Source organism: Mycobacterium sp. IDUB_28, assembly GCF_055419285.1.
Window position 1 is genome coordinate 1 of sequence record NZ_JBVAXK010000007.1, and the last position, 57671, is coordinate 57671.

Below are 57671 nucleotides of genomic sequence, written 5' to 3' on the forward strand. Positions count from 1 at the left end.
GTCGATGCCGCCGGGGGCAGGTTCGTGTTCTTGGATGCACCCACCGGCACCCACGTGCGCGTCGAACTACCCGTCAAGCCTTGACGGATTCACCGGTTGCGGCAGCGTGACCGGCCCGGTATCCGAAAACCATTGCCGGACCGATGGTTCCGCCCGCCCCGCCGTAGGCACGGCCGGTCGCACCGGCCATCGCGTTGCCCGCGGCGAACAAGCCCGGGATCGGGTGACCGCTGACATGCAGCACCCGGCCGTCGTGGTCGGTGCGTGGCCCACCCTTGGTGCCCATCGATCCGACGTGAATCGGCACCGCATAGAAGGGAGCGGTATCGATGGGGCCCAATGTTTTTCCGGCCAGGGTGGTGGCGCGCTCGTCGCCCCAGTAACCGTCGTAGGCGCTGGAGCCGCGGCCGAAATCGGGGTCGGCACCGGCCGCCACGTTGCGGTTCCATCGCGCGACGGTGGCGGTCAGCCCGCCGGCGTCGATACCGGTTTTGGCGCCCAGTTCGGTGAGGTCGGCCGACTCGCAGAACCAGCCGGGAACCGGTTCGCCCGGTGCGATACCCAGAAAACCGTAGCTGTTCAGATGAACTGAGTCGAAAACCATCCAGGCGCGGTCGTTGACATAACCTTTACCCGGCTGCAGGTAATGGAAGGCGCCGGCCATCGAGTTGTACTCGCCCGCCTCGTTGACGAACCGGCGGCCCGCCTGGTTGACGATGATGCTGCGCGGGCGCGTTCGCTCCAACCGCACACTGCGGCTGCGCTGTCGGCCGTCGATGGTGTCGTCCGGTATCCGGACGATCGGTACCCACCACGCCTCGCTCATGTTCGCCAGGTCCGCACCCAGTGCCATCGCCATCCGCAGGCCGTCCCCGGTGTTGTTCGGCGGTGACACGGCACCGTGCATCGGTCCGCGCAGAAAAGCCTGTGACAGCACCGGATCCCATTCGAAGCCGCCGGTGCCCAGGACGACGCCACGGCGGGCGCGGACGGCGATGCTCCCGTCGGCCCCGTCGATCCGGACACCGGCGATTCCGTCGGCGTCGAGCAACAGTTCGGTGGCCCGTGCGCCGGTGCGCGGGGTCACCCCGATGTCGAGCAGCCCCTGCAGGAGACCGGCGATCAGTGCCGTCCCGGCCACGCAGACCTCCCCCTGCGCGTCCACGTCGGCGTGCAGACGTGCCCGGGTTTCGGCATCGAACCCGACGTTGGACCAGTCGGCCGGAAACGCGGTGATCCGATCGGCCCAGTCGCCGATCCGGCTGAGGTCGAATGGCGCCGCACCCAGGGAACGGCCCCCGGTGGGCTGCCCGCCCGGCAATTCCGGTTGGTAGTCGGGAAAACCGGCGGCCACCTCGAAGCGCAGGCCACTGTGGGACTCGACGAAGTCCAGCATCGCCGGCCCGGTCTGGACGAATGTCTCCACCAGTTCGTCGTCCATCGAACCGAACGACTGCGCGCGCAGGTACTGCAACGCCGCGTCCGGCGTCAAATCCCGGTCGGGACAACGGTTGTGGGACGGAATCCAGGCGATGCCACCGGAGACCGCCGTTGTGCCGCCGACGGTCTGCGCCTTCTCGAAGACTTGCACCGTGGCCCCGGCGACGGCTGCCGCCAACGCGGCGGTGAGCCCGGCGGCGCCGCTGCCGAGCACGACGACATCGAATTCCTGGTCCCAGTTGTGTCCTGACATGCGTGGTGTCCCTTCAGCTCAGCAGCGCCGACAACTTCTCGGCGGCCCGAATGACGGCATCCCGGCCGCGCATCACCACGTCTTCCCGGTGGGAGATCAGGTTGATGCACGTTGGCGGTGACGCCGCGGGCCGAGGCACCGCGACCGCCAAGCCGTAGGTGTTGGGTTCGATTTCGCCGTGGGTGGTCACCCACCCGCGCTGGCGCGCGGCGGTCACCAGATCGCGCTCGCCCGGGCGCGGGGGCATGCTCGCGAGCAGCGCGATCCCGGCTGCGCCGCGGTCCAGCGGATATCGGCTGCCTTCGTGGAAGGCGAGTTGATAGGGGACCTGCGTCGGCACGATCACCGCGAGCGCGACCTGCTCGTCGGCCTCGGCGACCAGTAGCGACACCGTGGTGCCCAGCTCGTCGGCCAGGCCGCGCAGCGTCGGGAGGCACAGTTGGCGCACGTTGTGATCGAAGGACGCGCCGAGGGTGGCCAGGCCGGCGGCCGGCCGGTACCGGCCGTCTTCACCCTTGGTGACCAGCCGGAACTGCGCCAATGTGGCCAGCAGTCGATACGCGATGGTCCGGTGCACACCGACCTGGTCGGCGACCTCCTGCATGGTCAGACCTGCGGGGGAAGCCGCGACCATCTGCAGCGCGCAGAGTCCGCGTGCCAACGTCTGGGAACCCGTCACGGTCTTGACAGACCTCGATGGGAGAGCCAAGCTCTATAAATAACGCACATTAGTGTGCGATATTAGCACACCGGGATCGCCGAAAACGAGAGTGTCGTTTCCCGCAGAGACCGGACAGAGAGGAACCGTGACCGAGTTCGAAAGCGTCTGGAGCGACCTGCAGGGCGTGGCGTTCGAGCAGGGCTACCTGACTGCGGGCGCAGTGCGCACCCGTTATCTGCGGGCCGGGGACCGCAGCCGGCCGGTATTGGTGTTGCTGCATGGCTCGGGTGGTCACGCCGAGGCCTATGTCCGCAACCTTGCCGCGCATGCCGAGCATTTCTGGACCTGGTCCATCGACATGCTGGGGCACGGGTACACCGACAAGCCCGGACATCCGCTCGAGATCCGCCACTACGTCGAGCACCTGATGGCCGTCGTGCGGGCGATCGGCGCGGACCGGATCAAGCTCAGCGGCGAGTCACTCGGCGGCTGGGTGGCCGCACGGGCCGCCATCGACCATCCCGATGTCATCGACCGGCTGGTACTGAATACAGCGGGTGGCTCACAAGCGGACCCGGAGGTGATGAAGCGGATCATCACGCTGTCCATGGCCGCCGCCGAGGACCCGACCTGGGAGACCGTGCAGGCGCGCATCAAGTGGTTGATGGCCGACAAGTCCAGGGATTACGACGACTTGGTGGCCAGCAGGCAACGCATCTACCGGCAACCTGGCTTCGTCGCTGCGATGCGCGACATCATGGCGTTGCAGGATCCGGAGATCCGGGCTCGAAACCTGTTGGGGCCGGCCGAATACGGCGCCATCACGGCGCCGACGCTGGTGCTCTGGACCAGCGACGACCCCACCGCCGACGTGCCTGAGGGCCGGCGCATCGCGTCGATGATTCCCGGCGCGCGATTCGAAGTGATGCCGGGCTGCGGTCACTGGCCGCAGTACGAGGATGCCAAGACGTTCAACCAGTTGCACATCGACTTCCTGCTGGACCGCTGATGGTGGGTGCCGATGGAGTCGAGACCGTCGACGTTCTGATAGTCGGTGCCGGCCCGGTCGGTCTGACCCTGGCTAACATCCTTGGCCTGCAGGGTGTTCGCACCCTCGTTGTCGAGGAACGGTCGACACTGATCGACTATCCGCGCGGGGTGGGACTGGACGACGAGGCACTGCGCACCTTTCAGTCGATCGGTCTGGTGGACCGCGTGCTACCGCATACCGTGCCGAACCAGATCTTGCGCTTCTATGACGGCAAGCGTCGGGTGCTGGCCGAGATGGCGCCCCCGGATGCCCGATTCGGGTGGCCCAAACGCAACGGCTTCGTCCAGCCGCTCGTCGATGCCGAATTGCTGGGCGGTCTGGAACGATTCGACCAGGTGCAGGTGCGCTGGAATCATCCGATGATCTCCTGTGTTCAGGGCGACGACGGGGTGCGTGTCGAACTCGAAGGCCCTGCGGGATCTGTCGGCGTGCGAGCACGATACGTCGTCGGTTGTGACGGAGGCCGCAGCAGGACCCGCGGCACGATGGGTGTGTCCTTCGACGGCACCACCTCCCCGACCCGGTGGCTGGTGATCGACATCGCCAACGATCCCCTGGGTCACCCCAACAGTGAGGTGGGGGCGGACCCGGAACGCCCGTATGCGTCGATCTCGATCGCGCACGGAATCAGGCGGTTCGAGTTCATGATTCACGCCCACGAAACCGATGAGCAGGCAGAGGATCCGGCGTTTCTGCACCGGATGCTCGCCCGGATGGTGCCGCACCCGGACCGGGTCGAGGTGATACGCCGGCGCGTCTATACCCATCACTCCCGCATCGCCGGCGCCTTCCGGAGTGGCCGGCTGCTGCTTGCCGGGGACGCGGCGCACCTGATGCCGGTGTGGCAGGGGCAGGGTTACAACAGCGGCATCCGCGACGCGGCCAACCTGGGCTGGAAACTCGCCGCGGTGGTCAAGGGCCAGGCCGATCCGGCATTGTTGGACAGCTATGACGTGGAACGACGCAAGCACGCCCGGGCCATGATCGACCTGTCGACCATGGTCGGCCGGGTCATCTCGCCGACCAACCGGAAGGTCGCCGCCGCGCGCGACCTCCTGATCCGATCGGCATCGATAGTGCCCACCCTCAAGCGATACGTGCTCGAGATGCGCTTCAAACCGATGCCGCGGTACGAACAGGGCGCCGTTGTACACTCGAAACCAACTGATTCCCAGCATGATTCACCGGCCGGCACGCTGTTCATTCAGCCCCGGGTCGATACCCGCACGCAGCAGAATGTACTGCTCGACGAGGTGCTGGGCACCTGGTTCGCGGTGTTGTGCTGGAACAAAAATCCGCGCAAGATTCTCGGTGAACGAGCCTTCGCGGATTGGAAGGCGTTGGGCGCCCGGTTCGTTGCGCTGCGCCCGCTGACCCAACTGCACTGGCCCGGGCACGACGATCCAGACGTGGTGGTTGTGGGGGATCGGACAGGCGATCTGAAGGCTTGGTTCGATATGCACGCAGAGTCGGTGTTGTTTCTGCGTCCGGACCGATGCATCGCCGGAGCGTGCATAGCGCAACGCTCGCCGGAGTTAAGCGCAGCGATCGTAACCGCTCTCACCCTGACGCCAGGAGGGGGTGAAGTCGACAGTGCCACTGGCTCTTTGCTGTATGTCCCACAGCCCGCTGCTGAATCTACCGGGGCCGCCGCAGAATCTGCTTGACGAAGTCGAAGCCGCGATCGGGCAGGCGCGGGCTTTTGTGGCGGACTATGACCCCGAACTCGTCGTCATCTTTTCCCCCGACCACTACAACGGGTTCTTCTACAAAGTGATGCCGCCGTTCTGTATCGGTATGCAGGCCAACGGAATCGGTGACTACGGCACCCACGCCGGGCCGCTGGACGTCGCCCAGGACATAGCCGGGGAATGTGCCAAGGCCGTCCTCGGTGACGGAGTCGACATTGCGGTGTCCACCAGCATGGACGTGGATCACGGCACCGTTCAGCCGTTGGAGAAGTTGCTGGGGACCGCGACTGCCCGCCCGGTGATTCCGGTGTTCATCAACGCGATCGCGACGCCGCTGGGACCACTGCACCGCTGCCGCGCGCTGGGCACCGCTGTCGGCAAGTTCGTTGCCGCCCTCGACAAGCGGGTGCTGCTGATCGGGTCCGGGGGGCTCTCCCACAGCCCACCGGTACCGACGCTGGCGACCGCCGCGCCGGCGGTGCTGGAGCGGATCGTGCACGGCCGGCCCATGACCGCCGAACAACGGCAGGCCCGTCAGACCCAGGTCATCGAGGCCGCAAAGAATTTCGCCGGCGGAGACAGCAACCTGCAGCCTCTCAACCCGGCCTGGGATCACCGGTTCTTGGACATCATCGACAGCGGTCACCTCGCCGATCTCGACGGATGGTCGAACTCGTTCGTTACCCACGAGGGTGGCAGCTCCGCGCACGAAATCCGCACCTGGATAGCGGCATTCGCTGCGCTGGCTACCGTCGGGCCGTACCAGACCCCGCTCCGCTATTACAAGCAGGCCGCAGATCTGATTGCCGGTTTCGCGATCCGCACGGCGGTGCTCACATGACGGACGTGGCCTTCGACCAGGTGGTGGACGTGCTCGTAGTGGGCTCCGGCGGCGGCGGCATGACAGCCGCACTGACCGCGGACGCGTCCGGGCTCGACGTGCTGGTCGTCGAGAAGTCTCCGCAATTCGGCGGATCCACCGCGCTTTCCGGCGGTGGCATCTGGGTACCGGGGGCACCCGCCCAACGCCGGGCCGGCTACCTCCCGGATGCCGACGGCGTCGTCGACTACCTACGGCAGATCACCGACGGACTCGTCAGCGACGCACGGCTACGGCAATATGTCGAGTCGGGGCCGCTGATGCTGGAGTTCCTGGAGAAGCTCAGCCCGTGGCTCCAATTTGTCTGGAAGCCGGGCTATGCGGACTACTATCCGGAACTGCCGGGCGGATCCGAACTGGGCAGCACGATCAACGTCCCACCGATCGATCTGCGCGAACTCGGCGACGACGAGCAGCGCCTGCTGACCCCGCTCGCGTTGGCGCCCCGAGGAATCTGGCTGGGACCCAAGGAATTGCGATCCTTCTACCGGATCCGGCAGTCCTGGGCCGGCAAGGGCGTGCTGCTGAAACTGATCTCGCGAATGGCGCGGGCCCGGCTGCTCGGTGAGCGGATGGCCGCGATCGGACAGTCGCTGGCGGCGCGGCTGCGCTTGGCGATGAAGGACCGCGGCATCCCGCTCTGGTTGGACACGCCGATGACGGAATTGCTCACCGGCGCCGACGGTTCCGTCCTCGGAGCAGTGGTGCAGCGGGAAGGCCGCCAGTGGCGGATCGGCGCGCGGCGCGGGGTGGTCCTGGCCTCCGGCGGCTTCGACCACGACATGGCCTGGCGTAAAGAACACCAGCCGGTGATCGACCAGGACTGGAGCTTCGGCAACCCGGCTGCGATGGGCGACGGCATCCGAGCCGGCCAACAGGTGGGTGCGGCCGCCGACCTGCTGGACGAGGCATGGTGGTTCCCCGCCATCCAATGGCCGGACGGGCGAATGCAATTCATGCTCAACGAGCGGATGATGCCCGCACAGTTCATCGTCAACGGCGCGGGCAAACGGTTCATCAACGAGGCAGCCCCCTACATGGATTTCGGTCACGCCATGATCGAGGGCCAGAAGTCCGGTGTCACGCACATCCCGTGCTGGCTCGTCACCGATCACCGTTCGTTCAACCGCTATGTCGTCGGCGGGCACCTGCCGATTCCGAAAGTGCCCGGGGCTCCGGTACCCACCGGACGCAAGGTGCCGGCCGCCTGGCTGGAATCCGGTGTCGTCAAGGCCGCATCGACGTGGGAGGAACTCGCCGCCAAGATCAGCGTTCCGGCGCAGCAACTTCGAGCCACCGCCACCCGTTTCAACGAGTTGGCGCGGCGGGGACACGACGACGACTTCAACCGTGGCGACAGCGTCTACGACAATTACTACGGCGATCCAACGCTGCCCAACCCCAACCTGTATCCACTGGGCGATCCGCCGTACTACGCGTTCCGGATCGTGCTGGGGGACCTGGGCACGTCCGGAGGCCTGCGCACCGACGAGTTCGCCCGGGTGCTGCGGGAGGACGACACCGTGGTGCCCGGCCTCTACGCGGTGGGCAACACGTCCGCACCGGTGATGGGGCGCAGCTACGCCGGCGCAGGTGCGACCATCGGACCCGCCATGACATTCGGTTTCGTCGCGGCCAAACACATTGCCGCACACGCCCTTGATCCCATAGGAGGTAGCAAATGAAAATCTCATTGTTCTACGAGTTCGCCCTACCGCGGCCCTGGGTGCCTGACGACGAGCGCCAGATGCTGCAGGACTGCCTGGACGAAGTCGAGGCCGCCGACAAGGCCGGGTTCTCGACGGTCTGGCTGACCGAGCACCACTTCCTCGAGGAGTACTGCCATTCCACCGCGCCGGAGATGTTTCTGGCCGCGGCGAGTCAGCGCACCAAGGACATCCGCCTGGGATTCGGCATCATGCACCTGCCGCCGGCGGTGAACCACCCCGCCCGCGTCGCCGAACGCATCGCCACCCTGGACTTGATCTCCAACGGCCGAGTGGAATTCGGCACCGGCGAGTCCTCGTCGGTGGGTGAGCTCGGCGGATTCAACATCGATCCCGCCGACAAGCGGGGACAGTGGGAGGAAGCGCTCGAAGTCTCGATCCGCTGCATGGTGGAGGAACCCTTCTCGGGGTTCAAGGGCAACCACATCGAGATGCCGGCCCGCAATGTCATTCCCAAGCCACTGCAGAAGCCGCATCCGCCGGTCTGGGTGGCCTGCACTCGGCCGGCCAGCGTTCAAATGGCCGCCCAGAAGTGCATTGGCGCACTGAGTTTCGCCTACACCGGACCCGGACCACTCACCGAGCGGGTCAACGGCTACTACAAGGAGTTCGAGGAGAACGGGGTTCCAGTGACTCCGCAGATCAACCCCAACATCCTGGCCATCGGCGGTGATTTGTCGATGATGGTCGCCAAGACCGACGAGCAGGCCCTCGAACGCCTCGGTCAGGGTGGTGGATTCTTCTCGTTCGGCATCATGCACTACTACATGACCGGCGTGCACACCCCGGGTCGCACCGGGGTGTGGGAACGCTATCTCGAAGAGGTCGAGAAGGACCCGACGCTGGCGTACGGCCCCGGTCGTGGCGCGATCGGATCGCCCGCAACGGTGCGAGAGTTCCTGCGCGGCTACGAGGAGAGCGGTGTGGACGAGATCATCCTGCTGCTCAATCCGCGCAGCCACGAGGGGACCATGGAATCCATCGAACTGATGGGTAAAGAGGTACTGCCCGAATTCATCGAGCGGGATGCGAAGCAGGTGGCCGACAAAGCCGCCCGGCTGGCACCGGTCATCGAGAAGGTCGAGGCGCGCCGGCCGGAATCGACCATTCCCCCGTTCGACGAGCACTACTCTTTCGGTGGCCTGCCCACCGGGCGCGGCGGAAAGTTCACCGCCAGTGAGATTCCGGAGGCCATGGCCGAGATCAACGAAGGCCGCGTGCAGGCGGCGCAGCGGCTGAAGGAACAGGAAAAGGGCAAGAGCTGACCGTTGTCGCGAATCGACGAGCTGTGGCGCTACGACGGCCGCCGTGCGGTGGTGACGGGATGCGCGTCGGGCATCGGAGCACACCTGGTGCACCACCTCCACGAGCTGGGAGCCTCAGTGGTCGGACTCGACAAACGCCGACCGCCGGTGGAGCTCAGCGACTTTCATCACGTTGACCTGTCTGATCCGGCTTCGATCGACGGAGCTGTCGCTGCCATCGTCGGACCCGTCGACGTGCTGTTCAACGTCGCCGGTGTCTCGTCGGGTATCGGCGACCCGCAACTGGTCGTCACCATCAACTTCCTGGGACTGCGCCATCTCACCGAGGCGCTGATCCCCCGGATGACACCCGGTTCGTCGATCGTGAGCGTGTCGTCGTTGGCGGCATCGGGCTACCGGGAGCATCTGCGCGATGTCGCACCGCTGCTGCGCACCCCGACGATGCAGGAGGGCATCGAGTGGTGTCAGTCCCATCCGGACACGCTGGGAACCGGATACCAGCTGTCGAAGGAAGCCGTGATTCTCTATACGATGCGCACCGCGACCGACCTCGGTGCGCGCGGTATCCGGATCAACTGCACCGGACCGGGCGTCACTGAAACGCCGATTCTCGACCAGTTGCGCACCGCCTACGGCCCCGAATTCCTCGACGACATACCCAAGCCGCTGGGGCGGGTGGCTGATCCGATCGAACAAGCCGCAGTGCTGTTGTTCTTGAACAGCGGCGCCGCAAGCTATATTTCGGGCCAGGTCGTGTGGGTCGACGGCGGCAACGTCGGAGCTGCCATCGCCCGCGAACTCGAGGAAGGGCCGGCTTGATGGCTTCCATGACGGAATTTCGCCGGGTCGCAGCCGAACTCAGCAACTGGGGGCGGTGGGGCGACGATGACGAGTTGGGCACCTTGAACTTCATCACCGCAGCGAAGGTGCGCCAGTCCGCCGGGCTGGTCCGGCACGGCAAGGTGTTCCCGCTCGGTGTCGACTTCGGGTCTTCCGGACCGCAGGGTGCTTTCGGATTCCGGCACAACCCCGTTCACGTAATGACAGTGGACGGTGGGGACGCACATACCTTGGTGAAGTACGGGTCCGGGTGGCAGCAGAACCCGACCGCTGATCAATTGAGCAGCTACTTCTCCGACAATCCGTTTCGCTTCAACGACGACATGATCATCATGCCGTTGCAGGCGGCGACCCAGTGGGATGCGTTGTCACATGTGTACTACGACGACCGGTTGTACAACGGATTTCCGGCGGACTCGGTGACCAGTCTGGGTGCTTACCATTGCGGCATCGACAAAGTCGACGTCAAGGGGATCACGTCGCGTGGTGTGCTTCTGGACTTGGTACGGCATCGGGGCGCGGAGGTGTTTCTCGAGCACGGAAACCCGATCACCCCCGAAGAATTGGACGAGGTAGCCCGGGCGCAGGGCGTGACCATCGAGCGCGGGGACATAGTCCTGGTTCGAACCGGTTGGTGGGCAAGGTTTCTGATGACCGGTGATAAAGTCGAACGCTTTTCGGGACTGGACTGGCGGTGCGCCCAGTGGTTGCATGACAACGAGGTCGCCGCGGTGGCGGCTGACAATCTTCAGGTCGAGGATCCGGTGTCCGGCGTCGACGGCCTGTTCCTGCCCTTCCACCTGTTGTGCCTGCGCGACATGGGCCTGATGCTCGGCGAGTACTGGGACCTCACCGCGCTGGCCGCCGACTGCGCCACCGACGGTGTCTACGAGTTCCAACTCATCGCGCCTCCGCTGCGGGTCACCGGCGGCGTGGGCTCGCCGGTCAATCCGATCGCCATCAAATGACGGGCGTCCATCGCCGAACGCTCGAAATCGACGGGCTGGCCACGAGTTATCTCGAAGCCGGGCACGGTGATGCGGTGGTGCTGCTGCACGGTGGTGAGTTCGGTGCCAGTGCAGAACTCGGCTGGGAGCACACCATCGGCGAGTTGGCGAAGCACTTCCGGGTGCTGGCCCCCGATCAACTCGGATTCGGCGGATCGGCCAAGGTCATCGACTTCGTCAACAGCCGGGCGATGCGTATCCGGCATGTGGCCCGGTTCTGTCAGGTGCTCGGTGTCGAGGCGGCGCATTTCGCCGGAAACTCGATGGGCGCCATCAATCTACTCACCGACATGACTTCGGATGCCCCGCTGCTGCCGGTGCGTAGTGTTGCGATCATCTGCGGTGGTGGGGAGATCCAGCAGAATCGCTACTTCGACGCCCTGCAGCAGTACGACGCGACCTTGCCGGCTATGCGCAACATCGTCGAGGCTCTCTTCTTCGACCCGAGCTATCCGGCCGACGAGGATTACGTGTGGCGCCGCTATGAGTCGAGCACAGCGCCCGGCGCGTGGGAAGCGGTGGCTGCGGCCCGCTTTCGCCGCCCCAATGCCGCGTCACCGGCCACGCCGTCGAGCGCGCGGGCGTACCAACGTATCCACGTGCCGACACTGGTCGTCGAGGGCGGCGGCGACAAGCTGCTCCCGCCGGGGTGGGCGGCGCAGATCGCCGAGCAGATAGCCGGTGGCCGTTCGGTGGTGGTCGATGGTGCCGGCCATTGTCCGCAGATCGAGCAGTCGGCGGCGGTCAACGAATTGTTGTTGGACCTTTTCGGCCGCTAGCCTGGACGGCGTCAGATCAGGTAATCCAGCCGCGTCATCATTCCTGCGTGTTGATGATATGTGTTGTGACAGTGCATCACCCACGTCCCGGGGTTATTGGCGATCAGGACGGCACGCATCTTCTGCTTCGGCAGCACGATGACGGTGTCTTTGCGAGCGCCGAGGGAGCCGTCTGATTTGACCACCTGGAATGTGTGGCCGTGCAGATGAATCGGGTGGTACATCATGGTGGGGTTGTCGAACACCAGGGTCGGCCGCTGGCCTTCTCGGATGTGCAGCGGTTTCGTCCTGCTGTACGGCTCGCCGTTGATCGTCCAGTCATACTTGGCCATCGTGCCGCCGAGTACGACCGGCAGTTCGAGGCCGGGGTCCGGTCGCCCGAGGTTGACCGATGTTGTGGCGGTGAACTTCTCGATGGTGCCGACACGGCGGGTGAGTTCCGCGGGCCGGAACCGGGGGTCGGGTGGACTGCCCATCCCGGTGGACAACAATGCCCGGGTGACGGCGTTCTTCCCCTCGGCGGCTGCGACGAGCGGGAAGACGCCGTCGGCCGCGGTCACGTAGACGTCGTAGCGCTCGGCCATGCCGATCAGCAACGCGTCGACCTGGGTGGGGATCACCGGGTAGCCGTCCGTGTGGGTGACCGTCATGGGGTGGCCCGCCAATGCGACCCGGAACGTGGTGTCCGAGGCGGTGTTGATGAGCCGGATTCGGATTCGTTGGCGGGGTTTGGCATTGAATGTTGTTGCGGCGTCCGAAATTCGTCCGTTGACCAGGTAGTAGGGGTAGGCGATGTCGCCGGCATCGCCGCCGAGTAAGTCGCTGGTGCCGACCTCACCTGCCGTTCCTTCCGGCATCCCTGGCATACCGGGCATCCCGCTGGTCGGGCTGGGCGGAGCCGAAGAGGCCGTCGTGGTCGACGTGGTCGTGGGTAGCGGTGGCGGGCTGGGTTGTCTGTTCGGGTCGGTCAGGGCTTCGTAGAGCTGCTGCGGTGACTTACCGACACCGTCGGTCCAATCATCGAGCACCACAATCCATTCCGCATCGTAGTGGCCCATTTCGGTCGGATCGTCGACGATGAACGGCAGGTAGAGACCTTTGTCGGCATCGAGACCGGTATGGGGGTGAGCCCAGTACGTTCCCGAATCCGGGACGGAGAACCGGTAGGTGAAGTTCTGGCCGGCAGGGATGTTCGGTGTCGCGGGTTCGGCGCCGTCCATGTCGTTGCGTATCGCCACGCCGTGCCAATGGACCGACGTGGGATGGTCGAGTCTGTTGGACACTGAGACGACGATCTCGTCGCCGATGGTGGACCGGATCAGCGGGCCCGGGATGCTGGCGCCGTAGGCGAACGTGTCGACGATCTTGCCGCCGATGTCGACCTTGGTCGCTTGCGGCGTGAGACTTGCTGTCACCGTGCGACCGCTGTGCGGACGGGTTGCTTCGGCCGCGGCGATGGCCCCGGACATCGTCGGCTTGGTGGTTACCGACCGTTCGCACGCGACGAGCGCCGCACCGCCGGCGATACCTGCGGCGATGAAGCCGCGTCTGTTGAACCTGGCCGTTTCGAAGGGGTTGCCGCTGGTCGGTTGTCCCGGCATTGACAGCTCCTCATACGCGTTCATGGATGCCTGATGCTGGAATGCGCCTCCTACCCTGCTCAGCCGCGGCTGTTCCCGCAACCTCTGCACTGAACCTGCTGTGCGAGCCGGTGCGGGTCCAGCTTCACGTCGGTAACTCGAGGGGGCGCAGTGATGTCTTGGGAAATGTGCTGGCGCATCTGCTGTCACGTGCCGGTCGGGGTGGGGCGGCTGCTTATCTGTTAGACGCATTCCGGTGCCGTTCGGTTCCATCTATCTTGAGTGAATTATGTTCTGGCGCAACCGTTTATCGCTCATCTGGTTGTCGGTGGTGGTTCGTAGAATCATTGGCATGGCAACCAGTTCGCGCGATGAGATCGTGGCGGTCTTCGACGCGCTCGATGCTGGGTTGGATCGGTTGTGTGGGTTGTCGTTTGAGGTGTTGACCACCCCGGAGCGGTTGCGGGCCTTGCAGCGACTGGAACGGATGGCGCGCCGGTTGCGGGTCCCGCAGCACCCGTTGATCAATCAGCTCGCCGCCCAGGCCGACAAAACCGAGTTGGGGGGCACGTTGTGTGAGGCGCTGGCCACCCGGTTGTGCATCACCAAACCCTGCGCCGCCCGCCGCATCGCCGAGGCCGTCGATCTGGGTCCGCGCCGGGCGTTGACCGGCCAACCGTTGGAGCCGGTGCTGTGCGCGACCGCAGCCGGCCAGCGCGCCGGGCGCATCGGCGACGGGCAGATCACCGTGATCCGCGACTTCTTCAAACATCTACCCGCGGCGGTCGATGCGTTGACCCGCGAGGCCGCCGAAGCGGATCTGGCCGACAAAGCCGCCTGGCAGCGCCCCGATGAGCTGGCCGGCTACGCCCAGCACATGATGAACTGCCTGCACCCTGACGGGGACTTCTCCGATGAGGAACGCACCCGATCGCGCGGGATCACCCTGGGTGCCCAGCAGCGTGACGGCATGTCGACGATCAGCGGGCTGATCACCCCCGAACTACGCGCAGCGATCGAAGCGCTGTGGTCCAAACTGGCCGCCCCGGGCATGGCCAACCCCGCCGACGACGCCCCGGTCATCGACGGCGAACCCGACCCCGAGGTCGCCGGTGGGGATCGGCGCAGCACCGCCCAGCGTCAGCACGACGCGACGCTGGCCGCCCTGCGGGCGCTGTTCGCCTCCGGGGACCTGGGCACCCACCGCGGGCTGCCGGTCACCATCATCGTCACCACCACCCTGCAAGACCTCGAAGCCGGTACCGGCACCGGGCGCACCAGCGGCGGAACCCTGCTGCCGATCTCCGATGTCATCCGCATGGCCAGCCACGCCCACCACTATCTGGCGCTGTTCGATCACGCCAAACCGCTGGCGCTGTACCACACCCAACGCCTGGCCTCACCGGCCCAACGCATCATGCTGCACGCCAAAGACCGCGGCTGCACCAAACCCGGCTGCGACGCCCCCGCCTACCACAGCGAAGTCCACCACGTCACCGCCTGGACCAAAACCCGACGCACCGACATCACCGACCTCACCCTGGCCTGCGGCACCCACAACCGCCTGGCCGAACACGGCTGGACCACCCGCACCAACACCCACGGCCACACCGAATGGCTCCCCCCACCCCACCAAGACCACGGCCAACCCAGAACCAACACCTACCACCACCCCGAAAAACTCCTCAACCCCGAACACGACGACGAACCGTAGCGCCGCCGGTGAAAAGCGTGTGCCACCAGCAGATTAACTGCGCTGTCCGCTGAGGACGCCATCAGTTACGCACTGCGCGGAAGGGGCGAACGCAAGCGGCTTTCGAGCGGTTGGGCGGCGCTGACCCCGACCGAACTAGATGTGGCCCGTCTTGTCAGCGATGGACTGGCCAATAAGGACATCGCTGCGCGCATGTTCATCTCCCGCGTGCAATTGGCGCAAGAAGCCGTGCGTCAGAACGCTATTCCGGGAAAGCATCGTTGACCGGACTATCGGTCCGCGTTGCCGTCAGCCGTTCGGCCGGGTATTCGTCGCCGACAGCGGCTCTTAAATCAACTGCTTGACTTAATACCTGTATCGCCGATTAACTCGACGGGTGACCAACGAACTGACGGATAAGGTTGCCGTCATCACCGGCGGTGCTTCAGGCATCGGACGCGGGCTCGTGGAGCGGTTTGTCGCCGAGGGCGCGCGGGTGGTGATGGCCGACATCGACACTGCTAACGGCGAGGCCCTGGCCAAGGCGCTTGGACCGAACGCCCTGTTCCACCGCACCGACGTGTCGGACCCCGAACAGATCGGCGCGCTGGTGGCGGCGACGGTCGACAAATTCGGTGGGCTGCATGTCATGGTGAACAACGCCGGGATCTCCAGCCCGCTGGGCCGTCTGCTGGACGACGACTTCTCGAACTTCCACCGCGTGATGGCGGTCAACGTGCTGGGGGTGATGGTCGGCACCCGAGACGCTGCCCGGCACATGGCCGCCCATGGCGGTGGCTCCATCATCAACATCAGCTCGATCGGGGGGATCCTCGCCGGTGGTGGCGTCGCGACCTACCGGGCGTCCAAGGCGGCGGTAATTCAATTCACCAAATCCGCGGCAATCGAGTTGGCATACCACGAGATTCGCGTCAACGCGATTGCGCCCGGCAACATCCCGACCCCGATCCTGGCGTCGTCCGCCGCCGGTATGGACCCGGCGGAATTGGAGCGGTTCGAGGCGAACATCCGACAGACGATGCGCGACGACCGGCCGCTGAAGCGGGAGGGCACACCCGATGACGTCGCCGAGGCGGCGCTGTACTTCGCCACTGAGCGGTCGCGCTACGTCACAGGGACGGTGCTGCCCGTGGACGGTGGAACGGTGGCCGGCAAGGTGATGCGGTCACGGAAGCGCGAAACATAAGCGCGGGACGCAACGACATGCTGCGCACCGTGTTCCGCATCGCCCTCGGTGCCTTCCTGATCTTCGCCGGCGTCGGCCACCTCAGCTTCGCCCGGACCACGTTCTACGCACAGGTTCCGCCGTGGCTGCCGGTGAGCGCCGATTTCGTCGTCATCGCCTCGGGTGTCGTCGAGCTAGCGCTGGGAGCCGCCCTGCTGGGACCCACCCGGTGGCGGGTGCCGGTCGGGTGGCTGGTTGCGCTTTTCTTCGTGCTGGTCTTTCCGGGCAATATCTCCCAGTTCGTCACGCACACGGACGCATTCGGGCTCGATTCCGACCTGGCCCGTGGCGTCCGGCTGCTGTTGCAGCCGCTCCTGGTGATCTGGGCTCTATGGTGCACCGGCGCGTGGACGGCGTGGCGGAACCGCAGATCCCAGGGCGGCTAGCAACCCGTTACCTCTTCTTGGCCGGCGGGATCGCCGACGCCATCACCTTCGGCGCCCGGTCCCACACCCGGTGCATCCCGAGGGCTGCCAGCAGTGCCGCGGTAGCTTTCTTGTCGACGTCGTCGGAGACCAGCACCCCGGGGTCGTCGGCAGAGATGCCGGCCTGCTGCAGCACGGCAACCCCGTCGCCCCAGGCCGCCACCGGCTTGCAGTGCCGGAATGCCTCCTGCAGCAGAGTCACCAGCTTGATATCCCCGCTGGGCGTGGTTCCGGCGGCGACGATCACGGCGTCGAATTCGATGGACCGAGCGGTCAGTAAGGTGCGTTCCACGATCTCAATCCGTCTGCCCGACTTCAGTTTTCCGCCTACCGGTGCGGTGAGCAGCGGGACGGCGCCTGCGGCCAGCACAGCCTTCACCAATTTCGAGACGCCCGCGAGGTCCGACCCCGCGTCGGCGATGATGCCGACCTTGCGGCCGTCGACCGGTCCGGGCTCGGTGTACACCTGGGACAATGCCGCTGAGGTGGTGACGTCCTTCGGCGGATTACCTTTCGGCGCAGGCAATCCCAGCCCGGCAGCGACCTGCTCGCACAGGTCGGTGTCGACGTTGGCGAGCACCTGCAGTTCGCGTTCTTTGATCTCCTGCTCGTAGCACTTGCCGAGTTCGAAGGTGAACGCCTCGATGACGTGCAGTTGTTCGACGCGGCTGAGGCTGCGGTAGAAGATCGCGGCCTGGCTGAAGTGATCGTCGAACGAGGCGGGGTTCTCCCGGACGGTCGGGCCCTGGACCGCCCGCGGCGTCTGCACGTAGCCACCGTCGTCGACACCGGCCACCTCGGGTTCACCGTCGTCAATGCTGTTGGGACGGTACGGGGCCAGCCCTTCGTGGATTGCCGTCTGATGCATGCCGTCGCGCAGCATGTCGTTGACCGGGCAGTGCGGTCGGTTGATCGGCAACTGCGTGAAGTTAGGCCCGCCCAGCCGGGTCAGCTGGGTGTCGAGGTAGGAGAACAACCGAGCCTGCATCAGTGGATCGTTGGTCGGCTCGATACCGGGAACCAGGTTGCCGGTGTGAAATGCGACCTGTTCGGTTTCGGCGAAATAGTTGGTGGGATTGCGATTCAGCGTGAGCTTGCCGATCAGGGTGACCGGAACCAGTTCCTCCGGAACGAGTTTCGTCGGATCGAGCAGATCGATTCCTTCGTAAGTATCGGTGCCGTCGTCCGGCATCACCTGAATGCCGAGTTCGTATTCGAGGAAAGCGCCGGCGTCGATCGCATCGGCCATGTCGCGGCGGTGGAAGTCCGGATCGCATCCGGCGGCGATCTGCGCTTCCTCCCACACCAGCGAATGCACGCCGGCCGCCGGCTTCCAGTGGAACTTGACCAGACTGGTCTTGCCCTTCCGGTTCACCAACCGGAAGGTGTGCACGCCGAATCCCTCCATGGTGCGGTACGAGCGCGGGATACCGCGGTCACTCATGTTCCAGAACACGTGATGGGTGGCCTCGGTGTGCAGCGACACGAAATCCCAGAAGGTGTCATGGGCGGATTGCGCCTGCGGGATCTCCCGGTCCGGGTGGGGCTTTGCGGCGTGCACGACGTCGGGGAATTTGATGCCGTCCTGGATGAAGAACACGGGAATGTTGTTGCCTACCAAGTCGAAGTTGCCTTCGTCGGTGTAGAACTTCACCGCGAAACCGCGGGTGTCCCGCACCGTGTCGGCCGATCCGCGCGAGCCGAGAACCGTGGAGAAACGGCAGAAGACGTCAGTTTTCCGGCCTTTGCGGGCCAGGAAGCCGGCTCGGGTGTAGTCCGAGGCATTGCCGTAGGCCTCGAAGACGCCGTGCGCTGCGGCGCCCCGGGCGTGCACCACACGCTCTGGAATGCGCTCGTGGTCGAAATGGGTGATCTTTTCCCGGAGATGGAAGTCTTCGAGCAGGCTGGGCCCGCGGTTACCGGCTTTGAGCGAGTGATCGGTGTCGGGCAGGCGCACACCTTGTGCGGTGGTGAGGAACTTGCCCTGCTGGGAACGCGGGTCGGCCTCGAGGTCGTCGCCGTTGCTGGCGCCGGTCGGGCTGGTGCGGCGCGGGGTGGATTGGGAGGGCTTGCGGGCGGGGGGCATCTCGAACTCCTGGGCTGTTTGTTGTTATAGGCGCGGGTTGCCGGTTTTATTGCGCTGAAACGCTGTGATTGCCCGGCGGTGCGCGGACGGCTGCGGTTCGTACCGGGCATCCGTCGTCCTGGCGGACGATAAGGCCTTGTCCCTCAAACGCGGACAGCCAGCCCTCCATCGGCCACCATCCCCAGCGCTGGTGGAAAATCGCCGCATTGCGCAGGATGTCGTCGAGGTGATCCACGGGCGGATCGGCCACGGGGTGGTACTGGTGAAACGCGTGTGCCCCGCCCACCCAACGCATCGGCACTCCACGGGCTGCAGCGCATTGAGCAAAGTCGGTGTCCTCACCACCGTAGCCGCGGTACCTGGCGCAGAACCCCCCGATTTCCTGCCAGACACCGCAGTTCACCGCGAAGGACAACGACCAGAACAACGAGTAGTCCACAGTGTCGAGGACGGTGCCGTCCTCGGGCGCCGGTCGGGCCGGATGCGGATCTGGGTGCGCGCACAGTTGTGCGATGACGTAGCCACCTGGCCCCGGGGGCTGCAGGTATGTGACGGGTCCGCACAGGAGTGCGGAGGCGTGCTCCGGCCGGCGTGCGACGTCCAGGTAGCGCTCGATCAGCGTGGCGCCCGGGATGCAGTCGACGTCAAGAAAGATCAGCAGCTCGGCACCGTGTTCCTGCGCGGTCTGCGCGCCGAGATTGCGTGCCGATCCGATCGGCAGCGGCGGCGGTGCCGGACAGTCGACGACGATCGCCGGCGCGCCTGCCGCAGCTACGGTTTCGGCGACGGCGGGATCGCCGAGCGCGACGACGACGTGGGTGTCCGGCATCAGGGTGCTGCGAGCTAATCCCTCCAGTTGCCGCTGCAGGTGCGCGCCCCGGCCGTGCACGGTGGTGATGACAGCGGTCCTCATGCTGCGCTCGGGCTGCATCGTTGCGCGGTGGCTTCGATGGCGGTGGCGGCACGCGCGGCGGCACCCTCGACTTGCCAGCGGCGCCAGCGGTCCGGGTCGCTCGAAGAGGCGTGCGCCAGTAGCGCGGGCCAGGCTCGTGCATTGGGCGAGCTCTTGGCGACCACCGCGAGTCGATGCCGCTTGAGCACATTCGCGGTGGCTTTCTGCTCGTCGAAGGGCCGCGGCTCGGGGACGACGACTGCTGGTCGTCGTGCGGCGGCGACGTCGGCCACCGACCCTTGACCCGCGTGCGTCACGACCACATCCGCGGCACAGATCTGCGGCCACGGATCTGCGATCCAGGAACCGCTACCGCCGCCCAGCGCGGTCCAGGTGAAGCCGGGATAGGTTGCCGCGCAATCCTCTAACGCCGCACCGAACGTGCCGTCGGCTCCGCCGAGGACCAGCACCCGCATGCCCTCCGGTGATGTCGCCGTGCGTACCCGCCCGCCGGAAGTGCAGTCAGAGCGGTCCTCGAATCGACTGATGCCGCCGACGTAACTGGTCTTGTCCTCGTAAGGCCGCAACCAGGACGGCACGCACAGGTCTCGCGGCCACGCCGCCACGATGTGATCGGCGAGCCGGTGCACCAGCAGATGTGGGGCGTCAACACGCTTGCCGGGCAACGCCATCACGATCACCGGCACGCCGAGCAGCCGAACGAAGGTCGCCACTTCGACCGACACGTCGACGACGACGGCCGCCGGTTGCGCTCGCCCGACCCAGCTCGCGATCTCGTGCATCCGCGCAGTGAACCCGGGGTCGTGATAGGGCGCCCAGTGCAGGGCGCCGTGCGCAGTGGGCTCGCCAACCGCGACCGCCGCGTCGTCACGCGACAATCTCATGATCGCCGAAAAGGGGTGTGGCTGAGCGATATCCAGCGATGTCAGCGCCGTCACCGGATACTGCATTCGGGCGCAGATACTGGCCGCCCGCGCCAGATGTCCGAAACCTTGGTGGTGGATGTAGTAGCCGATCATCGGACCTACCCGTCGAGTCATCGATCATGTGGCGGTACACGTCGCAGTAGGCGCTGACCATCGCCTTCGACGAGCAGCGGCGAACAGCGTGATCGCGTACCTGTTTTCGGGGGAGCCGGACCGCCGCTGCGACGGCGTCCGCCATCGCCGGCACGTCATCGGCGGCGACCAACCGGCCGACGTTGTCGTCGACGAGTTCGGGAATGCCGCCGCGGGCGAACGCCACGACCGGGGTGCCGCACGCCATCGCTTCGGCGACGACCAGACCATACGGTTCGTCCCAGGCCGGGGTGACCAGCGCCGCGGCGGCCGCGCCCACCAGATCGGCCAACTGGTCGTGGTCGAGATGGCCGGCGTAGCGAACGCCGTCGTCCAATTCCGGAGCCACGCGTTCGGTGAAATACCGCGGGTCGCTGATGGGACCCGCCAGCGTCAGCCGCCGCCCGCTCCGGCGGGCGGCGGCAATCGCGAGATGTGGCGCTTTTTCCGGGGTTATCCGGCCGAACCACACCAGGTCCGGCCCACCGGCACCGAGCGGCCATTGTGCGGTGTCGATTCCGTTGGGCACCACGGTGACCCGGCCGATCGTGTGTCGCCACGACGCAGCGGTGTGGTGTGACACGGCGGCGAAGCGGCCGCAGTCACCGTTGGCGGCGTCGATCGCCGACTCCAGCCACGGCGTCGGCGGCGTATGGACGGTGGTCAGCATCGGCGCCGGCAGCATCGAGGCCATCGCGACCGGGAGGTAATGCAGGCTGTGGTTGTGGATCACGTCGAACTCGTCCTTGCCGGGCCCGGCCAGCCACATCATCAGCGACAGATAGGCGTGGTGGTCGGCCATGAACGCCGGAGCCGGCATCGAGACATCACCGCGGGCCGCCTCGGACAAACCCAGCGGACGCAGATCCAGAGAGCGGCATTGCAATGCGGTGTCCGAACCCGGCGCGGCGAACAGCGAGACCCGGCAGCCGCCGGCAGCCAGGCCGCGTGCCAGCTGGAAAACATGTGCCTCCAGCCCGCCGGCAAAGGGCTGGCGGATCGGGAACCGGTTGGATGCGATCAGCGCGACATGCAACGGTGCGGTCATGCCAGCACGCTCTGGTAGATGTCTTGGTGGGCTTCGGCGAGTTGACGACGTTCGGCACGGCGCTGCGCCCAAGTCGCGCGCGGAGCGGGTTCACCGGCTGCCCAGCGCAGGTAGGCATCGTTGATCGCCCGGTCGAGGGACGATTCGTCGAAGGTGTGCTCGTCGAACTCGAACACGCCACACGGTCGCTGCTGGTGATAGAACCCGCAACTGGGCGCCACGACGGCGGTGCCCAGATCAAAGCATGCCTCCAGCCACCCCGAATGGGTGCCGAACCGGTACGGCAGCACCGAGACCGCAAGGGAGGCAAGGTATTCCCAGAGTTCGTCGTCGGAGAAGTACGGGTGCACCCGCACGTCCAGTTGCGCATGGCCGCGATAGTCCAGCAGGGCAAACCCGATCTCCGGTGCGAACCAGTGGTTGGCCGGATCGAAGATCTCGTCGTGCACGTTGATCTGCAATACCGCGTCGGGGAAAGCCGGCACGATCTCGGCAAGGGCGGCTATCACCGGCAGTGGATCCATATTGGCGCGCACACTCTTGACGTGCACGCCGACCACGAACCTGTCGCGAGGTGTGCGGGGATGATCGATGCGTCGCCGATCCAGCACATGCGGATGCGGCAATACCCGCGCGTGCCGCTGCCACCGTTGCCGGATCAGTTCTGCCGCACCGGGAGTCAGTGTGATCAACTCGTCGGCGGCCGCGATCAGCACATCCTGCTGCTCGGCGTGGGCGCCCGGTTCGGGGTGGTGGGGGTTACGCAGATCGTGCACGGTGTACACCAGCGGCTTGTGCCGCATCTGCAGTTCCCGGACCACGTCGTTCAGCACCTCAGGCCCAATCGCGTCGAAGCCGAAATGGACATGGAACACGTCGAACAGTTCGTGGTGACCACTGACCCACCCGCGTTCGAGCATCAGCGGCGGCCACCAGCCGCCGGGCACCGTGCAACCGTCAGCTGGTACCGGATCATCGAGTCGCACAACGGCATCCGCGCAATGATCAGTCAGGTGCCGCACGTAGACGTGCGACGCGGGAACCGAAGCGACACGCAAGACAATTCCTTCCGCGACCGAGGTGAAGAAGAGAACGATCGCGCCGGAATCTCGGGCAGCCACCGCTGGCTGCGACCCGGCCGCGATCTCGTTCCTGCTGATTGAAGAACAAAGCCCCTGCGTAGTACCCGCGATCAAGGGGGCCAAACGCCGGCCGATGCAGTGACCTGGCGGTCCGTTTGCGGGGAGCGATTACGGGTACGAAAAGGCGGTGACTTCGCTATGGCTGGAGAATCGGACCGGAAAACCCTGGGCGGCGAGCAGGCTTGGTGACGGGCCACCGTCCGCCGACGTCATCGTGGTCGGTGCCGGCATCACCGGTTTGACCACCGCAGTGCTCTTGGCGCGCGCGGGCAAGGACGTGCTTGTGTTGGAAGCACGGACCGTCGGCGCCTGCGCGACCGGAAACACCACCGCCAAAATCAGCCTGTTGCAGGGCACTCACCTGTCCAAGATTCTGCCCAAGCACGGCCGGGACACCGCGCGCGCCTATCTGGACGGCAACCGCGAAGGAATGGAGTGGATCCTCCACCACTGTGACAAGCACGGGGTCGCGGTCCAGCGGGAGGATGCGTACACCTACGCCCAGTCCGGCGACGGCGTCAATTCGGCGCGCGCGGAGTTCAATGCGTGCCAGACGGTGGGGCTACCGGTCACCTGGGAGGACGACGCCGACGTCCCGTTCCCGTACCACGGTGGCGTGCGACTGCGCGAGCAGGCGCAGTTCGATCCGATGAAGTTCCTCGATGCGCTCGTCGTCGAATTGCTGGAGCACGGTGGGCGATTGGTCGAGCACGCCCGGGTACGCAGCGTGTCCACCCGCGGCAGCGGGGTGCGGGTCCGGGTCAACGACGAGGCGCAGCAGGATCTCGACGTGCACGCCGAGCACCTGGTGCTGGCCACCGGGATGCCGATTCTGGACCGCGGCGGTTACTTCGCCCGGGTCAAACCGCAGCGGTCCTACTGTCTGGCGTTCAAGGTCCCCGGCACCATCACCCGTCCGATGATGATCTCGACTGATTCGCCGACCCGCTCGGTGCGCTACGCACCCGTGCCGGACGGCGAGTTGCTGATCGTCGGCGGTGCAGGGCACACCGTGGGGCGCGAGAAGAGTCCGTCCAAGGCGCTGGACGAGCTGTCGTCGTGGACCAAGCGCCACTTTCCGGGCGCCGCGCAGACGCATTTCTGGTCGGCACAGGATTACAGCCCGATCGACGAATTGCCGTACGTGGGTCCCATCCTGCCCAATCTCGACAGCATCTACATCGCAACGGGATTCAACAAATGGGGAATGACGAACGGCCCCGCCGCCGCATTGGCGCTGTCGAGCCGGATCCTGGGCGGACGGATGGACTGGGCCAGCGCCTTCGCCAGCTGGAGCCGGCATGAGCTGACGGGACTGGGCACCGCGCTGCAGTCCAACCTTGAGGTCGGGTTCAACCTGGGCCGGGGCTGGATCACCCCAGCAACCCGCTGGACCAACCGCAGCCCCGGGCCGGACGAAACCGGCGTCGTCAGCGGGCCGCCCTGGCATCTGGAGGCCAGGTCCCGCGTGGACGGCGTCGAGCACACCGTCTCTCCGGTGTGCCCGCACCTCGGCGGAATCGTCAACTGGAACGACGCCGACCAGGCCTGGGAATGTCCGCTGCACGGATCGCGCTTCGCGCCGGACGGCACGCTGCTGGAGGGGCCGGCTACCACCGATTTGACCGCCTCGCGGTGAGTGGTCGCGACCGGTGGCCGACGGTACCCATGTTTAAATCAATCGCTTGACTTAATACCCGGTGACGGGTTGACTGGGCGGCATGACGACCGTCGGCCGAGCCGTGCGCAGCGACCGGGCCAGCTCCACGCAGGAGGCGATCCTGGTTGCCGCCGAGCGACTGTTCGCCGAGCACGGGGTGTTCGCCGTGTCCAACCGGCAGGTCAGCGAGGCCGCCGGGCAGGGCAACAACGCGGCGGTCGGATACCACTTCGGCACCAAAGCGGACCTGGTACGGGCGATCGAGCAGAAGCATCGCGGCCCGATCGAGCAGCTGCGCATGCAGATGGTCGCGGCGATGCCGGATGCCGTGGGGATGCGGGGGTGGGTGGCCTGTCTGGTCTGCCCGCTCACCGAGCACCTCGAGGCCCTGGGCAACCCCACCTGGTACGCCCGCTTCGCCGCCCAGGCCATGACAGACCCGGCCTACCACAACATCGTCGTCAAGGACGCGCTGAGCTCGTCGTCGTTGGTTCGGGTGATCGACGGCATCAACAGCTGCCTACCGGACCTGCCGATCGCCGTGCGGTCCGAACGAAACATCATGGCGCGCAACCTGTTGATGCACACCTGTGCCGATCTCGAGCGCGCGCTGGCCGAAGGCGCCTCGACGCCGCGGCCGTCCTGGCGTGCGGCGGCCACCGGACTGATCGACGCGATCGTGGGCCTGTGGTTGGCGCCCGTCACTCCGGTGGACGAGGAGCTGGGCCGATGAAAATCACCGTCGACCAGGACAGTTGCGCATCGTCGGGCAACTGCGTGATGAATGCGCCGGAAGTATTCGACCAGCGTGACGAGGACGGTGTCGTCGTCCTGCTCAACCCAACGCCACCCGCCGACCAGGCCGAGGGCGCCCGCAAAGCCGCTGCCTTCTGCCCGGCACTGGCCATCCAGATCGAGGAGTGAACGTGTCCGACACACTCACAGACACCACCACCGACACCGACATCCCCGAATATCCGATGGTCCGGGCAGCTGGGTGCCCGTTCGCGCCGCCCCCGGACGTGATGGCGCTGGCCGCTGCCAAACCGCTTTCCCGGGTACGGATCTGGGACGGCAGCACCCCCTGGTTGATCACCGGCTATGAGCAGTGCCGGGAGCTCTTCTCGGATTCGCGGGTCAGCGTCGACGACCGGATTCCTGGCTTCCCGCACTGGAACGAACGCATGCTGTCCACAGTGCACAAGCGGCCGCGATCAGTCTTCACCTCCGACGGCGAAGAGCACACCCGATTCCGGCGAATGTTGTCCAAGCCCTTCACCTTCCGGCGCGTAGAGGGTCTTCGCACGGCGATTCAACAGATCACCGACGACCACATCGACAAGATGCTCGCGGGCCCGCAGCCGGCCGACCTCGTCGCCGCCATCGCGCTTCCCATCCCGTCGCTGGTGATCAGCCAACTGCTGGGGGTGCCCTACGAGGACGCCGAGATGTTCCAGGAGCACGCCAATGTCGGCCTCGCTCGCTACGCGACCAGCGAGGACACCGTCAAGGGCGCGATGAGCCTGTACAAATACCTGTCCACATTGGTCGAGACCAAGATGGAAAACCCCGCTGAGGACGCGGTTTCCGACCTGGCCGAGCGAGTCAAGGCCGGTGAACTCAGCCTCAAGGAGGCCACCCAGTTGGCCAGCGGCCTGCTGATGGCCGGGCACGAGACCACCGCCAACATGATCGGGATCGGCGTCCTTGCGCTGCTGCAGAATCCCGACCAGCTGCCGGCCATCCGGGATGCCGACGACCCCAAGATCGTCGCCAATGCGGTGGAGGAACTGCTGCGCTACCTCAGCATCATCCAGAACGGTCAGCGCCGCGTCGCCGTGGAGGACATTGCCATCGCCGGTGAGGTCATTCGCGCGGGCGAGGGGATCATCATCGATCTGGCCCCGGCGAACTGGGATGGAAAAGCGTTCACCGACCCCGACCGCCTGTACCTACACCGCTCGAACGCGGACCGCAATGTGGCCTTCGGTTACGGCCGGCACCAGTGCGTCGGTCAACAGCTGGCACGCGCGGAGCTGCAGATCGTGTTCCGCACTCTGTTCCAGCGGATTCCCACCATGACGCTGGCCGTCCCGTTCGAGGAGATCCCGTTCAAGCACGACCGGCTCACCTACGGCGTCCACGAACTACCGATCAGCTGGTAAGCCCTTTCACAGCCCGAGAGAGGTCAATGATGACAAGCACGCTCTATCCCCCGAAAGGCTTTGGCGCACCGAAAGATCGCAAAGGCCACGCCCTCGGCAGCAATGTCGGTCTGCCCGCCGGTACGGAGGTGTTCTCCGCCGACAACCACATCTCGCTGGCCGCGGACATCTTCTACGAGCGCTTCCCGGAAGACCTCAAGGACAAGGCACCCCGGATCTGGTACGAGGACGGTGCGTATCAGGTCGGTCGCAAGGGCCAGTCGTTCCTGCCCGGCGACTTCAGTGCCGTGCTCATGCAGTACGACGACCTGCCCGGGGCCGCCAGCACCAACATCGACGCGCGCATTCAGGAATTACGCGAAGACGGTGTCGACAAGGAACTCGCCTTCCCCAACGCCGTGCTGGCGCTGTTCCACTACCCGGACAAGAAGCTGCGCGAAATCACCTTCCGCATCTACAACGAGTACATCGCGGAGTTGCAGGAGCGCTCCAACGGGCATTTCTACGGTGCCGGACTGATTAACTGGTGGGACCCGGAGGGCACTCGCCGGACGCTAGGCGAGTTGAAGTCGTTGGGGCTCAAGACATTTCTGCTGCCGCTGAACCCGGGCAAGGACGACGACGGAAACATCATCGACTACGGCAGTACCGCCATGAAGCCGGTGTGGGACGAAATCGAGGCCGCTGGGCTTCCGGTCACACATCACATCGGGGAGACTCCGCCGAAAACGCCGTGCCAGTTCAACAGCGTCGTCGTCGGCATGATGATCAACATCGACGGCTTTCGCGAGCAGTTCGCGAAGTACCTTTTTACCGGAATTCTGGACGATCACCCCGGGCTGCGGATCGGCTGGTTCGAAGGCGGAATCGCCTGGGTGCCGTGGGCTTTGCAGGATGCCGAGCACCTGGTGGCCTCCTACCAGCACATGTTCAACCGGCCGCTGGAGCACGACGTGCGCTACTACTGGGACACCCACATGAGCGCCTCGTTCATGGTCGATCCGCTGGGTCTGGAATTGATCGACCGGATCGGTGTCGACAAGGTCATGTGGTCCAGCGACTACCCGCACAACGAAAGTACCTACGGGTACTCGGAGAAGTCGCTGGCGGCCGTCGTCGAGGCGGTCGGGCCGGAGCAGGCCGCCCGGGTGGTCAGCGGCAACATCAGCGAATTCCTGGGCTTGTGAGCACAGTCACCGAAACCATTGGCGGGCTGGCGATCCCGGAGACTCCCGACCTGACCCGGCTGCGGCGCGAGACGGGCGCGCGGTTGCGCACCGCGATGGCCGATCGCGGCGTCGATGCCTTGGTGTTGCTCGGCAACAACGCCGTCGTCTACGCCACCGGAACGAGTTGGCCGCTGGGTGATGCCGGGCTGTCTTATGTCGAGCGGCCGGTGGCCGTGGTGCTCGCCGACGACCCGTGGCCGCACCTGTTCCTGCCCTTCCGCGAAGGCGCCGTGCAGGAGTCGGACCTGCCCACCGACCATCTGCATGGTCCGGTGTACCTCGAATTCGACGAGGGGGTGGCAGATTTCGCCCGGCAGCTCGCGGAACTGGTCCCGACCGGGTCGACCGTCGCGGTCGACGAACTCACCGGTGCCATGTCGCGCGCACGGAAGTCGTTGTTTCCCCACGGTGCTCCCGTCGACGCGGCCGCGGTGGTCAGTGCCGCCAAGGTGGTCAAGACCGTCGACGAACTCGCCTGCATCCGCACCGCGGTCCGGATCACCGACGAGGCGATGGTCGAAGTGCAGCAGGCACTTGCCCCCGGCATCCGTCAGATCGACCTGTCGGGCCGCTTCCTGCGCCGGGCCTTCGAACTGGGTGCGATGGCCAGCATGCTGGAACCGATCTGGCAGGTGATGCCGCGCAGCAAGGCCGAGGGTGTGTGGACCACCCACGGCGACCTCGCGCTGCCGTTGCTCAGTACCGAGCGCGAACTCGGCAAAGGCGACGTGTTGTGGACCGACGTCAGCATCACCTACCAGGGCTACTGTTCGGACTTCGGACGGACCTGGATCGTCGGGCAGGATCCGTCGCCGCGGCAGCAGGCGCAGTTCGACAAGTGGCGGCACATCATGGACGCGGTGCTGGACGTGGCCCGCGCCGGCGTCACCGCCGCTGACCTGGGCCGGGCGGCCATCGAAGCCAATGGCGGTGCCCGGCCGTGGCTGCCGCACTTCTATCTGGGTCACGGCATCGGCGTCAACGCGGCCGAAATGCCGATGATAGGAACGGATCTCGGCAACGAGTTCGACGAGAACTTCGTGCTGCAGTCCGGCATGGTGCTGGTGGTCGAACCGGTGGTGTGGGAAGACGGCACCGGCGGTTACCGCAGCGAGGAGGTCCTGGTGATCACCGAGGAAGGCTCGACGAGGTTGACCAACTACCCTTACCGCCCCTATGGCGACTGAGGTTCTGGCCGACGACAGGGCACTGCGCCTGGGTCGTCGGGAACGCGCGCTGGCCCAGATGGCCGAACACGACCTGGACGTGCTGGTGCTGGGCCGGCAGGCCAATGTCCGCTACGTCACCGGCGCACCACAGCTCTGGGTGGCGGGAACCCGCCCGTTCGGGCCCACCTGTGTGCTGGTGCGTGCTACCGGCGCGATCCACCTGCTCAGCACGTGGGACGAAGGGGTGCCCGACGACATCCCGCACGAGAACCTGTACGGCATCTCGTGGAATCCGGTGAACACCATCGCCGCGCTGCGGCGCATCGAGGGTGCCGACACCGCTCGCCGGGTCGGAACCGACGCGCTCTCACCGGTTTTCGGGCAGTTGCTGCCCACCGCCTTCCCGAATGCTGAACTGGTGGACGGCGAACTGGCCATGCGTGCTGCCCGCCGGATCAAGACCGACGATGAAATCGCCGCCCTGCGTGAATCGGTCGCGGTGGCCGAGGCGGCGCTGGCCGTCGCGGTGGCCGAACTGCGGCCCGGGGTGACCGAGCAGACCCTGGCCGGGGTGCTGCTGGAGGCGCTGGCCGCCGGCGGAGTCAGCACCCCGTCGAATCAGGATGTGGCGTGGGTGACGTCGCGGGAGCATCCCTGGCGGCGGGCCGGCAACCCCGGTGGGGTGCAGCCCGGCGACCTCGTAGCGCTGTCGGCCGGTGTGGTGGCCGGTGGCTACATCGGCGAGGTGGGCCGCACCTGGCCGGTGGGAACGGTTGCCGGTGCGCGGGCGATATTCGCGCGTTGGGATCGCCTGTGGGGCAAATTGGTAGCGGCGTGCAGCCCGGGCAACGGAGCCGGTGAGCTGTTGGCGGCCTACCAGGCCGCAGGGGAGCCGGCACCGCCGATGCCGGTGGCCCGCGGACTGGGGATGGGTTTCGACCCGCCTGTCGTCTCCGCTCGCTTACCCGGCACGGCGGACGGTGAGCGACTGGAGCCGGGGATGGTCCTTGCGGTCACCGGTTACGTCTGGGAACCGGGCGTCGGCGCGGTCTTCGGACGCGAGGCGGTGCTGATCACCCGTGACGGTCCCGAAGTGCTGACTGCCAGTCCGGCCTGGCACGGCTGAGCATGGGGGCCAAGGCGGACAAGCTGATCCGATATGACAAGGACGCCAAGACCCGCATCGCCACCATCACCTTCGACCGGCCGGAGTATCTGAACGCGCCCACCATCGCGGCCCGGCGGCGCTACGCCGCCCTGTTGCACCGGGCCGGCATCGACGACGACGTCAAGGTCGTGGTGATTCGCGGCGAAGGGCCCGACCTCGGCTCCGGCGCAGATCTCGTGGAGTTCATCCGAGCCAAGGACGCGGTCGAGCCCGAGCCGCTGCTCGCCGAATTCGGGATCGCCGCAGGGGAAGTCAGTTATCCACCGAAAGGCTCGTTTCGCCACGGTGCCTCCATCGGAGCGTGGTATGCGAATCCGAACTCAGGGATACGTGGCTTGCAGGACTTCAAGAAGATCAGCATCGTGGAGGCCAAGGGGTACTGCTACGGCTGGCACTTCTATCAGGCCGCCGACGCCGACTTGGTGATCGCCAGCGACGACGCTCTGTTCGGGCACCCGTCCTTCCGCTATTACGGCTGGGGACCGCGCATGTGGTGGTGGGCGCAGACCATGGGCATCCGCAAATTTCAGGAAATGGTCTATACCGGACGTGCTTTCACCGCCGCGGAGATGTACGACTGCAACTTCCTGAACAGCGTGGTGCCCCGGGCGGATCTTGAGGCCGAAGTGGCGAAGTACGCGCTGGCGTGTGCCCGAAACCGGCCGACCGACACGGTTTTCATGCAGAAGACATTCTTCGAGATCATGAAACAGTTCCAGGGTGAATACCTGGGCAGCGTGCTCAGTGGCTTCTTCGAATCCGCCGGCGGTGCCGCACAGGCCGACCCGGGTGGTTTCGCACTGGCCGGGGCGATCGACGAAGGCCTGGGGGGCGCGGTCAAGGACAACGACGACAAGTTCCCCCCGGACTGGCGGTTGAGCAAGAAGGCACGCGCCGGCAAGGGCAATGGTCGAAAGAAGAAGCGCTAGTGGTCGAATCGCCGTTGACCGGTCTGCTGGTGATCGACCTGTCCAGCGGGATCGCGGGCGCCTACTGCACGAAGTTGCTGGCCGATGGCGGTGCCGACGTCGTCAAGGTCGAACCCCCCGACGGTGATCCGCTGCGTTCCTGGTCGGCCTCGGGCGCGCCGGTCCAGGGCGACGGCGCCTTGTTCAGCTTTCTGGCCGGCTCCAAGCACAGCGTCGTGGTGGATCCTGACGCCGACCTGGACCTGCTCGATCGGCTGCTGGCCGCGGCCGACGCGGTGATCTGGTCGCCCGGGTCCGCGGTGGCCGAAGTGGTTGCTCCAGAAGAGATCCGGTCGCGGTTTCCGCATCTCGTCGTCACCGCCATCACCCCGTTCGGACTGCACGGCCCCTGGCGAGACCGTGCGGCGACCGAGTTCACGCTGCAGGCCTGGTCTGGCGGGATCATCGGGCTGGGCCGCGGGGTGGCCGACCGCGCCCCGGTTTACGTCGGCGGCCAGGTGGGGGAGTATCTGGCCGGCGCCTACGCCAGCGCCGCCACCCTGACCGCGCGGTACCGCGGGGTTGGTGAGCTCATTGACATGTCGATGCTGGAGACCCAGATCCTCTGTCTCACTTACTATCCGGTGTCCTTCTTCGAGATGCTGGGGCGGCCGTGGCGGGATGCCCGCCGGCCCACCGTCCCTGGCGTGGCGGCCGCTCAGGATGGGCTGGTCGACCTCGGATGCGGCACCGCCCAACAGTGGTTCGACCTGTGTGCGATGGTCGGCCACGACGAGTGGATCGACGAGAACTCTTCGCTGTCCATCACCGAGCAGGCCAACATCCACGCCGACGAGATCTACGCGTGGGTACGCAGCCATCCGGTGGACGAGATTCGCGAACTGGCCACCGCCTTCCGGATACCGAACGCACCAGTGGCCAACGGCGCCAACATCGCAACGCTGGACCACTTCGTCGAGCGTGGCTCATTCATGTCCAACCCGCGTGACGGATTCGCCCAACCGGGCCATCCGTATCGGATGCATCCGGCGCGCTTGCGGCCGCCCGGGCCCGCTCCGCGACTGGGCGAACACACTGAGCAGTGGCGCTCCATCGACCCGCCCACGCGCCCGGTGCCGGCAGCCCGTGCCGAAGGGTTGCCACTCAGCGGCATACGGGTCCTCGACATGACGACGTTCTGGGCGGGCCCGTCCTGCACACACTTTCTGGCGATGCTGGGCGCCGAGGTGATCCACGTGGAATCCACCCGGCGTCCCGACGGCACCCGGCTGATCGCCGGAATCCCGGCCACCGTGGATCGGTGGTGGGAGAAGTCGCCGATCTTCGCGGCGCTGAACACCAACAAGAAGGGCGTGACCCTGGACCTGCAGAGTCCACGAGGGCGGGACCTGCTGCGGCAGCTGATCGCCACCTGCGATGTGGTCGCGGAGAACTTCACCCCCCGGGTGCTCGACCAGATCGGCTTGGATTTCGCTGCGGTGCAGGCTCTTCAGCCGGACGCGGTGATGCTGCGGATGCCCGGTTTCGGCTTGGACGGTCCGTGGCGGGACAACCCGGCCTTCGCCTACGTCATCGAGTCGGCGTCGGGGGTGAGCTGGCTGACCGGCTACGCCGACCGCACCCCGTTCGAGCCGTACTCGGTCGGTGACCCCAACGCCGGCGTGCACGCCCTCAACGCGCTGCTGCTGGCGTTGGAACACCGCCGCCGCACCGGGCAGGGCGTGCTGGTCGAGGCGGCGATGGTGGACGCCGCAATCAACATCGCCGCCGAGCAGTTGATCGAGTACTCCGCCTACGGCGCCCTGCTGGAAAGAGCCGGCAACCATGGGCCGACCGCCGCGCCGCAGAACCTGTACCGCACCAACGAGATCGATGAGTTCGGACGGCTGGACAGCTGGGTCGCGGTCGCGGTGGCTACCGACGAACACTGGCGCTGCTTGCAGACTGCACTCGGATCACCAACGTGGGCAATGGATCCGCGGTTGGACACCATCGCCGGCCGACGCGAACACGTAGACCTGATCGACGAACGGCTGTCCGCGTGGTGCGGGCAACGGACCGGTGACGAGATCGTCGGGATGCTCTGGGACGCCGGGGTTCCGGTGGCCAAGGTGATGCAACCGCACCGGCAGACCGAACTGCCCCAGCTGGCCGCCCGCGGCTTCTTCGAAGTCGTCGATCATCCGGTGCACGGCTCGGCTAGGCTCAGCACCGTGCCCATGCGGTTGTCCGACGGCCCCGACCGATTCCACACCCGGCCCGCACCGTTGCTGGGGCAGCACAACCACGAGGTGCTCACCGATCTGGGGTTGACCGCGGCGCAGATCGCCGAACTGGAGGCCGACGGTGTGATCGGCCGGGCACCAGCATGATTCGCAGGCGGTAACGGTGGCTATCGACCCGTCCAACATCCTGCTGACCGACCGCGTCGCAGTTGTCACCGGCGGCGGAGCGGGCATCGGCCGCGGTATCGCCGCCGGTCTGGTGTCCTTCGGCGCCAAGGTGGCCATCTGGGAACACAACCCGGACAGCTGTGCGCAAGCCGCGGAATCTATTGGTGCCCTGGGCATCACGGCCGACGTACGAGACGGCGGTCAGGTCGACGCCGCCCTGCAGCGCACTGCAGCCGAGCTGGGCACGCCGACGATCCTGGTGAACAATGCCGGTGGAGTGTTCTCCTCACCGCTGCTGGATACCACCGAAAACGGCTGGGACGCGCTGTATCGGGCGAACCTCCGGCATGTGTTGCTGTGCACGCAACGGGTGGCCCGGCTGATGGTGTCCGCCGGGCTGGCCGGCAGCATCATAGCGGTCACCTCTATCGAGGGGGTGCGCGCCGCACCAGGCTATGCGGCCTACGCCGCCGCCAAGGCCGGCGTGATCAACTACACCAGGACCGCCGCATTGGAACTGGCGTCGCACCGCATCCGGGTCAACGCCATCGCACCCGACATCACGCTCACCGAGGGCCTGGCGCAGCTCGGCGGGGCCGATGCGATAGCCGCGATCGGCAACGTCGTTCCGTTGGGTCGTCCCGGTCACGTCGACGAGATCGCCGGCACCGCAGTTTTTCTCGCATCTGACCTGGCGAGCTACATCACCGGACAGACCATCCATGTCGACGGCGGCACGCATGCGTCCAGTGGTTGGCACCGCAACCCGGAAACCGGCGACTACCAGCTCGGCCCACGTTAGTTCCTGAGCAGCGTCGACGCGGGCCGCACGGCGGGCATATTTGTCTCATCTTCGAGTGGGACGAAATGCCCTGACTTCGGCGGCGGCATCTATTAGGCTCGTGTGACACAGCTAACAGGTGAGGAATGAGTCGGATGGAAATACTTGTCACCGGGGGCGCAGGCTTCCAGGGCAGTCATCTGTCGGAGTCACTACTCGACCACGGGCACTGGGTGACTGTCCTGAATACGTCATCGAAGAGCGCGAGGCGAAATACCGCTGATTTTCGTTCGCACGAGCGAGCCGCTTTTATTTCGGGGTCGGTGACCGACGGGGAAATGGTCCATCGCGCGGTTCGCGATCATCACGTCGTATTCCATCTGGCCGCCAACATCAATGTCGACCAGTCGCTCGGTGATCCGGAGAGCTTCCTCGAAACCAACGTGATGGGTACCTACCGCGTACTCGAGGCGGTTCGGCGCTACAAGAACCGGTTGATCTACGTCTCGACCTGCGAAGTATATGGAGACGGGCACAATCTGCAGGAAGGTGAGCTTCTTGACGAGAGCGCAGAACTGAAACCGAACAGCCCCTACGGCGCCTCGAAGGCGGCGGCCGATCGGTTGTGTTACTCCTACTACCGCTCCTACGGTCTGGACGTCACCATCGTCCGACCATTCAATATCTTCGGGGTGCGCCAGAAAACCGGGCGATTCGGTGCTCTTATTCCGCGCCTCGTCCGGCAGGCGGTCAACGGCGAAAATCTGACGATCTTCGGCGACGGTTCGGCGACTCGCGACTATTTGTACGTGAGCGATATCGTCAATGCCTACAACCTCGTCCTGCAGAACACCACACTTCGTGGACGGGCTATCAACTTCGCAAGTGGCAAAGACACCAGAGTCAAGGACATCGTCGAATACATAGCCGGGAAGTTCGGCGCCGAGATCACCCGCCACGACGCGCGTCCGGGCGAAGTCGCACGTTTCCCGGCCAACATCGACCTCGCCAATAGCATCGGATTCCGGCCCGAAGTCGACATTTGGGACGGCATCGACCGCTATATCCAATGGGCGAAGGACCAACCCCGCTACTCCTACGAACAAGACGGCTGCAGCGGCGTCCTGACCCCCGCCGCCGGCCCTACCAGCAACGGATCTTCGGAGGCGAGGAACCTGAAGTGAATGGTCCGGCTGAGACGTCGATGCGTGCGGGCGGGCTCGACGGGGAATCATTGACGTCGCTGCGCGCGAAGGTCGACGCGTGGAGTGCCCACGACGCGCTGGCGCAGTTGGTTGCGATGTTCGGTGGAGTAGTGCCGCGGCACGACGATCTGGCAACCCGGTTGGCCTTCCTGGACGAGTTCAGCGAGGTATGGGATTACCGGGGACGGGCGAGGGCACATTCGAGCGGCCGGCGAGTGCAGTGCCAAGACGCCGACGGTGGGGCACGGTGGATGATCCCCCCGCTGGAAATGCCGGACGAGCAACTCGCGACGATAACGAGGCTGGCCCAGCGGCTGGGCCTCACACATGAATCGCGTCCCGCTGCAGACACATTCGACTACATGTTGGTGATCGGCACCGGGCGCTACTCGAACATGCTCCGAGCCAGGTGGGCGCGGGAACTCGCCGGCGAGAATCGCGTCGCCCATATCGTGCTTGCCGCCGCCTCCCGGCGGCTGTTGTCGACCGAACAGGACGCGGTCGCGTCCTGCGCCCCAGGCGCGCGTACCGAATTCGACCTGCTGGCCACCGCGGCGGCCGCCGCGTTCGGGATGGATACCTCCGAAGTGGTTCGGCGCGCGCGGCAGCTGGTCGACGACCCGCATCGGGGGCAGTTGGTGTGGCACTTCGGCGAAGACACCAACGATCTCGGGCTGCCCATCACACTGATCGAGGCGCCGTCGCCGGAGCCGAACAACCGCCGCGCCACTTCTGCGGATACGTTTACCTTCACCGCACGGACATTGGCCATGCAGCGGTCGAGTTGTCTGTTTGCGACTGGTCAGCCGTTCGTCCCCTATCAGCACTTCGACGCGCTGCGAACGCTGACCCTGCCGTTCGAAATCCGGATCGAGACAGCGGGCTTCGGCATCGACCGGTACGAGGGACTGCACGAGATGGACCTACAGCATCCCGCCAAACTGCTACAGGAGGTTCGTTCCACAATCCGGGCGGGCCGAAGCCTGGTGGAACGGATCGACGCCTACCGGACGAGCAGCCGCGCCGAGGTCGCCCACAATCATCCGTCGGCGGTGATCGTGCACGGTGTGGCCGGCGGGTAGCTGCCCGATACCGCGCGCAGCCGGCCCGGCGGCGGCCAGGGCCGCAGCCCCATGTTGCCCAAGAAGCGCAGCGGATTGACGTGCGCACCGCCGATCCGCGTCTCGAAGTGCAGGTAACCGTCCCGGTCGTCGGCGCCGAGGCAGCCGATCGGGGTACCCGCACGTATCCGGTCGCCGACTGCGGGTCGGCTGTTATCGCCGGGCCGAAACGTATAGCGGATCTCGGTATCGCTGTCAGCGATGGCCACCGAGTAGAGACCATTGATTTCGGTTGCGCGGCAGACAATTCCAGATATAACAGCGTAGACCGGGCTGCCGGGGTCAGCGGCGAAATCGACACCGGGATGGAAACCGTCCGCCCGGGGTCCGTAGCCGCGGCCGATCGCGCGCGGCTCCGCCTCGACCGGCAACCGGACACCCGGCTCGGCCCGGTCGAAGTCGCCGCGCACCCGCCGTCGGTAATCGGCCTTCAGTAGGTCGAGTTCGTCGAGTGCGTAGCCGAACAGCAGCGAGCGATCGTAGGCCACACCGAAGTTGTGCCGGAAATCCGGATCGAGCCGCATGTAGTGTTGGACTCTCGAAATCCGCTCCGCCAACGTCGACCAGCCGTTGTGGGTCAACCGGATTCCGTCGAGCTGCCCGATGCGACCGTGGTCGGTGATGTTGGCCGGCCAGTGTGAATTGTGCATGAGCTTGGGTCCCGCATACAGGCCGGGGCGCCACCGCCAGAACGGCCCGCGCAGTGCCTCGGCGGTGCCCATCACCGGCACCATGTCCGGGTACTCCGGATCATCCCAGCGGGAGGCCATCGGGCACATCAACGCCGTAACGTCATCGGGGGTGTGCGCCAGCACGTCACGGATGTCGATGTCGATCTGGAAAACCCAGTCGGCGTCGACCATCACCATCCAGTCCGGACGGCAGAAGTCGGCCATCCGGTAGAGCAACTCCAGCCCGGTGGACTCGGGGATCAACCAGGGCGTCGGAGGTAGATCTGGCCGTGCGCGAACAACATTGGTGACTTTGGGGTGGCTCGCCAGGATCGCCGCGGTGTCGTCGGTGCTGCGGTCGTCGATCGCGTAGATGTCGTCACAGAACGTGGCCAGCGAGTCCAAGGTGCCGGCCAAGGTCTTTCCGGCATTGTGGGCACGCGTCACTCCCAGAACCCGCATCATGGACTCCGCCGGATGGCGGCGATCACGCGAGCACCGATGTGTAGTAGCTGGGCTTGTCGGAAGGCGGGACGTAACTGCCATCCATCGCGGGCAGGTCGTGATCGGCCCGCAGCTGCGCGGCCGTGGTGCCCACTGATGTCCACCCGTAGTTCGCCAGGTACTCGGAAACGTCTCTGCGGACACCGGAATAGTTCAGCGACCAGATGTCCAGATCAAATCCGTGGTCGCGCCAGGTGCGAGTCGCAGCACGGATGATCTGTTCGACCCGTGCCGAGTCCAGGTCCGACGACCCGACGTAGTTCTCCACCGCCATCCGGCTGGCCGGTGCGCTGAATCGAGTGACGTTGTCCAGCAGTCGATCCTGGGCTTCCGGGGGCAGATAACCGAACAGGCCTTCGGCGATCCAGGCGGTCGGCAGCGCCGGCTGGAATCCGGCCCCCAGCAACGCGGCCGGCCAGTCGTGACGCAAGTCGGCCGGCACCATCCGCAGGTTCGCCGTCGGTTCAGCACCCAGCTGCGCCAGGGTTTCGGCCTTGAACTGCAGTACATCCGGCTGATCGATCTCATACACCGTCATGCCCGGCGGCCACGGCAGTCGGTAGCCGCGCGAGTCGAGCCCGGAGGCCAGGATCACCGCCTGCCGAAGCCCGGCGGCTGTCGCGTCGGCGAAGAACTGATCGAAGTAGCGGGTGCGGATCACCAACTCGGTGGTCATCCGCTGTAGGCCCCAGGCGGCTTCGGGCTCATCGACGTCGGACGCACACAGTTCCCCGGTGGCCCATCGGGTCAGGAATTCGATGCCCACCGCACGGACCAGCGGCTCGGCGAACCGGTCCTCGATCAGTGCGGCACTCGTAGCCCGCGCCCGGCCCGCGGCCACCAGCGTCGCGGTCGCGCCGACATGGCTGGCCAGGTCCCAGTTGTCGTCGTCTGTACGCGTCACCATCCTCCTTCGGGCCAGCGCATCAAGAATCGCACACGAAATGGTCGTAGTGCGTGAAACTGATTTTCCATCGCGCGCAGTCGATCATCGACCGGTCAGGTCACCGCTGATGAAGACGGTGTCGTCGTCGGCAGCGGGTGCAGCAAGGCCGCTGCGCCGGAACAGTTCGGCCAGCGGGATGCCTTCGAGGCGCCAGCCCTTGGCGCCCAGGTAGTCCAGAACATGGTTGCGCCGGCCCGTGTAGACCAGGGAGGCCAAGTCGATGTCGACACCGTGACTGCGAAACGGGTCAGATATGGTCCGCGCCTGCTCGGCGTCGAAATCCGCTATGCCGGTGACGAATTCGGTGGCGATTCTGCTGCCGGTGGCGCTGAGTTCGGTGATGTGGTCGAAGAGCCGGTCCTGCGCCTGCGGCTTCAGATAGATCAGCAGGCCCTCGGCCAGCCACGCCGTCGGTGCTGCCGGGTCAAGGCCGGCGGCCTGCACAGCCGTCGGCCAATCTCCGCGCAAGTCGACGGACACCGGGCACCGAATTGCGGTGGGCTTGGCTCCGAGTTCGGCCAAGGTCCTCGTCTTGAACTCCATCACCTGGGGGAGGTCGATCTCGTAGACCACGGTCCCGGCCGGCCACGGCAACCGGTAGGCCCGAGCATCCAACCCGGACGCGAGGATCGCCACCTGTCGAATTCCGCTGTCGGTGGCATTGCGGACGTAGTCGTCAAAGTATCTGGTGCGGACCGCATTTCCATCGACCATCGCCTGCGCCACGGCCGGTGAAACGGCCGCGATCGTGGACATGTCGACTTCGCCGTCCATCATCTTGGTGAACAGATCCAGTCCTACCGCGCGGACCAGGGGTTCGGCGAACGGGTCGTCGATCAACCCGCGCGGATCCTTGGTGGCCATTGCCCGCCCGGCAGCGACGATGGTCGCGGTGACACCGACACCGGACGCCAGATCCCAGGTGTCATCGTCGGCGCGGGACATCAGCTCAGCCTAGTGTCGCTGACGCCGGAACAGGCGCCCGTGTTGGCTGCACAACCAGACGATGTCGCCGTCTGGTCCGCGGACGAAGTTGGATCGACTGCCGGTGGGCTGCTGGTCGGGTCCGAGGTCGAGCCCATAGTCCGGCCGGTAGAAAGCGAGTCCCAACTCGACGCTGTGCTGGCCCTCCGGGTCGGCGTCGCCGGCGCCCAAGGTGCCGGCGAGCTTGCCGTCCTGCACCCTTAGGTCGATGACCGTTTGTTCGCGGCTGCCGTCCTGAGAGACCTGCTCGGCGACGTACCGACCCGCGTAGGGTGCCAGGTCGGCTGCGTCCAGGCGGCGCGGTATGGCGGGCAGGTTGGTGACGCCGGCGAATCGGTGCAGTGCCCAGTCGCGGGCGAAGAGGTCGTTGATCAGATGAAATCCGCCATCGGAGTTGGTGAGCACCGTCATGGCGAAGTCGCGATCGGGCACCATGATAAATCCGGAGCGCTGACCCTTCCAGGTGCCGCCGTGTTCGACGATGGTCACACCCTGCGCGGAGGGCCGCAGCATCCAGGTCACGCCCATGCCGGTCAGCTCGACCCAGAGCGTCCCGCCCGCACCGGGATGGGAGCGCATCGCCTCCAGTGATTGTCGGCTCAGGACCCGCTCTCCATTGGGCGCCCGGCCATCGCCGAGGTGAAACTGTGCGTAGCACAGAAGATCTCGCGCGGTGGACATCAACCCCCCGGTCGGGTGACAACTGCGTGGGAATGCCCAGAATCCGGTGTCGACAACGGGTTTGCCGTTTATGACACCGTGGGGTGCCGCCACATTCAGACCGATGATCTGGTCGGAGAAGTAGCGGCTGCGGGTCAGCTGCAGAGGTTCGAGCAGCAGTTGCTGCACGGCGGTCTCGTAGTTGGTGCCGGTGACAAGCTCGACGATCCGCCCCGCGACCACTAGTCCTGAGTTGTTGTACGCGAACGCCGTTCCCAACGCAGTCAGCTGAGGTAGCCGTGCCATCGCTCGGACGTAGCGGGCCACCGCGTCCTCACCGCGCCCGAAGTCCTGCCCGTTGCGGCCATCCCATCCTGAGGTGTGATTGAGCAAGTGCCGCACGGTCACCGCGGCGCTCACCGACGGGTCGGCAACCGCAAAGTCGGGGATGTAACGGCGGACCGGCGAATCCAGATCGACCATGCCCCGTTCGGCCAGCTGCATCACCACCGTTCCGGTGAAAGTCTTCGTAGTAGAGCCGATTCGAAATAGGGTGTCACCGTCCACGGGCAATGGATAGTCGACATTGGTTACCCCATAACCCTTTACGTATTCCTGGCCGTCCGCCCAGACGGCGACCGCCACGCCCGGAATCGCATAGGCTTTCATGCCCGACTCGATCCTGGCATCGAGTTCGTCGAACGCCGCACCGAGGTCGGTGCCGGTGACTTCCTGCATGGCTGCGACGATTTCGCGCGCGCTAGTGGCGCCAGCCCTCGGCGGCCTGCTCGTCGAAGGTACGGTCAATGCGCTCGAAGCGGCGCCGGATGGAGGCGCGGGCCGCCTCATGCGGGATCACATACAGACGGTTGGCCAGGATCGCATCGGCGGTCAGTCGGGCCAGCTCTGCCACCCCGAGGGTGCCATCCTGCTCGGGCAGCCCGGCCACCGTCCCGTCGGGTGTGGACACCAGACCGTAGTCCGCACCGCGGATGCGTTCGGAGTTGGACGCCAACTTGGTCTCGATCACCATCGGACACAGCACCGACACCCCGATGCCGTTGCCCTTGACCTCACGGGCCAGCGTCTCGGCCAGACCGACCACCCCGTACTTGGCCACCCCGTAGGCGCCGAGCCCCGCATTGGGGACCAATCCGGCGAAGGAGGCGGTGAACGCGATGTGACCGCCGGTGCCCTGCTCCAGCAACCGCGGCAGAAAGGCTTCGACCGCGTGGATCGAACCCCACAGGTCGATGTCGATCACCCAGCGCCAGTCCTCGTGGGTCATCTCGGCGATCGGGCCCGCCACCACGATGCCGGCATTGCTGAACAGCACGTCGACCTGCCCGAGCAGCCGGAAGGACTCCTCGGCGAGGTGCTGCATCTCCTCCAGATGACGGACATCGCACAGCACGCCGTGCGCGTCGACACCGTCGCCGCGCAGTTGATTGACGGCATGTTCCAAACCCGGTCCGTCGACGTCGGCAAGCACCAATCGCGCACCGCGTCGGGCCAACTCGGTGGCGGTGGCCAGCCCTATTCCGCTGGCCCCGCCGGTGATGACCGCCCCGCGCCCGTCGAAACTCTCCATAGGGCGAACCCTATTTGAGGCAGCTCCCCGCGTCGACGGGCAGGGTGACACCAGTGACGTAGCGGGACTCATCCGAAGCGAAGAACAGCACCGCGTTGCTGATGTCCTCCGCGTCCACCCACGGCACGGGCAGCGTGTGGAACATCTGACAGATCGGGGCCATGTCGTCGGGGCCCGGGTTCTCCAGGTCGGGGCGGAACAATTTCCAGGTGCCCTCGTTCATGATCATGCCGGTGCTCACGTGCGTGGGATGTACCGAGTTGACCCGAATCATGTGGTGTCCCAACTCAACTGCGAACGAACGCATGATGCCCACGACACCGTGCTTGGCCGCGACGTAGTTACCGCAGTGCGGATACGCCTTCAACCCGCCGACCGAGCTGGTCAGGATGATCGAGCCACCCTTCTTGCCGGCAATCAGATGCGGCACACCGGCTTTCACCGTTTTCCATACGCCGGACAGGTTCACGTCGATCATTTCCTGCCAGTCATGTTCGCTGCACTGGTCCAAGGTGTCTCCGCCGTTGCCGATGCCGGCGTTGGCGACGATGATGTCCAACCGGCCCAGCTGCTCGACGCCGGCGTCCACTGCGGCCTTGAGCCCCTCGTAGTCCCGCACGTCGACTTCGGCCGTGAAGATCCGCCGGTTGAGGCCTTTGACCAGATCGGCGGTCTCGGCCAGATCCTCTGGCGTGGCCGCCGGGATCGGGCTGGTCTCCACCACCCGCTTGCAGACGTCGATGGCGATGATGTCGGCGCCCTCCTGCGCCAACCGCACCGCGTGGCTACGGCCCTGACCCAGCGCAGCCCCGGTGACGAAGGCGACCTTGCCCTCTACCCGTCCAGTCATGACTTACCCCTTTTCTGCGTCGTCGTCAGCCGAGCACGGCCGGCATGGATTCCCAACCCCGAACCGTCGACGTCGGGGAAAGCGTGGCTGCGGAGAGATCGACCTCCCAATCCGGGAAGCGCTTCAAGATTTCCTCGAGCGCGATGCGGCCCTCGAGCCGCGCGAGCGCTGAGCCGAGACAATAATGGGTGCCGACACTGAACGTGAGGTGCTGGCGCGTTTCTCGGCGGATGTCGAAAACGTCTCCGTCGGGCGGGAATTGGCGGTGGTCACGATTTGCCGCGCCGATCAGCATCATCATGACGCTGCCTTCGGGCACCTTCTGGCCGTAGTACTCCACGTCGCGGGTCACATAGCGCGCCACATGCGGCGCCGGCGGTTCGAAGCGCAGCAGCTCCTCGATAGCCGCCGGTATCAACGCCGGATTCTCGACCAGCGCACGCCGTTGTTCCGGATGCTCGGACAACACCTTGCCGGCCCAGCCGATCAACCGGGTGGTGGTCTCGTTGCCGGCACCCGACACCACGGTGATGTAGGTGAGCAGTTCGTCGCGGCGCATCCGGCGCACGGTGCCGGTCTCGTCCTCGAACTCCGCGTTGAGCAGTTCGGTGGTGAGGTCGTCGGAGGGATGCGCGGCACGCCAGTCGATGTACTGACTGAAGAACTCGCCGCTGAGCATGGCTTCGGCAGAGAACTCCATCGGCTTGCCGGCCTCGGTGCGCATCTGTGCGTTGGCGAAGTCGCGGGCGGCTTCCTGTTCTTCTTCCGGAACCCCCAGCAGCATGCCGATCACCCGCATCGGCATCTGCGCGCCCAGGTCGGCGACGAAGTCGAATCGACCCGTACCGACCAGCGGATCCAAACTGCGCGCGCAGAATTCACGGATCTTGGGTTCCAGGGCGTTGATCTTGCGCGGCGTGAACATGCGGGACAACAACTTGCGGTGGATGTCGTGGATCGGCGGATCCTCGAAAATGAGGACGCCCGGCGGCATCTCGATGTTGGCGCGGATGAGCTCGAGAATGGCGCCGCGCGCGGAGCTGAAGGTCTGATAGTCGACGATCGCGTCATCGACGTCGGCGAACCGGCTGAGTGCGTAGAAGTCGTGCTGCTCGTTGTAGTAGAGCGGCGCCTCTTCGCGCAGGCGCCGGAACATCGGATAGGGGTCGGCGTTGAGCCCGACGTCGTACGGATCGAAGTAGACATCGTTGGGAGCGCTGACTGTCACAGGTAACTGCCCTCTCGCCGGAACCGCGCCCCGTTGGCCGGGAGAGCGCGATCGTGCCGCCTGGAAAACTCTGTCACCACCCACCAACGAGTGTCAACGCGGAATTCGTTTCGGCTATTTACCGTTCTTACTATCAGAGAACAACATTCTCGTCCATTTAGCAATGTGCGATATTCGCTCATCGGGTAATGGATCAGTGGAAATCGAGGCCGGCGCGGCCGCAACCTATTTGCCGGCGAATCCGCGTGAGCAGAAGTCCCAGACCTCGTCGGACGTGATCGGGTGCAGCGTCTCTTCGTCGGTCCCGCCACTGGACTGCGCGATGAACATCACGGTCTGCATGGTCATCGCGGCGGCCCGCTTCGGGTTGACGTCCGCGCGCAGCTTGCCGGCTTCCGCCGCTGCCTCAGTGAGTTCAGTGAGCAAAGCCAGCAGGGGTGCGTGCGCAACCTTGACCTCAGTCGGGTGGGTCACCAGCAAACGCGGCGCAAAGTCGGTGAACAGCGGCCGCCGCGCAGTCGGGTCGGGGCGAGAGGCCTCGTAGAGCAGCTCCACGGCGACCTTGAGGCGCTCGAGGGCGTCGGTGTGGCTCTCCGTCGCGGCGCGGATCTGGTCGGCCGAGCGGCTCAGGGCGTCCTCGAACAGGGCCAGCAACAGCTCGTGTTTGCCGTCAAACTGCAGGTAGAAACTTCGCAGCGATTGCCGGGAGCGGTCCACGACCTCCTGGACAGTGAAGTCGGTGCTGCCCTTCTCGATGATGATGGCCTGCGCGGCATCCAGAAAACGCTGGACGCGCTGCGCCGCGCGCAGTTTCGCGGTCTTGATTGAGCGTTCGACGGCGCGCTGCTTCCACGCCGGCTCTTCGCTGGGGTTTGTCACGGGCGGCTCGGGGGATTGCCGCGCAGGGAGAACATGGTTGGACTGTACCGGAGAACGCCGCGCCATCGCTGTGCTCAACCTCCCCACGGACGGTGTCTAGGAGATTGTAACTTCCTCACGACGAGAATACTATTCTCTTTGACACGTGTTTGGGAAGCAGATTCCAGAGAATAGAACGCGCGTGCGGTTCCAGAGAGGTGAGTGAAGCGCGGTGCAGCTGAGTTTCGATGCCGATGTCGAGGCATTCCGAGCCGAATTCATCGCGTTTCTCGAACAGCACCTACCTGAGGAGGCCGACGCGTTCGAGCGGCCGCGGTCGTGTTCGCACCTGCCCGACTGGGCGGTCCGGTGGCAGCGACTGTTGTTCGACCACGGCTGGCTGTTGCCCGGCAACCCGCCGGAATTCGGCGGGCGCAACGCCTCGTTGCTGCAGCAGTACGTGTGCGCCGAGGAATTGGCCCGGCGGCGGATCTACCGCAGTTTCAACCCCCAGGGTGTCGGGATCATTGCTGCGTCGTTGCTGTCGTTCGGCAGCGACGAGCAGAAGCGGCGTTGGGCGGTGCCGATCCTGCGGGCTGAGATCACCGCATCACTCGGCATGAGCGAGCCCGGCGCGGGCTCGGACCTGGCGTCGCTGAAGACCAGAGCGGTGCTCGACGGTGACCACTTCGTGGTGAACGGGCAGAAGGTCTGGACCTCCGGCGCCCATGACGCCGATGTGTTGCTGACCTTCGTACGCACCGATCCGGACGCACCAAAGCACAAGGGCGTCAGCGTGTTACTGATCCCGACGGACACCCCGGGAGTGGTGCGCCGGCCGTTCCCGTCGGTGTGCGATCACGACGACATCGAGTTCAACGAGGTGTTCTTCACCGACGCCCGGGTGCCGGCCGAGAATCTGGTGGGCGAACTCAACGGCGGCTGGCGCGTCGCCACCGGCTCACTGGGCCACGAACGGGCGATGCTCTGGATGGACTACGCCAACCTGTTGGACCAGATGACCGTCGACTACACCCCGACCGGGGTGCTGGAACGGGACTGCTACGCGACGCTGGTGATGGATGCCAGGGCGATGCATCTGCTGGGTTCGGCGGCGACTGCCCGGGCGGCGCGCGGCGAGGAGGACGTGCCTGCGCAGTCGGTACTGAAACTGTTGGGTTCAGAAGCCCTGCAACGTGCTTCGGAGGATGCGCTGAACGCTGCCGGCGCCGATGGTCTGGTGCATCCCGCGGTCACCGCGCCGTTTGCGCCGCTGGACCTCGACGCCCACAGCGGAAGCTGGTTCGACCGTTACGCCCGCAGCTTTGCCGGCACCATCGCCGGCGGGACGTCGGAGATTCAGCGCAACATCATCGCCCAGCGGATTCTGGGTCTGCCGCGCAATTAGCTTGCGCCCGTGGGATTGTCACAGCTGCGCCAGGCGCGGCGCCGAGCCTCGTTCGCGCAGGATCGCGCCAGCTTCGCGGGTGAGATCCCGCGAGCTGCCCAGCAATCCGTCGAAGAGCAACGCGCGCTTGATGTGTCGGTGTAATTCGTGCTCAGCGGTGAACCCGATCCCGCCGAGCACCTGCTGACAATGGCGGGCGGCGGTCAACGCCGCCTGGCCGGCAGCGGCTTTGGCCAGCAGACTGGCCAGATCGTCGGGCTGTTCCGTGGCAAGCGTCAAGGTGGCTTCGGCGCCCTCGACGGCGACGAGCGTCTCGGCGAGCCGGTGCCGTATCGCCTGGAAAGAGGCGATGGGACGGCCGAATTGGACGCGGTCCAGCGCATGCCGGCGGGCCAGCGACAGCATCGCCCGCCCGGCGCCGACGAGCCACCAGCCCAGTGCCCGTCGGCCCGCTGCCAGCGCGCCCGCGGACAGCGGATCGCCGGCCGCGGTCCGGTGGATCGGAATCTCGTCGTCCAATGCCGAGCCGGGCTGATCGCCGCGTTCCCAGATCACCCAGGAACCGCCGGAGTACGGCAACGGCACGGTCGCGCCGCCGGTCTGCCCTTCGGCCCGCAGGATGACGTCGTTGAGAACTGCGGCGTGTGCTCCGGTTTCGCCGAGCAATCGGAAGACCAGAGGTATTGCCGCACCAGGGATCTCGTCGAGCATATCGAGCCAGCCCAGGTCAGCCAGTGCGGCGTCGAGACGGGCACCGGAGCATCGGGCCATCGCCGTTTGCAGCGAGTCGGCGATCAGCTGCAGTTCTTCGGGATCGGTCACCGTCACTCCTTGCCGAGATCGAGCAGCCGGCGGGCGATGATGTTGCGTTGGATCTCGGCGGTTCCGCCGTAGATGCTGGCCGCGCGCGAGTACAGGTACTCCGGGCGCCAGGGGGTGTCGTCGAGTTCGAGTCGGCCGGGCAGCAGGTCGTGCACGGTATCGTAGAGCTTCTGCTCGGCACCGGCCAGCAGCACCTTGTCGATCGAGGTGTCCGGACCCAGCCGGGCGCCGGCGGCCAGCCGGTGCTGAGTGGCGCGGGACCGGCAGCGCAGTGTGTGCAGCGCGAGATATGCTGCGCCCAAGGCGGACTCGTCGGGTTCGGTCACGTCGGCGATGAGCTGGTCGAAGCGCGAGTACAGATAGGCGATGCGTTGCCAGAAGCACGTCGAGCGCTCATAGGGCAACAGGTCCATCGCCAGGCGCCAGCCGTCCCCCGGCTTGCCCAGCATGCGGTTGGACGGGATCACGACGTCGTCGTAGTAGACCTCGCAGAACTCGTCGACGCCGTGCATGGTGCGTAGCGGGCGAACGGTGATGCCGGGCGTGTCCATATCGACGAAGAACGCGGTGATCCCGTCATGGCCGGGCGCGGTGCGGGTGAGCACTATGCACCGGGTGGAGTACTGAGCGAAACTGGTCCAGACCTTCTGGCCGTTGACGAGCCAATTCTCCCCGTCCTGGACCGCCCGGGTGGACAGTGACGCCAGATCGCTGCCCGATCCCGGCTCGGAGAAACCCTGACACCACTGTTCACGACCGCTGAGCAGTAATGGCACCATTTCCGCGGCGAGTTCGGTTGTCGCGTAATCGATCATCGTGGGTGCGAGCACTTCGAGCATCGAATAGGGGCCGGGTTCGGCCAGCCGCCGTCCCACTACTTCCTCGCCGACCACCGCACGCAGCAGCGCCGGCCCGCCCAGGCCGCCGACCTCGACCGGCCAGCCGTAGCGCATCCAGCCCGCTTCGTAGAGCGCCTCGCTGACCCGCGCGAACTGGTGCATGTGGCCCTGCAGCGAATGATCGGGCCCGGGCGTCAGGTCATGGGCGTCGAGCCACGCGCACAGGTCGGCGCGAAACTGCTCGACGGTGACGGTGCCCGACGTCACGGCGCCGGACGACCCACGGCGTGCGGACGACCGTGGTCGTGCACCCCGCTGCGCCGAATGAACGTCATGGCACGGGTTTTCAGCCGCCACCCGTCGGCGGTGCGCAGGTAGGTGTCACGGTAGTAGCCGATGCGCATGTCGTGGGCGGAGTGTTCGATGAAGCACAGCGGTTGGGTACCGGTGGCCTCGTCGCCGTCGAGGTCCACCAGCGCGGTCCCGGTCATGAACAGGCCCTTGGGCGCGGCGGCCACCAGCTCCGGAAACCGGTCCAGGGTGTAGGTGTCGCCGAACGCGCTGTAGGTGCCGTCGGGAGTGAACACGCCGATCAGCCCGTCGATGTCGCCCTGAGTGATGGTCACCGCGTAGCGGGCGAGCAACTGCTGGATCTCGACCAGATCGTCAGTTCTGGTTGGCATAAACCTTGCCGCCTTTCATCACAAAGCCCACGTTGCGGGTAACGGTGATGTCGTCCAACGGGTTTCCCGGCACCGCGATGACGTCGGCGAGCATACCCTCGGCCAGCCGGCCCAGTTCAGTGGAGTTGATCAGTTCCGCCGCGGTCACCGTGGCCGCCCGCAGCACCGCCACCGGCGGCAAGCCCCACTCCACCAGGGTGACCAGCTCATCGGCGTTGCGGCCGTGCGGTATTGCCGGCGCGTCGGTGCCGACCGCGATCTTCACCCCGGCCTGGTAGGCGGCCAGAATCGAGGTCTTCGCCTTCGGGAACATCTCGGCGGCCTTGTCCTGTAACTCTTTCGGAGCGTGTGAGACGTCCATCGCGTCGGCGAGCCTGCGGGTGGTCACCAGGAACCGATCGTTGTCGACCAGCATCTGAATCGCCTCGTCGTCCATCAGAAAGCCGTGTTCGATGCAGTCGATACCACATGCCACCGCATGCTTGACCGCTTCGGCTCCGTGCGTGTGCGCTGCGACGCGCAACCCCCGCCGGTGTGCCTCGTCGACGATCGCGCGCAGTTCCTCATCTGAATAGTGTTGTGCGCCAGCTTCACCGGTCAACGACATCACGCCACCGGAAACACACACCTTGATCAGCTGGGCGCCGTGTTTGATCTGGTAGCGCACCGCTTTGCGGATCTCGTCGACCCCGTTGGCGATGCCCTCTTCGACGGTGAGCTCGAGTGCGCCCGGCATGAATGCGGCGAACATGGTCGGATCCAGGTGACCGCCGGTGGGGGTGATGGCATGCCCGGCAGGCACAATGCGCGGTCCGTCGATCCAGCCGGCGTCGATCGCCTTGCCCAGCGCGACGTCGAGCAGGTAACCACCGGTCTTGACGAACAGCCCGAGGTTGCGCACGGTGGTGAACCCGGCACGCAGGGTGCGGCGGGCGTTGCCGACCGCGCGCAGCACGCGGGTCGGCGGGTCGTCCTGCACCTGGGACAGTCCCGGCTTCTCGCCGCGCCCGCCCATCAGCAGATTGACCTCCATGTCCATCAATCCGGGCAACAGGATCTGGTGGCCCAGGTCGATGACCTCAGAGTCCGAGCCTGTGACATCGCCGCCGACACCGACGATGCGGTCGCCGTCGATCCGCAGGATGCCGGGCGAGACGATCTCCCCGGCATCGACGTCGAGCAGTCCCGCCGCTTTGAGCGTGAACTGCGATGAGCCGCGTGCGCGAAGAGCGTCAGGCACCGTTCAGATCACCGGTTCCCGAAGCACTTCCACCCATGCTGCGCCGCTGTCGGGGACCCGCGGTTGCTTCCACGCCTCGATCGGGAAGGACACCATGACCAGCGACTGCATGATGTGCATCAGTGTCTTCGCGTCGTCCGGCAGATCGTCGAGCGGGTACTTGTCGCAGTAGGCGATGACGTCTTCCAGGAGCGGGAAGGCGACGTCGTAGAACTGCTGCATCTCGGCCATCGTCGACGCCAGCCGCTTGGCGTAGCGCTCGGGCTCGGTGGCTAGATCCCAGTCCAGATATGGCTCCAGAGCCGCGAATTCAGACGGTAGCGACATTGTTCTGGTACTCCTTCACGAGATTACCGGTCGTCTTGTGCAGATGACGGATCAAGACTTCCTGGTCGCACAGCAGAAACTCGGTGACCGCCCTGGTGCCGATCATGGTCTGGGTCGCCTCCAGTGTGTTGGCGTCCTGTAATGCGTACTCCTTGAACGTCACCGCGGCCAGCTCCTGGGCCAGGCGTTCCCGCGCGTTGCGCGGCGGGACGAAATACAGTGATGCCTCGAAGATGTGCTTGTCCACCGCAGTTGGCCAGTAGTGGTAGGTCAGATACCAACCCGGCTCCCAGATCAGCAGCATGAAGTTCGGGTAGAACAGCCACGAGTCGATGCCCCACTGCGGCACCCGCTTCACGTTGACTCCCGGCGGCAGCTCGAGATCCTTGATGATCTCCGGCTTGTCCCATGGACCGAACAATCCGCTACGCAGCACCTGGTCCATCGGCTTGACCATGGACATGTCCGGGGGTGGGGCCTGTCCGCCCCAGGTCGACTGCAGGTTGTGCGGGCCGGCCAACTCGTAGTGCAGCGCCTCGTAGCCGAACTTCTGAATCTTGGCGGCTTCCTCTTTGGTGTACTGCCCCTGGTGCAGGATCGGCGCGTGGTAGAACTCGACGAACGCGTCGATGAACAGCTTCCAGTTGCTGCCGACTTCTGCTCGATAGGAATAGGTTTCGGTCATCTCGCCGAAGGGATAGCCTTCGATGCTCTTGGCCAGCGGTCCGAGATAGTCGATCAGCGGCGCCGCATTGTCGTCGAAGTTGATGAAGATGAAGCCTTCCCAGACCTCGCACCGCACCGGCGCCAGGCCGTACTGGCCCTTGTCGAGGTTGAAGAACTCTTCGGGTTGCTGAACGAAGGTCAGGTCCCCGTCCAGGCTGTAGCGCCAGGCGTGGTACTTGCAGGTGAACTGCCGGCAGGTGCCGGAAGTTTCTTCGTTGGGAAAGTCGTTCCACACCAACTTGTTTCCGCGGTGCCGGCAGACGTTGTGGTACGCCTTGACCGAGCCGTCCTTGGTCTTGACGATGATCACCGACGTGCCGGGGCCGGCCGACGGTAGCTCCCGGGTGAAGTAGCTGCCGGTGCGCGGCAGCCGATTGACCCGTCCGACATTGAGCCACTGCTTCTTGAAGACCGCTTCGCGCTCGGCCTCGAAGAACGCCGGGTCGATCGAGTCGGTGTAGTCGACCGGGTCGGTTCCCAGTTCGGGGTAGTTCTCTGTCCAGCTGCCGGCGGCTGGCTTGGGGAAGTGGGCCACTTTTACCTTCCTAGTGATCTTGTTCGAGCTGAACGCCAAAAGTGTTGAGGGCCATGGCCAGCATGATGTAAGAGCCGACCGTGAAGACGTAGTCCATCCGCTGGCGGTCGTCCATCTGCTCGCCGAGCGCGGCCCAGGTGTGGTCGGACAACTGGGACTGTTCGTCGAGCTCGTCGACCCCGACGAGCACCGCGCGTTCGAAATCATCGAAGTCACTGCCGGCCACCTCGGGTGCCCGCGCCGCCTCGACCTCGGCGTCAGTGACGCCTTCTCGTTTGGCCAGGTTGACGTGGTGGGTCCACTCGTAGGCGCAGTTACGGCGATGTGCGACGCGCAGGATCGCCAGTTCGCGGATGCGCGGCGGCAGGGTGGAGGAGAACAACAGGTGGACGTTGAACTTGAGGAACGCTTTGGTCAGGACCGGATGGTTCACCAGCGTCGACAGCACATTGGAGGCATCCCGCGGATTGCGGCGCTCCGGGGGCAGCATGACGGCCAGTGCCCCTTCGACAGCGTCGTCCCACTGGTCGGCTGGCAACGGCGGCAGACGCATCCCGCAGCGATCCTCTCGGTCGTCTTCTCTCTGAGCGAGAATCATATTCTCATTTGCAACCAATAGATTTGCACGAATCGCTCGGTTGGTCAATCCTGGCGCGGACGCAATCGTGCTGCTTCGCGCCGGCCGGGCCGGGCCGGTTCCGGCTGTCGGGGTAGCCATGCTGCTGATTTACCTAGCCGCCACCACTGGGACGGGACTGCAGAGCGCCGATGCGCCTATGCTGGATGTTGATTCTCGCTTCGCGAGAAGCTAGTTTTCAAGCTATAGAGAGCTTGGCGCATGTGTGGCTCGTTGATGCCAGCCTGGGGGCCGCGCGTTCGTGTGAGATCCGAGCGAACGATGAGAAGGGTTGAAAGAGCCATGAACAAAGAGGACATGATCCTGATCAGTGTGGACGACCACACCGTCGAGCCGCCTGACATGTTCAAGAACCACCTCTCGAAGAAATACATCGACGACGCGCCGCGCCTGGTGCACAACGCCGACGGTTCGGACATGTGGAAGTTCCGTGACACGGTGATCCCGAACGTGGCCCTCAACGCCGTGGCCGGACGGCCCAAGGAGGAGTACGGCATCGAGCCGACCGGACTCGACGAGATCCGGCCGGGTTGTTACAACGTCGACGAGCGCATCAAGGACATGAACGCGGGCGGCATCCTGGCCTCCATCTGCTTCCCATCCTTCCCCGGTTTCGCCGGGCGGCTGTTCGCCACCGACGACCACGACTTCTCCATCGCGCTGGTACAGGCCTACAACGATTGGCACATCGACGAGTGGTGTGGTGCCTACCCCGCGCGGTTCATTCCGATGGCGATCCCGGTGATCTGGGATGCCGAGGCGTGTGCCGCTGAGGTGCGCCGCGTCGCCAAGAAAGGCGTGCACGCGCTGACCTTCACCGAGAATCCGGCCGCGATGGGCTATCCCAGCTTCCACAACGAATACTGGAACCCGCTGTGGGAAGCCCTGTGTGACACCGACACCGTGATGAACGTGCACATCGGGTCGTCGGGCCGGCTGGCCATCACCGCGCCGGATGCCCCGATGGACGTGATGATCACGCTGCAGCCGATGAACATCGTGCAAGCCGCCGCTGACCTGTTGTGGTCGCGCCCGATCAAGGAGTACCCCGACCTCAAGATCGCGCTGTCCGAGGGCGGGACGGGTTGGATTCCGTACTTCCTGGAGCGTGCCGACCGCACCTACGAGATGCACTCCACCTGGACGCACCAGGACTTCAAGGGCAAGCTGCCCAGTGATGTGTTCCGTGACCACTTCCTGACCTGCTTCATCAGCGACAAGGTCGGGGTGGCGCTGCGCAACATGATCGGCATCGACAACATCTGTTGGGAAGCCGACTACCCGCACAGCGACTCGATGTGGCCCGGCGCGCCGGAAGAGTTGTGGGATGTGTTGTCTCTCAACGATGTTCCGGACGACGAGATCAACAAGATGACCCATGAGAACGCCATGCGCTGGTACTCGTTCGACCCGTTCACGCACATTTCGCGCGAGCAGGCGACAGTCGGTGCCCTGCGCAAAGCCGCTGAAGGCCACGACGTGTCGATCAAAGCGGCCGGCCACGACAAGGACAGCCGGGGCGGCTCCTCGTTTGCGGATTTCGCGGCGAACGCCAAAGCCCTTACCGGTAACAAGGACTGAGCCCCGGTTTTCCCGCGAGCAGACGCAGAATCGCACTGCGTGAGCAGCGATCGTGCGATTCTGCGTCTGCTCGCGCTGAAAGGAGGTGCCCATGGATGGCATGAATTTCGAGCTCACCGAGGACCAGGAGCTGATCCGGCGGTCGGTCGCGGAACTGGCACGCAAGTTCGACGACCAGTACTGGATGGAAAAAGACCAGGCACACGAGTTTCCGCACGAGTTCTACCGCGCCATCGCCGACGGCGGCTGGCTCGGGATGACGATCCCGACCGAATACGGCGGCCACGGCCTGGGCATCACCGAAGCCACCATCCTGCTCGAAGAAGTCGCCAAGTCCGGCGGTGCGATGAACGCCGCCAGCGCGATCCACCTGTCGATCTTCGGCATGCAACCCGTCGTGGTGCACGGCTCCGAAGAGCAGAAGCAACGCATGTTGCCGGCGGTGGCCACCGGTGAGGTGCACGTCTGCTTCGGGGTGACCGAACCAGGCGCCGGCCTTGACACGTCACGCATCACCACGTTCGCCAAACGCGACGGCGATCGGTACGTGGTCAACGGTCGCAAGGTGTGGATCTCCAAAGCGATGGAATCCGACAAGATTCTGCTGCTGACCCGCACCCAGAGCTATGACGAGGTCATTAAGAAGACCGACGGCATGACGTTGTTCCTGACCGACCTGGATCGCAGCCGCGTCGACGTCCGGCCGATCAAGAAGATGGGCCGCAACGCCGTCAGCTCCAACGAGCTGTTCATCGACAATCTGGAAATTCCCGTCGAGGACCGAATCGGCGAGGAAGGCAACGGTTTTCAGTACATCCTGGACGGACTCAACCCGGAGCGGATGCTGATCGCCGCCGAGGCGCTCGGGATCGGCCGCGTCGCTCTGGAGAAGGCGGTCAAGTACGGCAACGAGCGTGAGGTGTTCGGCCGGCCCATCGGCATGAACCAGGGCCTGCAGTTCCCGTTGGCCGACTCGCTGGCCCGGCTGGACGCCGCCGAGCTGATGCTGCGCAAGGCCACCTGGCTCTATGACAACGGCAAACCCTGTGGGCGAGAAGCCAATACGGCCAAATACCTGTGCGCCGACGCCGGCTTCACCGCCGCCGACCGGGCGCTGCAGACCCACGGTGGCATGGGTTACGCCGAGGAGTACCACGTCACCCGGTACTTCCGCGAGGCGCGACTGATGAAGATCGCGCCGGTCAGCCAGGAGATGATCCTGAACTTCCTCGGTTCCCACGTGCTGAAGCTGCCGCGCAGCTACTAGGCTCGGCCCTCATCGGAAGACGGGAGCCAGGAATGCGCGACACAGTCATCGTCGAGGCAGTGCGCACCGCGGTCGGAAGACGCAACGGCGGATTGTCCGGGATACACGCCGCCGATCTGTCCGCCGTCGTGCTCGACGAACTGCTCGAACGCTCCGGCGTTAGTCCCGAGATCGTCGACGACGTGATCTGGGGTTGCGTCTCGCAGGTCGGCGATCAGTCCAGCAACATCGGCCGCTACGCGGTGCTGGCCGCGGGTTGGCCGGAAACCATCCCCGGCACCACGGTCAACCGGGCCTGCGGGTCCAGCCAGCAGGCTCTCGACTTCGCGGTGCAGGCGGTGATGTCCGGGCAACAGGACGTCGTGGTCGCCGGCGGTGTCGAGGTCATGAGTCGCGTTCCGCTCGGCTCGGCCCGCGCCACCGGTATGCCGTACGGCCCCAAAGTTCTTGCGCGCTACGACGATTTCTCTTTCAACCAAGGGTTGTCGGCAGAGCTGATCGCCGAGAAGTGGGGATTTTCCCGCGCCCGGCTGGACGAGTATTCAGCCCTGTCCCACGAGCGTGCCGCCGCCGCGCAGGACGGCAATGCGTTCACCGAACAGATCGTGCCGGTGTTCACCGAGGATTCCGTCGTGCACGAGGACGAGGGCATCCGGCGGGGCACCACGGTGGAGAAACTGGCCGGGTTGAAGCCGGCCTTCACCGAGGACGGGGTGATCCATGCCGGGAACTCCTCGCAGATATCCGACGGCGCGGCCGCGCTGCTGATCACCACCGCCGAACTGGCGCTGGAACTGGGTCTGACGCCGATCGTGCGCTACCGCGCCGGTGCCGTCACGGGAGCCGACCCGGTGCTGATGCTGACCGGACCGATTCCGGCGACGGAGAAGGTGCTGGCCAAGTCCGGCGTTCGACTCGATGAGGTGGGCGTCTTCGAGGTCAACGAGGCCTTCGCGCCGGTGCCGCTGGCCTGGCTGGCCGAGACCGGTGCCGACCCGGCGCTGCTGAATCCGTTGGGTGGTGCGATCGCGCTGGGGCACCCGCTCGGCGCGTCGGGCGCGGTGCTGATGACGCGCATGGTTCATCACATGCGTGACAACGGGATCCGCTTCGGGTTGCAGACCATGTGCGAAGGCGGCGGCACGGCCAACGCGACGCTCGTCGAACTGGTCAACTGAATCCGGCTGGGCCGCGCCTCTTGTCAGCGCAGCCAAACCAACCTACTGTGTGTTCGGTAGGTTTCTGTCCGCAGCCCGGTTGAGGAGACCAGTGCCTGAGGCACGCCCGTATGAAACGCTGCTCGCCAAAGGCGAGGACCGCAAACAGCGGATCCTTGCGGTGGCACAGCGGCTGTTGTCGCGTAACGGCTGGCGCGCCACGACGCTGGCCCAGATTGCCCGTGAAGCCGGGGTGTCTTCCGCCGGACTACTGCACCACTTCGAATCCAAAGAGCAGTTGCTGCATGCGGTGCTGGACGCACGTGACCTCGACGACGACACCCATTCCGACCGCGGCGGCGATCTGCTCGGCGAGATCGCTCAGGTCGCCGACCGGTTCAACCGGGCGCCCGAACTGTTGGGCACTTTCACCGTGCTCCTGGTGGAGAACATCGACCCCGACGCGCCGTTGCACGACCGTCTGGTCACCCGGCAACGGGACGCCACCGAAATCGTCGCCGCCGCCATCCGGCGAGGTCAGGCGGCTGGTCGCTATCGCGCCGACATAGACCCTGACGTCAAGGCGGTGGAAATCCTCGCCTTCACCCACGGAATGGAAATGACATGGTTGCTGGACCCTTCGATACCGCTGACCGAGGTTTTCAAGGAGTACGCAGAGGCGCTGGCGCGCGACTTTTCCCCGTGCAGGACGACGCCGAACCCGACATGAGGTACCGCCTCGACGTCGTCGCCTCCAGCGTTGCCGACGTGGTGACGTTCGCCGGCGGGTGGCTCTTCGATCGGTCGATGGCGGGCTGGGACGTCACCGTGCTGCTCACCGATCATCCCGACGACCGGCCGCTGCACATACTCGGCGCCAAGACGCTGGACCTGGAATCCGCTCTGACTTCCGTCGGGACGCGACCCCGCCCGCAGGCCCTGGCCGCCGCGGCGGACCTGTTGGGTTCCGACCCGCGAGTGCGGACCGGCGTGTTGCACGCCCTCGACCACGGCGTCACCGAGGTCACGCTGTGGGGCAAGACCTGGCCGGTGGAGCTGGACGACAGTGTCGGGCTGGTCGAGCACCGGCTGAGTATGGCGGCCCAGACCTTCAAGGCGCGGGCACTGGCGGCGGCGGGTCTGGCGGGGGCCACCTTCGGTGTCGCCGAGCGCTTCCGCAGCGGCGTGCTGTCTGCCCCGTCGGTAGCGGCCGACCTGGTGCCCGCCGGCTAGTTCCGCCGGTGGGCGCGCGCATTGACGACGTAGCGGCCCTGTGGAAATGTAATACTCAGATGTGAGAGGCACGTTCTCGTTTACCGAGATCAGATGGAGCAAGAAATGGCGCAGGACGTCACCGAGTTGGATTTCTTCCGCGACAAACAACTCGTTGCGGACCCCTACCCGTATTACGAAGCGCTTCGCCGGCAATGTCCGGTGGCCCGCGAAGACCACCACGGCGTCATGATGGTGACCGGTTGGGAGGAGGCCTGCGCGGTATTGAACGACGCCGACACCTGGTCCTCGTGCAACTCGGTGACGGGTCCCTTTCCCG

Annotated in this window: 53 protein-coding genes and 1 pseudogene (1 of these 54 running past the window's edge); 31 read left to right on the forward strand and 23 right to left on the reverse strand. The window is 65.6% G+C overall.

What is annotated here, in order from left to right; all coding sequences use genetic code 11:
* Positions 1-73 precede the first annotated feature (73 nt).
* Entirely contained in the window at positions 74-1693 is a 1620-nt protein-coding gene (locus ACZYZ9_RS15700; RefSeq protein ID WP_463827196.1) for an FAD-dependent oxidoreductase, read from the reverse strand.
* Between the two features lie 13 nt (positions 1694-1706).
* Positions 1707-2372, reverse strand: coding sequence for an IclR family transcriptional regulator (locus ACZYZ9_RS15705; protein ID WP_463827197.1), 666 nt, complete (start codon positions 2370-2372; stop codon positions 1707-1709).
* Between the two features lie 127 nt (positions 2373-2499).
* On the opposite strand from ACZYZ9_RS15705, the gene ACZYZ9_RS15710 reads away from it, so the two are divergent.
* From ACZYZ9_RS15710 to ACZYZ9_RS15745, 8 genes are read left to right on the forward strand one after another with little or no spacing between them, the layout of a single operon-like run.
* A complete protein-coding gene (locus ACZYZ9_RS15710; RefSeq protein ID WP_463827198.1) occupies positions 2500-3363 on the forward strand; it encodes an alpha/beta fold hydrolase in 864 nt (287 codons plus the stop codon).
* The gene (locus ACZYZ9_RS15715) at positions 3363-5072 is read left to right on the forward strand and encodes a bifunctional 3-(3-hydroxy-phenyl)propionate/3-hydroxycinnamic acid hydroxylase (protein WP_463827199.1); all 1710 of its coding nucleotides are present in this window, start codon (positions 3363-3365) and stop codon (positions 5070-5072) included. Before ACZYZ9_RS15710 ends, ACZYZ9_RS15715 begins: the two co-directional genes overlap by 1 nt.
* Entirely contained in the window at positions 5020-5937 is a 918-nt protein-coding gene (locus ACZYZ9_RS15720; RefSeq protein WP_463827200.1) for a 3-carboxyethylcatechol 2,3-dioxygenase, read from the forward strand. The genes ACZYZ9_RS15715 and ACZYZ9_RS15720 overlap by 53 nt, the downstream gene beginning before the upstream one ends.
* A complete protein-coding gene (locus ACZYZ9_RS15725) occupies positions 5934-7661 on the forward strand; it encodes an FAD-binding protein (protein WP_463827201.1) in 1728 nt (575 codons plus the stop codon). The genes ACZYZ9_RS15720 and ACZYZ9_RS15725 overlap by 4 nt, the downstream gene beginning before the upstream one ends.
* Positions 7658-8968, forward strand: a complete 1311-nt coding sequence (locus tag ACZYZ9_RS15730) for an LLM class flavin-dependent oxidoreductase (RefSeq protein WP_463827202.1) — start codon at positions 7658-7660, stop codon at positions 8966-8968. Before ACZYZ9_RS15725 ends, ACZYZ9_RS15730 begins: the two co-directional genes overlap by 4 nt.
* Positions 8969-8971: 3 nt before the next feature.
* Positions 8972-9787: a coniferyl-alcohol dehydrogenase gene (locus ACZYZ9_RS15735; protein WP_463827203.1), complete on the forward strand. Its 816-nt coding sequence runs from the start codon at positions 8972-8974 to the stop codon at positions 9785-9787.
* Positions 9787-10776: a cyclase family protein gene (locus ACZYZ9_RS15740; protein ID WP_463827204.1), complete on the forward strand. Its 990-nt coding sequence runs from the start codon at positions 9787-9789 to the stop codon at positions 10774-10776. Before ACZYZ9_RS15735 ends, ACZYZ9_RS15740 begins: the two co-directional genes overlap by 1 nt.
* Complete coding sequence (locus ACZYZ9_RS15745) at positions 10773-11594, forward strand: alpha/beta fold hydrolase (RefSeq protein WP_463827205.1); 822 nt, start codon at positions 10773-10775, stop codon at positions 11592-11594. The genes ACZYZ9_RS15740 and ACZYZ9_RS15745 overlap by 4 nt, the downstream gene beginning before the upstream one ends.
* Positions 11595-11605: 11 nt before the next feature.
* On the opposite strand, the gene ACZYZ9_RS15750 is transcribed toward ACZYZ9_RS15745, so the two are convergent.
* Positions 11606-13195: a multicopper oxidase family protein gene (locus ACZYZ9_RS15750; RefSeq protein WP_463827206.1), complete on the reverse strand. Its 1590-nt coding sequence runs from the start codon at positions 13193-13195 to the stop codon at positions 11606-11608.
* Between the two features lie 331 nt (positions 13196-13526).
* On the opposite strand from ACZYZ9_RS15750, the gene ACZYZ9_RS15755 reads away from it, so the two are divergent.
* The 4 genes and pseudogenes from ACZYZ9_RS15755 to ACZYZ9_RS15770 all read left to right on the forward strand — a co-directional run bounded on the left by ACZYZ9_RS15755 (position 13527) and on the right by ACZYZ9_RS15770 (position 16499).
* Positions 13527-14888, forward strand: a complete 1362-nt coding sequence (locus ACZYZ9_RS15755) for an HNH endonuclease signature motif containing protein (protein WP_463827207.1) — start codon at positions 13527-13529, stop codon at positions 14886-14888.
* Between the two features lie 39 nt (positions 14889-14927).
* Positions 14928-15152 (forward strand): annotated as a pseudogene (locus ACZYZ9_RS15760) (LuxR C-terminal-related transcriptional regulator); the annotation flags it as partial.
* A 112-nt stretch (positions 15153-15264) separates the two neighbouring features.
* On the forward strand, positions 15265-16074 hold the full coding sequence (locus tag ACZYZ9_RS15765; protein WP_463827208.1) for an SDR family NAD(P)-dependent oxidoreductase: 810 nt from the start codon (positions 15265-15267) through the stop codon (positions 16072-16074).
* A 17-nt stretch (positions 16075-16091) separates the two neighbouring features.
* Positions 16092-16499, forward strand: a complete 408-nt coding sequence (locus ACZYZ9_RS15770; protein WP_463827209.1) for a DoxX family protein — start codon at positions 16092-16094, stop codon at positions 16497-16499.
* A 7-nt stretch (positions 16500-16506) separates the two neighbouring features.
* On the opposite strand, the gene ACZYZ9_RS15775 is transcribed toward ACZYZ9_RS15770, so the two are convergent.
* Genes ACZYZ9_RS15775 through ACZYZ9_RS15795 form a run of 5 tightly spaced genes read right to left on the reverse strand, consistent with a single transcriptional unit; the run spans position 16507 to position 22707 of the window.
* Positions 16507-18624: a catalase gene (locus tag ACZYZ9_RS15775; RefSeq protein ID WP_463827210.1), complete on the reverse strand. Its 2118-nt coding sequence runs from the start codon at positions 18622-18624 to the stop codon at positions 16507-16509.
* Between the two features lie 46 nt (positions 18625-18670).
* Positions 18671-19537: a glycosyltransferase family 2 protein gene (locus tag ACZYZ9_RS15780; RefSeq protein ID WP_463827211.1), complete on the reverse strand. Its 867-nt coding sequence runs from the start codon at positions 19535-19537 to the stop codon at positions 18671-18673.
* A complete protein-coding gene (locus ACZYZ9_RS15785) occupies positions 19534-20421 on the reverse strand; it encodes a glycosyltransferase (protein ID WP_463827212.1) in 888 nt (295 codons plus the stop codon). Before ACZYZ9_RS15785 ends, ACZYZ9_RS15780 begins: the two co-directional genes overlap by 4 nt.
* Positions 20405-21643, reverse strand: coding sequence for a glycosyltransferase (locus ACZYZ9_RS15790; RefSeq protein WP_463827213.1), 1239 nt, complete (start codon positions 21641-21643; stop codon positions 20405-20407). Before ACZYZ9_RS15790 ends, ACZYZ9_RS15785 begins: the two co-directional genes overlap by 17 nt.
* On the reverse strand, positions 21640-22707 hold the full coding sequence (locus ACZYZ9_RS15795; RefSeq protein WP_463827492.1) for a glycosyltransferase family protein: 1068 nt from the start codon (positions 22705-22707) through the stop codon (positions 21640-21642). Before ACZYZ9_RS15795 ends, ACZYZ9_RS15790 begins: the two co-directional genes overlap by 4 nt.
* A 205-nt stretch (positions 22708-22912) precedes the next feature.
* On the opposite strand from ACZYZ9_RS15795, the gene ACZYZ9_RS15800 reads away from it, so the two are divergent.
* From ACZYZ9_RS15800 to ACZYZ9_RS15855, 12 genes are all read left to right on the forward strand, one after another.
* Complete coding sequence (locus tag ACZYZ9_RS15800) at positions 22913-24424, forward strand: FAD-dependent oxidoreductase (RefSeq protein WP_463827214.1); 1512 nt, start codon at positions 22913-22915, stop codon at positions 24422-24424.
* 82 nt (positions 24425-24506) lie between these two features.
* Complete coding sequence (locus ACZYZ9_RS15805; protein ID WP_463827215.1) at positions 24507-25178, forward strand: TetR/AcrR family transcriptional regulator; 672 nt, start codon at positions 24507-24509, stop codon at positions 25176-25178.
* Positions 25175-25369, forward strand: coding sequence for a ferredoxin (locus ACZYZ9_RS15810; RefSeq protein ID WP_463827216.1), 195 nt, complete (start codon positions 25175-25177; stop codon positions 25367-25369). Before ACZYZ9_RS15805 ends, ACZYZ9_RS15810 begins: the two co-directional genes overlap by 4 nt.
* 2 nt (positions 25370-25371) lie before the next feature.
* Positions 25372-26610, forward strand: a complete 1239-nt coding sequence (locus ACZYZ9_RS15815; RefSeq protein WP_463827217.1) for a cytochrome P450 — start codon at positions 25372-25374, stop codon at positions 26608-26610.
* Positions 26611-26639: 29 nt separating this feature from the next.
* The gene (locus ACZYZ9_RS15820) at positions 26640-27797 is read left to right on the forward strand and encodes an amidohydrolase family protein (protein WP_463827218.1); all 1158 of its coding nucleotides are present in this window, start codon (positions 26640-26642) and stop codon (positions 27795-27797) included.
* Positions 27794-29026, forward strand: a complete 1233-nt coding sequence (locus tag ACZYZ9_RS15825; RefSeq protein ID WP_463827219.1) for a M24 family metallopeptidase — start codon at positions 27794-27796, stop codon at positions 29024-29026. Before ACZYZ9_RS15820 ends, ACZYZ9_RS15825 begins: the two co-directional genes overlap by 4 nt.
* Positions 29016-30134, forward strand: coding sequence for a M24 family metallopeptidase (locus ACZYZ9_RS15830; RefSeq protein WP_463827220.1), 1119 nt, complete (start codon positions 29016-29018; stop codon positions 30132-30134). The genes ACZYZ9_RS15825 and ACZYZ9_RS15830 overlap by 11 nt, the downstream gene beginning before the upstream one ends.
* Before the next feature lie 2 nt (positions 30135-30136).
* Positions 30137-31105 (forward strand): enoyl-CoA hydratase/isomerase family protein, encoded by a 969-nt coding sequence (locus ACZYZ9_RS15835; RefSeq protein WP_463827221.1) that lies wholly within the window; start codon positions 30137-30139, stop codon positions 31103-31105.
* Positions 31105-33477, forward strand: coding sequence for a CaiB/BaiF CoA-transferase family protein (locus ACZYZ9_RS15840; protein WP_463827222.1), 2373 nt, complete (start codon positions 31105-31107; stop codon positions 33475-33477). Before ACZYZ9_RS15835 ends, ACZYZ9_RS15840 begins: the two co-directional genes overlap by 1 nt.
* Before the next feature lie 16 nt (positions 33478-33493).
* Positions 33494-34300 (forward strand): SDR family NAD(P)-dependent oxidoreductase, encoded by an 807-nt coding sequence (locus ACZYZ9_RS15845; RefSeq protein WP_463827223.1) that lies wholly within the window; start codon positions 33494-33496, stop codon positions 34298-34300.
* A gap of 134 nt (positions 34301-34434) precedes the next feature.
* Positions 34435-35463 (forward strand): NAD-dependent epimerase/dehydratase family protein, encoded by a 1029-nt coding sequence (locus ACZYZ9_RS15850; RefSeq protein ID WP_463827224.1) that lies wholly within the window; start codon positions 34435-34437, stop codon positions 35461-35463.
* 20 nt (positions 35464-35483) lie between these two features.
* Entirely contained in the window at positions 35484-36566 is a 1083-nt protein-coding gene (locus ACZYZ9_RS15855) for a hypothetical protein (protein ID WP_463827493.1), read from the forward strand.
* Here the strand turns inward: ACZYZ9_RS15855 and ACZYZ9_RS15860 are convergent.
* The 8 genes from ACZYZ9_RS15860 to ACZYZ9_RS15895 form a co-directional block, all read right to left on the reverse strand.
* Positions 36524-37738 (reverse strand): peptidoglycan DD-metalloendopeptidase family protein, encoded by a 1215-nt coding sequence (locus ACZYZ9_RS15860; protein ID WP_463827225.1) that lies wholly within the window; start codon positions 37736-37738, stop codon positions 36524-36526. The two genes, ACZYZ9_RS15855 and ACZYZ9_RS15860, sit on opposite strands and share 43 nt — an antisense overlap.
* Positions 37739-37763: 25 nt before the next feature.
* Complete coding sequence (locus ACZYZ9_RS15865) at positions 37764-38684, reverse strand: class I SAM-dependent methyltransferase (protein ID WP_463827226.1); 921 nt, start codon at positions 38682-38684, stop codon at positions 37764-37766.
* Positions 38685-38768: 84 nt separating this feature from the next.
* Entirely contained in the window at positions 38769-39671 is a 903-nt protein-coding gene (locus ACZYZ9_RS15870) for a class I SAM-dependent methyltransferase (RefSeq protein ID WP_463827227.1), read from the reverse strand.
* Between the two features lie 9 nt (positions 39672-39680).
* The gene (locus ACZYZ9_RS15875) at positions 39681-41108 is read right to left on the reverse strand and encodes a serine hydrolase domain-containing protein (RefSeq protein ID WP_463827228.1); all 1428 of its coding nucleotides are present in this window, start codon (positions 41106-41108) and stop codon (positions 39681-39683) included.
* A 22-nt stretch (positions 41109-41130) separates the two neighbouring features.
* A complete protein-coding gene (locus ACZYZ9_RS15880; RefSeq protein ID WP_463827229.1) occupies positions 41131-41961 on the reverse strand; it encodes an SDR family NAD(P)-dependent oxidoreductase in 831 nt (276 codons plus the stop codon).
* Between the two features lie 10 nt (positions 41962-41971).
* The gene (locus tag ACZYZ9_RS15885; RefSeq protein ID WP_463827230.1) at positions 41972-42811 is read right to left on the reverse strand and encodes a mycofactocin-coupled SDR family oxidoreductase; all 840 of its coding nucleotides are present in this window, start codon (positions 42809-42811) and stop codon (positions 41972-41974) included.
* 25 nt (positions 42812-42836) lie between these two features.
* Complete coding sequence (locus tag ACZYZ9_RS15890; RefSeq protein WP_463827231.1) at positions 42837-44039, reverse strand: cytochrome P450; 1203 nt, start codon at positions 44037-44039, stop codon at positions 42837-42839.
* A 225-nt stretch (positions 44040-44264) separates the two neighbouring features.
* Positions 44265-44918 carry a TetR/AcrR family transcriptional regulator gene (locus ACZYZ9_RS15895; protein WP_463827232.1) on the reverse strand — a complete coding sequence of 218 codons (654 nt, stop codon included), beginning with the start codon at positions 44916-44918 and terminating at the stop codon, positions 44265-44267.
* 211 nt (positions 44919-45129) lie between these two features.
* Between ACZYZ9_RS15895 and ACZYZ9_RS15900 the strand changes: the two genes are divergently transcribed.
* The gene (locus tag ACZYZ9_RS15900) at positions 45130-46305 is read left to right on the forward strand and encodes an acyl-CoA dehydrogenase family protein (RefSeq protein ID WP_463827233.1); all 1176 of its coding nucleotides are present in this window, start codon (positions 45130-45132) and stop codon (positions 46303-46305) included.
* Positions 46306-46323: 18 nt separating this feature from the next.
* Here ACZYZ9_RS15900 and ACZYZ9_RS15905 read toward each other — a convergent pair whose 3' ends face one another.
* From ACZYZ9_RS15905 to ACZYZ9_RS15935, 7 genes are read right to left on the reverse strand one after another with little or no spacing between them, the layout of a single operon-like run.
* Complete coding sequence (locus ACZYZ9_RS15905) at positions 46324-47076, reverse strand: acyl-CoA dehydrogenase family protein (RefSeq protein ID WP_463827494.1); 753 nt, start codon at positions 47074-47076, stop codon at positions 46324-46326.
* Between the two features lie 53 nt (positions 47077-47129).
* Positions 47130-48233: an acyl-CoA dehydrogenase family protein gene (locus tag ACZYZ9_RS15910; RefSeq protein WP_463827234.1), complete on the reverse strand. Its 1104-nt coding sequence runs from the start codon at positions 48231-48233 to the stop codon at positions 47130-47132.
* Positions 48230-48649, reverse strand: a complete 420-nt coding sequence (locus ACZYZ9_RS15915; RefSeq protein ID WP_463827235.1) for a nuclear transport factor 2 family protein — start codon at positions 48647-48649, stop codon at positions 48230-48232. Before ACZYZ9_RS15915 ends, ACZYZ9_RS15910 begins: the two co-directional genes overlap by 4 nt.
* Positions 48633-49889 carry a metal-dependent hydrolase family protein gene (locus tag ACZYZ9_RS15920; protein ID WP_463827236.1) on the reverse strand — a complete coding sequence of 419 codons (1257 nt, stop codon included), beginning with the start codon at positions 49887-49889 and terminating at the stop codon, positions 48633-48635. Before ACZYZ9_RS15920 ends, ACZYZ9_RS15915 begins: the two co-directional genes overlap by 17 nt.
* A gap of 3 nt (positions 49890-49892) precedes the next feature.
* Entirely contained in the window at positions 49893-50216 is a 324-nt protein-coding gene (locus ACZYZ9_RS15925; protein ID WP_463827237.1) for a hypothetical protein, read from the reverse strand.
* A complete protein-coding gene (locus tag ACZYZ9_RS15930; RefSeq protein ID WP_463827238.1) occupies positions 50200-51477 on the reverse strand; it encodes an aromatic ring-hydroxylating oxygenase subunit alpha in 1278 nt (425 codons plus the stop codon). The genes ACZYZ9_RS15925 and ACZYZ9_RS15930 overlap by 17 nt, the downstream gene beginning before the upstream one ends.
* A gap of 10 nt (positions 51478-51487) precedes the next feature.
* The gene (locus tag ACZYZ9_RS15935) at positions 51488-52030 is read right to left on the reverse strand and encodes a carboxymuconolactone decarboxylase family protein (protein WP_463827239.1); all 543 of its coding nucleotides are present in this window, start codon (positions 52028-52030) and stop codon (positions 51488-51490) included.
* 366 nt (positions 52031-52396) lie between these two features.
* Between ACZYZ9_RS15935 and ACZYZ9_RS15940 the strand changes: the two genes are divergently transcribed.
* The 6 genes from ACZYZ9_RS15940 to ACZYZ9_RS15965 form a co-directional block, all read left to right on the forward strand.
* A complete protein-coding gene (locus ACZYZ9_RS15940) occupies positions 52397-53695 on the forward strand; it encodes an amidohydrolase family protein (protein WP_463827240.1) in 1299 nt (432 codons plus the stop codon).
* A 100-nt stretch (positions 53696-53795) separates the two neighbouring features.
* Positions 53796-54962 (forward strand): acyl-CoA dehydrogenase family protein, encoded by a 1167-nt coding sequence (locus tag ACZYZ9_RS15945; RefSeq protein WP_463827495.1) that lies wholly within the window; start codon positions 53796-53798, stop codon positions 54960-54962.
* A gap of 32 nt (positions 54963-54994) precedes the next feature.
* The gene (locus ACZYZ9_RS15950) at positions 54995-56140 is read left to right on the forward strand and encodes a thiolase family protein (protein WP_463827241.1); all 1146 of its coding nucleotides are present in this window, start codon (positions 54995-54997) and stop codon (positions 56138-56140) included.
* A gap of 91 nt (positions 56141-56231) precedes the next feature.
* On the forward strand, positions 56232-56849 hold the full coding sequence (locus ACZYZ9_RS15955) for a TetR/AcrR family transcriptional regulator (protein WP_463827242.1): 618 nt from the start codon (positions 56232-56234) through the stop codon (positions 56847-56849).
* Entirely contained in the window at positions 56846-57352 is a 507-nt protein-coding gene (locus tag ACZYZ9_RS15960; RefSeq protein WP_463827496.1) for a hypothetical protein, read from the forward strand. Before ACZYZ9_RS15955 ends, ACZYZ9_RS15960 begins: the two co-directional genes overlap by 4 nt.
* A gap of 105 nt (positions 57353-57457) precedes the next feature.
* Positions 57458-57671 carry the 5' end (the start) of a cytochrome P450 gene (locus tag ACZYZ9_RS15965; RefSeq protein WP_463827497.1) on the forward strand. Its footprint extends 1061 nt past the window's final position, so the window shows 214 of its 1275 coding nt (coding positions 1-214); it begins with the start codon at positions 57458-57460; its stop codon lies beyond the right edge, outside the window.

What these genes read in the sequence shown, in the direction of transcription:
- ACZYZ9_RS15700 (WP_463827196.1), bottom strand. Translation starts at nt 1,693, where the DNA reads ATGTCAGGACACAACTGGGACCAGGAATTCGATGTCGTCGTGCTCGGC.
- ACZYZ9_RS15715 (WP_463827199.1), top strand. Translation starts at nt 3,363, where the DNA reads ATGGTGGGTGCCGATGGAGTCGAGACCGTCGACGTTCTGATAGTCGGT.
- ACZYZ9_RS15720 (WP_463827200.1), top strand. Translation starts at nt 5,020, where the DNA reads ATGTCCCACAGCCCGCTGCTGAATCTACCGGGGCCGCCGCAGAATCTG.
- ACZYZ9_RS15725 (WP_463827201.1), top strand. Translation starts at nt 5,934, where the DNA reads ATGACGGACGTGGCCTTCGACCAGGTGGTGGACGTGCTCGTAGTGGGC.
- ACZYZ9_RS15730 (WP_463827202.1), top strand. Translation starts at nt 7,658, where the DNA reads ATGAAAATCTCATTGTTCTACGAGTTCGCCCTACCGCGGCCCTGGGTG.
- ACZYZ9_RS15740 (WP_463827204.1), top strand. Translation starts at nt 9,787, where the DNA reads ATGGCTTCCATGACGGAATTTCGCCGGGTCGCAGCCGAACTCAGCAAC.
- ACZYZ9_RS15745 (WP_463827205.1), top strand. Translation starts at nt 10,773, where the DNA reads ATGACGGGCGTCCATCGCCGAACGCTCGAAATCGACGGGCTGGCCACG.
- ACZYZ9_RS15750 (WP_463827206.1), bottom strand. Translation starts at nt 13,195, where the DNA reads ATGCCGGGACAACCGACCAGCGGCAACCCCTTCGAAACGGCCAGGTTC.
- ACZYZ9_RS15755 (WP_463827207.1), top strand. Translation starts at nt 13,527, where the DNA reads ATGGCAACCAGTTCGCGCGATGAGATCGTGGCGGTCTTCGACGCGCTC.
- ACZYZ9_RS15770 (WP_463827209.1), top strand. Translation starts at nt 16,092, where the DNA reads ATGCTGCGCACCGTGTTCCGCATCGCCCTCGGTGCCTTCCTGATCTTC.
- ACZYZ9_RS15775 (WP_463827210.1), bottom strand. Translation starts at nt 18,624, where the DNA reads ATGCCCCCCGCCCGCAAGCCCTCCCAATCCACCCCGCGCCGCACCAGC.
- ACZYZ9_RS15780 (WP_463827211.1), bottom strand. Translation starts at nt 19,537, where the DNA reads ATGAGGACCGCTGTCATCACCACCGTGCACGGCCGGGGCGCGCACCTG.
- ACZYZ9_RS15785 (WP_463827212.1), bottom strand. Translation starts at nt 20,421, where the DNA reads ATGAGATTGTCGCGTGACGACGCGGCGGTCGCGGTTGGCGAGCCCACT.
- ACZYZ9_RS15790 (WP_463827213.1), bottom strand. Translation starts at nt 21,643, where the DNA reads ATGACCGCACCGTTGCATGTCGCGCTGATCGCATCCAACCGGTTCCCG.
- ACZYZ9_RS15805 (WP_463827215.1), top strand. Translation starts at nt 24,507, where the DNA reads ATGACGACCGTCGGCCGAGCCGTGCGCAGCGACCGGGCCAGCTCCACG.
- ACZYZ9_RS15810 (WP_463827216.1), top strand. Translation starts at nt 25,175, where the DNA reads ATGAAAATCACCGTCGACCAGGACAGTTGCGCATCGTCGGGCAACTGC.
- ACZYZ9_RS15820 (WP_463827218.1), top strand. Translation starts at nt 26,640, where the DNA reads ATGACAAGCACGCTCTATCCCCCGAAAGGCTTTGGCGCACCGAAAGAT.
- ACZYZ9_RS15830 (WP_463827220.1), top strand. Translation starts at nt 29,016, where the DNA reads ATGGCGACTGAGGTTCTGGCCGACGACAGGGCACTGCGCCTGGGTCGT.
- ACZYZ9_RS15835 (WP_463827221.1), top strand. Translation starts at nt 30,137, where the DNA reads ATGGGGGCCAAGGCGGACAAGCTGATCCGATATGACAAGGACGCCAAG.
- ACZYZ9_RS15850 (WP_463827224.1), top strand. Translation starts at nt 34,435, where the DNA reads ATGGAAATACTTGTCACCGGGGGCGCAGGCTTCCAGGGCAGTCATCTG.
- ACZYZ9_RS15855 (WP_463827493.1), top strand. Translation starts at nt 35,484, where the DNA reads ATGCGTGCGGGCGGGCTCGACGGGGAATCATTGACGTCGCTGCGCGCG.
- ACZYZ9_RS15860 (WP_463827225.1), bottom strand. Translation starts at nt 37,738, where the DNA reads ATGCGGGTTCTGGGAGTGACGCGTGCCCACAATGCCGGAAAGACCTTG.
- ACZYZ9_RS15870 (WP_463827227.1), bottom strand. Translation starts at nt 39,671, where the DNA reads ATGTCCCGCGCCGACGATGACACCTGGGATCTGGCGTCCGGTGTCGGT.
- ACZYZ9_RS15875 (WP_463827228.1), bottom strand. Translation starts at nt 41,108, where the DNA reads ATGCAGGAAGTCACCGGCACCGACCTCGGTGCGGCGTTCGACGAACTC.
- ACZYZ9_RS15880 (WP_463827229.1), bottom strand. Translation starts at nt 41,961, where the DNA reads ATGGAGAGTTTCGACGGGCGCGGGGCGGTCATCACCGGCGGGGCCAGC.
- ACZYZ9_RS15885 (WP_463827230.1), bottom strand. Translation starts at nt 42,811, where the DNA reads ATGACTGGACGGGTAGAGGGCAAGGTCGCCTTCGTCACCGGGGCTGCG.
- ACZYZ9_RS15905 (WP_463827494.1), bottom strand. Translation starts at nt 47,076, where the DNA reads ATGGCCCGATGCTCCGGTGCCCGTCTCGACGCCGCACTGGCTGACCTG.
- ACZYZ9_RS15915 (WP_463827235.1), bottom strand. Translation starts at nt 48,649, where the DNA reads ATGCCAACCAGAACTGACGATCTGGTCGAGATCCAGCAGTTGCTCGCC.
- ACZYZ9_RS15925 (WP_463827237.1), bottom strand. Translation starts at nt 50,216, where the DNA reads ATGTCGCTACCGTCTGAATTCGCGGCTCTGGAGCCATATCTGGACTGG.
- ACZYZ9_RS15935 (WP_463827239.1), bottom strand. Translation starts at nt 52,030, where the DNA reads ATGCGTCTGCCGCCGTTGCCAGCCGACCAGTGGGACGACGCTGTCGAA.
- ACZYZ9_RS15940 (WP_463827240.1), top strand. Translation starts at nt 52,397, where the DNA reads ATGAACAAAGAGGACATGATCCTGATCAGTGTGGACGACCACACCGTC.
- ACZYZ9_RS15945 (WP_463827495.1), top strand. Translation starts at nt 53,796, where the DNA reads ATGAATTTCGAGCTCACCGAGGACCAGGAGCTGATCCGGCGGTCGGTC.
- ACZYZ9_RS15950 (WP_463827241.1), top strand. Translation starts at nt 54,995, where the DNA reads ATGCGCGACACAGTCATCGTCGAGGCAGTGCGCACCGCGGTCGGAAGA.
- ACZYZ9_RS15960 (WP_463827496.1), top strand. Translation starts at nt 56,846, where the DNA reads ATGAGGTACCGCCTCGACGTCGTCGCCTCCAGCGTTGCCGACGTGGTG.